Below are 57,671 nucleotides of genomic sequence, written 5' to 3' on the forward strand. Positions count from 1 at the left end.
CGCCGGGCACGGAAGATCGTGCGCAGCAAACTGGATTTGCCGCTCCCGTTCGGACCGACCAGCGCCGCGAACTCGCCGTCGCCGATCACTATGGACACGTCGTCGAGTACCTTCGCCGAAGCGAGCGTCAGGTGCACATTTTCGACCGTCAGGGTCATGCCGAGGTCTCCAACCTGTGCCCGCGGCTGCGCATGACGAGCAGGAACAGTGGCACACCAAGGAAAGCGGTGACCACACCGATCGGCAGTTCGGCCGGGCTGATCACCGTCCGCGCCAGCACATCCGACCACATCAGGAAAATCGCGCCGAGGCCCGCGGTGACCGGCAGCGCCCGCCGGTGATCCGCGCCGACCAGCATCCTCGCCACGTGACCGATGATGAGGCCGACGAACCCGATGCCACCCGAGACGGCCACGACCGTGCCGGTGAGCAGGGTGGCGAGAACCAGCAGTTGCCGCCGCAGGCCGCCGGCGGGGATGCCCAGTGCCGCGCACGCATCGTCGCCCAGCACGAGCACGTTCAGCTGACGCGCTCTGGCCAGCAACGCGGCGAACGCCACCACGACCACGATGGCCGGCACCGGCAAGGTGGTCCACTGGGTGCCGGACAGACCGCCGAGCAACCAGAAGATGATCTGCTGCTGCGCCGCGGTGTTGTTGGCCTGGGCCAGCAAGAACGACGTCACCCCGCTGAACAGATGCGCGCAGACCACCCCGACCAGGACCAGCCGCAACGGCTGGAGCCGGCCACCCTGGCGGGCCAGCATCAGCACGACGGCCATCGCGAACGCCGAGCCGAGGAACGCCGCCGCGGGCAGGGTGACCGCACCGAGAATCGCCGTCCCCGACGTGAGTACCAGCACCGCGCCGACCGACGCACCCGAGGACAGGCCCAGCAGATGCGGGTCGGCGACCGGGTTGCGCACCACGCTCTGCGCCACGGCACCGGCCAGCGCGAGCCCGGCCCCGACGACCGCGGCCATCAGCACGCGCGGGAACCGGAACCGCCACACCACGAGGTCCGATGTGGACTCCGTACCGGCGCCGCCGGACAGATGGTTCGCGAGGATGCGGGTCACCTCGCCGACCGGCACCTTGACCGGGCCGATCCCGGTCGCGACGAGCGCCGTGACGACCGCGACGGCCGCGATGACGCCGAGAACTGTGAAATAGCGGCCGGTCGCGCGCAGGACGGGGCGTTCTCCGGTTTCCCGCAGGAGCATTACGAACCCGCCTGGTGCAGACCAGTGGCGAGCTGTTCGAGCCCGTCGAGATTGAGCGGGCTCGGGAAGCCGACCAGGAACTGGGACGAGGACAGGATCCGCCGGTTCTTGACGGCGCTGGTCGAGGCGAGCAGCGGGTTGCGGGCGATGTCGTCGATCAGTTGCTGCCCGGTGGTCTTGGCGAAACTGTAGTCGGTGACCACCAGGACCACCTCGGGATCGGCCTCGACGACCTTCTCCGGTGACACCGCGGTCCGCCCGGTGGAGGCGGCGAAAACGTTGGTGCCGCCGGCAAGTTGGATCAGCGCGTTGACGATGGTGCCGCCGCCGGAGGCCGCCACCGGTTGCCCCGCGACCGGATTGTCGCCCAGCGCCAGCACCCGCGGGCGCGGGCTGTTCGCGTACTCGGCGACCACGGCCTGTTCGCGGGCACGTAGTTCGCCGACGATCGTGGCCGCCCGGTCCGGAACCCGGAAAACCTTGCCCAGCTTGGTGATGAAGTCATACGTCGGCGACAGGTCGGTCCGCGGCCCGCTGGGCAGGCACGCCGCGACACCCTTGGCACCCATCGTCGCCAAGTCGGCGTCGGTGGGGCTGCCCGCCGGCCCCCCGAAGCCGGAAAAGCCGGTCACCACGAGGTCGGGGCTCTGGGCGGCGACGGCCTCGACGACCGGCACGGAATCGGCCGACAGCACCGGAATCCGCGCCAGCTCACCGCGATAGGGCTCCCGGTCGGCGCGAATCGGTTTGGTGAAGCCGATGCCGGCAATCCGGTCGGTCAGCCCGAGGCGCGCCATCGCCTGCGCCGCATAGCCGTCGAGCGCCACCACCCGCCGCGGGGTGCTGGTGATCGTGACGTCCCTGCCCTGGCAGTCCTGCACGGTGACCGGCGCTTCCCCGCCGGCCGTGTTCGCTGGTGCTACGGCACAACCGGCCAGCAACAGCGCCGAAAGCACGGCCAGGGCCCGAAACGATCTCACCGTGCGCGCTCCGGGTCGCGCCAGACCGTGCCGCGTCGTTCGTACTCGAAGCCCTTTTCCAGGCGGAGCGCGGTTTCCGCGCCGGCATACCGCTCGACCAGCCAGAGCGCGAGGTCCAGACCAGAGGTCACCCCGCCTGCGGTGACCAGATCACCGTCGTCCACGACCCGGGCGGTCACGTGCCGCCCGCCCGCCGCTTCCAGCTCGGTCACCGCGGCGTGGTGTGTGGTGCACGGCCGCCCGCGCACCAAGCCGGCCGCGGCGAGCAGGATCGCGCCGGTGCACACCGACGCGAACACCAGCCCGGGCCGGTTCGCCTCACGGAGGGCCTCGGGCACGCGGCCGGACTCCAGTTCCGCCCGCACCCCGGTCGGCCCGCCCGCGGCGAAGCCACCGCCGGGAACCAGCACCACATCGGCCTTTTCGGGCGCCCAGGCGCTCGCGTCACCAAGGCGCAGGCCGTTCTGTGTGGCCACCGACGGGCGCCCGTCCAGCGTCACCAGGTTCACCGAGATACCCGCGCCGATCCGGCCGGCCCGCTGCAGCACCTCGTAGGGGGCCACCACGTCGAGATCGTCGACACCATCGAAAACCAGCACATCCACTCGTGTCACGCCATTGATCGTCACGGCCCGGCACCTCGTGACGGAAGTGGCCAGCGGGCCAATATCCGCCCGTTTCTTGCCAGGCGCTCGGGCACCCACGCCCACCTGACCAGTCGTCCGGTGGCCACGGAAAGTTCCGTGCCAGAACGACGCGTCCGTAATTTCGGGCACGGGCTCAGCTCGGGCGGACAGTCGTGGGGACCTCGGCTGCGGCGAGCGATCTCGTGCGGGAACTGTCCGCCCGCGGTGATGGGCTTCTACGATCCGGCCGTGCTGTTCGACGTCCAGCCCGCGTCGTGGCCCGGCAGCTCCGGCCTCGACCAGGCCTAGATGACTGATTCCGTGAAGGTCATGTGAAGTGGCCCGGGGTCTGGGCATGGGTGGAGGGTGTCCATGATCATTTTGTGACGAACGATCTGAACACCCTCCTGACGGCACTGTACGTGCTCGTCGACGACCATGTGGTGATGCCCCGGATCGGCCGGGGACGGCGACCACTGCTTACCGACAGTGAGCTGATCACGCTGGCCACTGCCCAGGTGTTGCTGCGGTTTGACTCCGAGCGTCGATGGATCGGCATCTTCATGCCGATCCTCGGTGGCGTGAGTGGTTTGCTCACCTCCCAGCCCAGTCTGGCTACCACAAGCGGTTGAAGGCGGCAGAACCGTTGCTGTGCAAGACCATTCTGGTCCTTGTCATGTGCTGTCCGTCCTGGTTCGACGACATGTGGATCACCGATGCCACGCCCGTTCCGTGCGGGATGTCCCGCGAGACCGTGAAGCGCTCCGACCTGGCCGGGCACGCTAGCTACGGATACTGTGCGTCACACTCGCGATGGTATTGGGGGCTCAAGCTCTACCTCGTGTGTTCCGGAGATGGGATGCCGATCATGTGGGTGCCTGGCCAATCCCAAGATCGGGGAACGCGAGGTGCTCGCCGCGCTACTCGACCACAACCACCACCTCATCCGCAAAGGTCAAGTCCTGTTGGCGGACAAGGGTTTCGCCGGCAAGGAATTCAAACGGCTCACCGACGCGATGGGGCTACGGCTGCTGCGCCCGGACCGCAAGGACGAGACCTACCGCAACGGCAACCTCGGCGGCGTGCGCCAGCGCATCGAATCGGTCAATCAGACCCTCAAGGGCCAGCTTGACCTGGAAGCCCACGGCAGCCACACCCCTCCCGGCGTGTTCACCCGCGTCGCCCAACGCCTCCTCTCCATGGCCGCAAGCATCTGGCACAACTGGAACACCGGCCTGACCAGCAAACGATCACTCACCGCCTACGACCACTAACACCAACTTCACGGAATCAACCGTCTAGAGCCACCAGAAGTGTCAGACGGCCCGCGGGCTGGTCGGTCTTGTCCAACGAGCTGACGGCGGTCTCCACCTAGCTTCGGCTGATGCTGGGCTGCTCGTCGTTCCAGTTGGCGACATGCTGGGGCGCGAGGTTGCGGACCGCCTACGCTCAAAGCGATGACGTGCCCTCCACATGCGCCGACGACGCGCTGCCGGGCGTCGAAAGACCGCTCGTCGACTGAGGCAGGGGAGTGGCTCGTGCAGGCCCTCGAGGGGCGCCTCCTGGATCACCGGGACGCGCTCGATGCAGGTCAGCTGGAGGCTGTCAGCGATTCCTCGTGTGCGCGCTGCCACGCGACCTTGAGGCGTTCGAGATGGTTCGCGAGATGGTGGGTCGCTGCCTCGTGCGCCGACTCCGGATCGCCCGCTTCGAGGGCCCGAAGGATCGCGGTGTGCTCGGAGAGCATGTCGGTCAGGTGCGGCCCCCACGGCGTCGAGTACGTGGCGATCATGATCTTGGATTGGATCCGGGTGAGGTTCTCGACGAGGCATGCGTTCCCACTATGGGCCTGAACCTGCTGATGGAATTCGAGATCGGCCGCGCGCACGGCCCTCGTGTCTGCGGCCTGCACCGCATGGTCCAGACGATCGTGAATAGCCCGCAGCTGGTCGAGGTCGGCCTCGTTCAGTGACGGCGCAGCAAGGCGGGCGGCAAGCCCTTCCAGAGCGCACCGTACAACCAGGGCGTCCAGCAACTCGTCGCGACTCGGCTCGGCGATCAACGCCCCACCCGCGGTCAGCCGGATCAGCCCTTCGTTGACGAGTCGCTCGAGCGCAGCGCGCACCGGGCTTCGGCTCATTCCCAGCTCGGCGGCCAGCGTCACCACGCTGACCTTCTCCCCTGGGCGGAAGTGCCCGTCGAGGACGGCGGTCCGCAACTGGTCATAGGCCAGCTCGGCCAAGCTGCCGGGCCGGGCCACCTGTTCGAGTGCCATCGACTGTCCCTACGTCATCGCTTGCATACAGCGTACAGGCGGCAGCTCAGGATCGCCCGCTTGACAATGCTGCATGCAGCATGCAGCATTGGTCCGGCACCTCTTTTTCGATGACTGTTCAAGGTGGCGTCAGTGTCGTTGCACGAGCTTGACAGCCGGCAGGTCAATGAGGCGGACTTCCGCGCGGTCATGGGTTCGGTCTGTGGTCCAGTGGCGGTCGTGACCGCGATGGAGGGCGACGCAGCGCGGGGGACGACGGTGAGCGCGTTCTGCTCGCTGTCGCTGCGCCCGCCGCTGGTGATGGTCGCCCTGGATCTATCGTCGCGTCTGCTCGCCCACATCCGGCGGTCACAGCGCTGCGGGGTGAACATTTTGGGCAGTCACCAGGTCGACCTCGCGCGGGCGTTCGCGACGAAGGCTGATGAGAAGTTCGCTGGGGTGGCCTGGCGCTCGGCTCAGGGGGTGCCGCGGCTGGATGGGGCTGCGGGCTGGCTTGCCTGCGATCTGGACGCGCTGGTGCCGTGTGGTGACCACGCCATCGTCGTCGGCGCGGTGACCGACGCTCATTCCGCTGATGCGGAGCCGCTGGCATATGTCCGGCAGAGCTTCGGCGTGCTCGCACCTCCGGCCTGAATCGCGGCGCGCGTCGCCTCTACCAGACGAGAAGAAGAGGATCTGTATTTGGATTCTGTCCCGCCCCCTATTTCTCAGCACTCGCCCATCGCGCAAGGCTCCCTCGCAAAAGACATCACGACCACCTCGAAGGAACGTCATGCAGCTCCCTGAATCGGCACGCGAACTAATTCTCAGCGGCGCGATCGCCCACATGGTCACGATCAACCCCGACGGCGGGCCGCAGGTCAGCAACATCTGGGTTGACGTAGACGGCGACGACCTGATCTCCGGCCATTTCGGCGAATACCGGAAGATCACGAACATTCGGCGCGACTCCCGGGTTGCGTACTCCTTCACGGCGCCGGAGCCGATGCCGAATGGGATGCACCCCAACCTCGTCCTCTACGGCACCGCCGAAATCCTCGAAGGTGGTGCTCCCGAGCTCGTCTCCCGACTCGCGCTGCGCTACGTGGCCCCGGACTTCGACTACCCGGTGCCAGAAGGCCGGCCAGCGGGGTTCACGATCCGCGCGACGATTCGCCGGATCGCCGGTGTAGGGCCCTGGGTCGGCTGACCGCCGTCTGGAGGAGCGCTATGCCTAATGATGGCCCTGGCCGGTCGAGTATCGGCGACATCGCCCCGACACTCGCTGCCCTCACCGACGACATCCTATACGACCAGATCTGGGAACGGCCTGGCCTCGACAAGCGCGACCGCAGCCTGGTCACGGTCGGTGCACTCGTCGCGCTCTACCGAGGTGATGAACTCGACCTACACCTGCGCACAGCACTGCAGAACGGCGTGACTCTCGACGAGCTCGTCGAACTGATCACCCATCTCGCCTTCTATGCGGGATGGCCTAACTCAGTCACAGCACTGAACCGGCTCCGGGCGATTCTGCTCGAGCAGACGCCGTAGTGGAGCACGCTCGTCGGGACCTCGCCCAGGCAGGTCATAGACGAGCAACTCATGTCCGACGGATCGGGAAACCGCCCTACGAGCCGATCCGAGATAACCTTCGATTGGACAGCCAGATGAACATTCGCGGGATCGACCACATCGGAATCACCGTCCCAGATATCAAGCAAGCAACCGAGTTCTTCGTGAAGGCGTTCGACGCCATCTACATGTACGACATCATCGATGCCCCGATTGGGGGAGCCTGGATCGAGGAGGGCCTCGGAGTACCTGAGGGGACAACGATCCAGTCGATTCGAGTATTGCGACTCGGAAATGGTCCGAATATCGAACTTTTCGACTACTCGGCAACAGGGCAACAGGCAGCCGCCCTGCCCTGCGACCTGGGCTATCAGCATGTCGCGATCTTTGTAGACGACATCGCCGCCGCATCAGAGAAGCTGGAAGGGGCCGGTGCGCGGATCCTGGGGGGTGGGGCGCGTGATCTGCCGGGCGCCGAAGCGGGCGAGGGGTGTCAGTTCCTGTACGCCAAGGCGCCGTGGGGGAGCACCATTGAGCTCGTCACGTACTCCTCTGTGCAGGCTTACCACTCTGTAACCAGTTTCCGTAAGTGGACGCCGGAGCCCAGGTCAAAGTAGCGCGCAAGCTTCACAACGACCCGATCGCGGATGGCTCGCGTCGGTCGCCGATGGTTCTGTGCCGGTCGTAGTGGGTGCGGGCGCCGGGCAAGGCGGTCAACGCGGCAAAGGCCCAGACGTGCCCAGACGTAGCCGACCGCGGCCAGGCGTTGGTTCTTGACTCGGCGGTGCAGGGATCCAGTGGCGGAGGCCGGCTGTCAAAAACAGCAAGGAGGCGTCTGCATGGACTGCTGCAAGGTCCACAAGGCTTGCCTGGCTGTCGCGGGCCTCTGTCATCGTGATCGAGCCCGCTGCGGGCGACGGGACTGGCTCGCGGCGGGCTCTTGGTGCTTCGTGCCCGGAAGCGCACGCGATCCGCGGTGAGCTCGTCGGTGGTCGTGGCCCCGAGCAGTTGCATGGTGCGTCGGACGTCGTTGCGGAGGATTTCCCGGAGCCGGTCGACTCCCCTCTCCCCGGCCGCCATGAGCCCGTAGAGGTAGGCCCGGCCGATCAACGCTGCGGTGGCGCCGAGGCAGACCGCGGCGACGATGTCGGCGCCGGACATGACACCACCGTCGACGTAGACCTCTGCCCGTCCGTCGAGGGCCTTCACCACGGCGGGCAGCTGCTCGAGGGGGTGGGTGCCCGGTCGAGCTGTCGACCGCCGTGGTTGCTCAGAACGACGGCAACCGCGCCGGCGTTGACAACCGAAAGCGCGTCCTCAACGCTGGCCAGGCCTTTCACGATGAGCTTGCCCGGCCAGGTCTCACGCAGCCAACGAACGTCGCGCACAGTGGCGGACGGGTCGAGAGGCTGCCGAGCTCGGCCACGGTGCCGGCGAACGAGGACAACCCCGCGAACTCCAGCGGGGGTGTGGTCAGCATGTTGAACCACCACCAGGGGCCGGACCGCACCGTCGAGGAACGTGCGCAGGGTCAAGGTGGGCGGGATGGTCATGCCGTTGCGGACATCTCTGAGCCGAGCGCCGGGGACCGGGGTGTCGACGGTGAGCACGAGGGTGCCGAAGCCGGCGGCGCGGGCGCGGTTGATCAGCTCGTGCGTCCGGTCGCGGTCGCGCCATAGATACAGCTGGAACCAGTGGTCGGCACCCGGGGCCGTCGCTGCCAGATCCTCCGGCGAGGTGGTGCCCATGGTCGACAGCGCGTAGGGCAGGCGGGCACGTCGAGCCGCCCGCCCGACGGCGATCTCGCCCTCGTGGTGAAGCATGCGGGTGAACCCGGTCGGGCCGAGGACCAGAGGTGGTCTGGTCGAGGCGCCCAGCACGGTCGTGCTGATGTCGATCGCGCTGACATCGCGCAGCACGCTCGGCCGGAACTCGACCCTGTCAAACGCCTCGCGGGAGCGCCGCAACGACACCTCACGCTCGGCGCCCCCGTCCACGTAGTCGAACACGGCCCGTGGAGTGCGCCGGCGGGCGATCCGCCGCAGGTCCTCCACGGACGCGGCCGCCGCCGCGCGGCGCCGGCGCCCGTCAAGGAGCACCGGGCGTGGCTTGAGCAGTGGCGCGAACTCCGACCAATGCGGTACACGGCGCCGGACCGTGGACGTATCCGGCTGAGCGATGGCCGTCGGATGCAGCGCGACCGGCGAGAAGCCGCGGAGGGCTCGGAAGATCAAGGAACAGCGCAAAGAGCAGCTGCTGGATGCGCTTGAGCACTTGCTGGAAAAGAAACCCTTGCGCGACCTGGGCGTGGAGGAGATCGCAGAGGCGGCGGGTATCGCTCGCAGCCGCTTCTACTACAAGTCCAGACATGAGGCATTGGCAGCTCTGCTGCGCAGGATCGCGGATGAGGTACTCGACAGCTACGCCTTGCCCGACAGTTGGTTCTCGGCGGTGCCCGAAGGAAGGCCGCGCGTCGCTCAGTCTCACTTTCGAGCGCATGTCGGGAGTGTGGCGGAGGCATGGCGCGGCGGTTCGTGAGGGCTGCGACATGTGGAACGGCGTGCCCGAGGTTGCCGAGAAGTGGCAGGAGATCATGTCGGGACTGGTCGACGCGACGGCGGCGGCGATCGACCGTGAGCGCGATCGCGGTGCCGCGCCGGACGGACCCGCTGCGCGCCAGCTCGCGCAGACCCTGAACGACGTGGGAACGTCGGTGTGGATGCGCTCGATTTACCTCGCGGACGACCCCGCCCCGCGGTAGGCGTCTGTCGGTGAGCCGGCGCGAACGGTGTGGTGCTGCATCATCGATTCTCGAAGCTTGCCCAGGAGCGCCGGGCGTCGGGCAACGTTCGCCCTGGGGAGAAGCCCGGCGGCACACCTCGGTCAGCGTGGTGTGATTGCAAATTTCTCATCGTTCACTGCGACTGTCGCGGGAAAAGACCTACGGGGATGGATACCCCTCTGGAGCCGCAGGTCCGGTCCTTCGGGCGCCCGAAGCAACCTTTCCGAGGTCGTCACGACTTGCTCCGATCACGAAGATCTTCGGCAGGTGTTGGGTTGCCGCGGGGAGTGACGGTTTCGACAGCCGAGCGGGACACGGCTGGTCCGGTGGCGTTCTACGGTTGTTGTCCGACCGAGGACAATCAGGTTCCGTAACCGTTGTGAGCGTTCCCTGCGACGGTTACGGGCGTGGTGGTTGACCCTTCCACACGTGGTGTGAACCCCGGCTCGCGACGATCGCGTCATTGCCGTTGGACGCGTTGCCGGCGCACGGCATGCTGGGTGACGGACACATCGACCTGCGTGCGTTCGTCGCGCTCACCTAGTCCGCCGGCTACCGAAGCGACATCGAGGTGGAAACCTTAATGCAGACAGGTTGACAGTTAGCCCAGCGCGGTGTTCGAGACCATCCGCGGCGGCTATGCCGAGCGCGTCGTGTGAAGCTGTGCTGTTCGGGTGGCGACGCGGATGCCGAGGCGGGCCAGTGCGTCGGCTTCGGCCGCGTACGGTGTAAGGAGGTCTACCGAGGAAATGTCGAGGTCTCGGACAATGCCTGCGGCTATCGCCGTGTCGCGGTTCGCGATCGTGGCTGCGGGTCTGTGCCCCAGTACGGATGTGTTGACGGGACTGCGAAGGTAGATCAAGACGCCGTGACCGGCGGCGGCGATCGTGGCCAGCGCTTGATGGGTGCTGTCCGCGCAGTCGCAGCGGTGGGAGCCGAACACGTCACCGATCAGGCATTCGCGCTGTATTCGCACGGGTACGGACTCACCGGAGTGGTTGCCTAGAACGAAGGCGATGTGCTCCCGCTCGTCGAGGATGCTGTGGTAGCTGACTGCGGTGAAGTCGGCGTGCGCTAATCGGACATTCGTCCGGGCGGTGGGGGCGACCACGACTCCGTTGCAGAGGCGGTGGTCCCGCAGGTCTGCGACCGAGATGAGCGGGAACCCGCGGTGCTGCGCGAAACGGCGCAACTCGCTGCCCTGCGCCAGCTCCCGGGGGTCGTTCTCCGAGACCAGCTTGCAGAGTGCGGCAGAAGGCCGCCTGCCGGCAAGGACGGCGAGGTCGACCGCGGCCTCGGCGGCGCCCGGGCGTTGCAGCACTCCGCCGGCGGACGCGCGGAGCGGCACGACATGACCCGGGCGTGTGAATGAGCTCGGCTCGGCGTTTGGGTCGGCCAGTGTGCGCAGGGTGATCGCGCGATCCGTGGCCGAGATGCCGGTCGAAATTGCCTCGCGGGCGTCAACCGTGACCGTGTAGGCCGATCCGTGCGGGTCGTGGCTGCGTCTGATGGCGGGCAGCTCGAGGCGATCGGCGTCGGACTCGGTGATGGCGACGCAGAGGAAGCCCGAGCCGTACCGGACAGCGACCGCGACGAGCTGCGGAGTCGCGCACTCTGCGGCGAAAACGAGGTCACCGCCGTTCTCGTCGTGCTCGCTGTCGACGATCACGACCGGCATGCCCTGTGCGAACGCCGCGATCGCTTCCCGCACCGCGGGAGGTCCGATTTCTGCCTGGGCGGATACCGGCGGCCTGCGGCCGGTGGGTGCCTGAGTCACGGTGCGGCTCCCTTCGTCCGGCGACCGATGTTGTGAGCTGATTTCGCAGGCCGTACCCCGAGCTGGGTCTTGAGCACGGCAAGGACGGACGGGTCCTCGATCGTGGGCGGCGTATCGACGGTTTGTCCCTGAGCCACGTCGCGGATGGTGCGGCGCAGCACCTTTCCCGAGCGGGTTTTGGGCAATGCGGCAACCACGTGGACCTCACGAAGTGCCGCGACGGCGCCGAATCGCGCCCGGACCAGCCGAACAAGTTCGTCGGCCACGGCCGGGTCCTGATGGTCGGCGCCGTTCTTGAGCACGATGAACGCGTGCGGGACCTGCCCCTTCAGCGGATCGTCGAGTCCGACCACCGCACACTCCGCGACACTGTGGTGAGTGGCGAGGAGTCCTTCGAGGACACCCGTCGACAGGCGATGGCCTGCCACATTGATGACGTCGTCGGTGCGCCCGAGCACCTGCACGGTGCCGTCGTCGTCGATGTAGCCGCTGTCGCCCGTGTGGTAGTAGCCCGGGTAAGCCGTGAGGTACTCGGACGCGAAACGGTCCGGGTCGTTCCAGATCGCCGTGGTGACCCCGGGTGGTAACGGCAGCCGTAGGCAGATCGAGCCCTCCCCGCCGCGCGGCACGTCGCGGCCGTTCGCGTCGAGAACGACGACATTGAAGCCGGGTGTCGGCCTACCCCCGCTTGCTCGTGTCTCGCGGGATCCGGCCGTGATGGGCCATCCCGTTTCCGTCTGCCACCAGTTGTCCACCACCGGTACCCCGAGCACGTTCCGCGCCCAGGTGGCCGTCTCATCATCAAGGCGCTCACCGGCCACGAACAGCGCTTCAAGCGCGTCCAGCACCTGCTCGCGCACGTGTGCGCCGTCCTCGTCGGCTCGCCGGATCGCACGCAAGGCCGTGGGCGCGGTGAACAGACCTGTGACCCGGTGCCGGGCACAGATCCGCCAGAACGTTCCCGCGTCCGGTGTGCCGACCGGCTTTCCCTCGTAGAGCACGGTCGTCGCCCCGATCAGCAGCGGGGCATACACGATGTAGGAGTGGCCGACGACCCAGCCGATGTCCGAGGCGGCCCACCATACGTCGCCGGCTTCGATACCGAAGATGTGCCGCATCGACCATGCCAGGGCGACGGCGTGCCCGCCGTTGTCTCGGACGACTCCCTTGGGCCGTCCGGTCGTGCCGGACGTATAGAGAATGTAGAGGGGGTCGCCGCTGGCGACGTCGACACAGGCTAGCTTCGCCCCCGCGTGCGCTTCCATCTCGGCGTTCCAGTCGAGATCACGGCCGGGTTGAAGCTTGGCGGGCAACTGGGGTCGCTGCTTCACGACCACGGCGCAGATGTCGTTGTCAGCCATGGCGAGCGCCTCGTCGACGAGCTCCTTGTAGTTGATCACCCGCCCCGGCTCGAATCCGCAGGACGCCGTCAGAATGACCTTGGGCCCTGCGTCATCGAGGCGAGCGGCAAGCTCCGGCGCGGCGAATCCACCGAACACGACCGAATGGACGGCGCCGATCCGGGCACAAGCGAGCATGCCGATGACGGCCTCGGGAATCATCGGCATGTAGATCACGACGCGATCCCCGTGCCCTACCCCGAGATTGACCAGCATCGCGGCGCACACCTCGACGGCGCGCTGCAGAGCAGCGTAGGTGAAGCGTTCCTGCGCTCCCGTCATCGCGCTCTCCCAGACCAGGGCGACGCGATCTCCGTGACCCGCGATGACGTGGCGGTCGAGGGCATTGAAACAGGTGTTGAGACGTCCGTCGGCGAACCACTGCCACCGGCCGGACGATTCGGGTACGACCTGACTTGGCGCGCGGCTCCAGGCAATGAGCTTGCTCGCCTTGCTCCAGAACGCCGCGCTGTCCTCGAGGCTGCGGCGGTGTGTGTCTGCGAGTCCCATCTCCCACTCTCCGTTCGTCGGCTGCGCTCGGACGCCGCGCTCGGGGGTCACGCGTTCCTCGCACGGAATCGCTGCCGGATTTCGCCGATACCCGATGCCCATGTGACGAGTTCGTCGCCCGGGCGCAGGTACCGCGGCGGGTCATAGCCCATGCCGACGCCGGCTGGGGTGCCAGTGAACACGAGATCACCCGGCGCCAGTTCAACGATCCCTGACAGCGTTTCAAGGAGGGCTGGGATTCCACGAATCATGTTGGCCGACCGGTCTCGCTGCACGGGTTCTCCGTTGAGGACGCAACCCAGTTCGATGTCGTCGGGGTCGGGAAACTCGTCGGGAGTCACCAGGAACGGGCCCACCGGCGAGAAGTTCCGGAACGATTTTGCCATGCTGAACTGCGGTGGTGTCGCCGCGAACTGATGTGCCCGGTCGGAGAGGTCCTGCCCGAGGGTCAGCCCGGCAATGTGATCCCAGGCTTCCTCCGGCGGGATATCGCGTCCGGATTTGCCGATCACCACGACGAGCTCAGCCTCCCAGTCGACGCTGTCGGAGGGCAGTGTGACGGTGGTGTGGGCACCGCTGAGGCTGCTCGCAAATTTCGTGAAAATCACGGGCTCGGTGGCTGTGGTGAAACCCGTCTCGTCCCGGTGCCTGCCGTAGTTGAGGCCAATCGCGAAGATCTGGCGTGGGGCGGCGACCACCGGGCCGAGGTCGGCGTACTCGAAGGTTTTCTCGGCGTGGTCCCACGATGATGTGGGCTGGGTCGTTGTCCAGCGCTGGAACTCGTCCCACCGCCCGAGCAGTTCCGCGGTGTCCGCGGGGAACGCGCCCTCGGTGACATCGTGCACGTCAACGCCGGTCTGGTGGTCGAGCACGACCGATGCGCGGCCACGCACGTTCGCTAGGCGCATCGCTGCCCCTTGGCCAACTCATCGTGGGTTCCGAAGGTCTGACGGGCGTAGATCAGAGGGAGGCGGTCGCTGAACTGGGCGTGTGTGACGGTGGCGAGGACGACGACGTGGTCGCCGCCATCGACCAGCTCCGCGACGTCGCAGGCGAGCCACGCCGTGACCGGTCCGAGGTGGGGCAGTCGCTCCTGCATCCGCCAGTGCAAGCCGGAGAACTTGTCTCCGCCACTGCGTCCGAACCCTGCGGCAATGTCGCGTTGACCGCTGGACAGCACGTTCACCGACAGTCGGCGTGACCGGCGAACGTGGGCCAGAATGTTGGACTTTTTGCCGAGGGATACGGTGACCATGGGCGGGTTGAGTGAGAGCGAGCTGAACGCGCTGACGGTCGTGCCGTAGGGCGTGCCGTCCGGTGCGAGCGTCGTCACGATCGTGACGGGCGCACACACGCGCGCCATCGATTCCCGGAAGGTGTGCGCGTCGACTTGCGGCGCGAGTTCGGGGGGTGGAAGGGCGGTCGACATCGGGGGCCTTTCGGCGACGCGAGGATGGTGGGTCAGGCGTGCGGGGAGTAGGGCTTGCGCAGGCCCCCGTTTTCGAGTTTCGGCAGGACGTCAGCGTTGAATCGCTCCAGCCCGTCAACGAAGTCGACAAAGGACAGTGACACCCCGGCCACGCCGATATCCGACAGCCGTGCCAGCTCTTCGGCGATGTCGTCGGCGGTGCCTACGAGCGGGTATCCGCCGTAGCCGGCGCGAAGGTGCAGGTTGAACTCTTCCCACTGGTGCGGTTCCATGGCCGAGGAGTTGAGTCCGAGGTATTTGGCGGCGGCGTCGCCGGCGCTCATGTCCGCCTCGTCGACGAACACCTTCTGCAGGTACGCCTGCGCTTCTTCCTTGGTGTCGCGCTGAATCACGTAGGCGGTCGTCCACGTGTCGACCTCACGCCCGACCTCGGCCGCGTCGTTCGCACGAGCTTCGACCTGTGCTCGTGCCGCGTCGAGGTCGTACCCGGCGAGCAGGACGTAGCCCGCGTCGGCATATTTGGCGATGAACTCGCGTCCGGTCTTGGACCCCCCGGCGTTCATGATCGATGGCAGCGGAGACTGGACCGGCTTCGGTTGCGAATAGCCGCCCTCCACACGGAAGAATTCGCCAATAAAGTCGAACTCGGAATCCTCGGTCCAGAACTTGCGCACCAGTTCGAACCACTCGGTGGTGTACTGGTAGCGGCGGTCGTGCGGGAGGAATTCACTGCCCAGCATTTTGAACTCGGGCTCGAACCAGCCGTTGACGATGTTCAGGCAGACTCGACCCCCACTGATGTGGTCGACGGTGGCGACCATCTTGGCCGCGGCGGCAGGGTGGCTAGCCTGGACATGCGCGGTGGCAACCAGCGTGATGTGATCGGTGACCGACGCCAGGCCTGCGGCCCAGGTGTAGGTTTCGAAGTTGCGGCCATTGAAGCCGTTGTCGCCGATGGCCTTCCATCGTGCGACCGGAACGAGGGCTTCGAATCCGGCACGATCGGCGATCTCCGCAACTTGTTTGGTGTATTCCCACGTCAAGGACGGAACATCGGATGAGAGGGTCATTGCACAGCCGTGATCGCAGTTCGGGCCGAACAAACCCAGCTTGAGCTTATTGCCGGAGAAGAGGGCGTTGGTACCGCGACGGTCGCGGCGCTCATCGGCAGCTGCAGACGTGGACATGGTTGCTCCTTCATAGGGTCGACGGTGACGCAAGGAAGGTCGGAGTCACCCGCAGCCAATGCCACAGGTGCATGGTGATGTGCCTGACGGGCTACGCAGTGGTGCGGTGTTCGTGGCTGTGCTCAAGCTTGCGAACGAACGCGTCGGCATAGGCAGGGACGTCGAGCGGATACCGGGCACTGATGAAGTTGCCGTCCTCAACAACGAACGGCTTGTCGACCGACTCACCTCGCAGCAGCGCACCGTCCGGTTGCACGGCGCGCCGGACTTCGGTCTCGGTGTATTTCCAGTACGTGCGGTATCGGCGCCCCACGCGATACCAGGTGATCCGGAATGCCCACTTCTCCAGTGGAAGTGTCAGCGTGGTGAATCGCCGTCCGGAGATAATGCTGCGTCCGGTGACGGGGTCGATGCTGCGGGCGGGAATCAACGTTCCGTGACAGACAGCGCCAATCAGCTTGCCTGCCCGCGCGAAGTCGATGACGCGTCGTTGCAGGACACCGCTGTCGAGGTATTGTCGCATTCCCTGCGCGTGGCCACCCGAGAGGTGGATCGCGTCGAATTCATTCGCGTCGATGTCGCGGAAGGCGATTGGTTCGCGGAATTCTGGCGCCGCGGTCATCTCCCGATACGCCGCGACGGCTTCCGGCCCCGCCGGCAGAGGATTGAACCACCCGCTCTTGAGCAGACGCTGATCGCACTCGGCAACCCGACCCGTCTCGGTGGCGAACGTGACCTTGAACCCGGCGCGGGTGAATCGTTGCCACGACACGGCGGACTCGGTTGTGTCGAAGTCGTGGTCGGGGAGAGGGACGACCACACGGTATTCGGCGGACATAACGGCAGCTCCTTCGGCACCGTGCATGCATGAGCAGTACGAAGAGCATGAACATGCATCCAGTACTTGTCAACCTGCTCGTGTATTGGATGCGTGAATCGCCTGGTCTGGTCCTTGTGGATGCGGACGTACTTGACTTTGGTGTCGGCTGGATGCAGCCTCGTGGCATGGACCGTGACGCTCGTGCCCGCTACCGGCAGCTGCCCCGGTGGTCGGAGCTGGCTCCGTTGCTGCAGCCCAAGCCGCTGGTACTCAGCGGTGATCGCCGGCGAGCCAGGCGCGCCGCTACCGTGCGCGACTTTTCTGCCGCCGCGCAGCGCCGGGTTCCGCGTGCGGTTTACGACTACGTCGCTGGCGCTGCGGAGGACGAGAGGTCCATGTGGCGTGCCCGCGCGGTGCTCGAATCGGTGGAGTTCGTCCCACGGGTGCTGCGCGATGTGTCAGACGTGGATCCCACCGTGTCTCTGCTGGGGCGGGAAGCCTCAATCCCGGTGGTGTTCGCGCCTACCGGCTTCACGCGGATGATGCACCATGAGGGGGAGCGTGCCGTGGCGCGTGCGGCCGGTGCGGCCGGCATTCCGTATGCGCTCTCGACGATGGGCACGACCTCGATCGAGGCCGTTGCCGCGGAAATCCCCGCCTGCCGTCGATGGTTCCAGCTGTACCTGTGGAGCGACCGCGCGCGCAGCCGCGATCTCGTCCGCCGAGCACGAGACCATGGTTATGAAGCCTTGATTCTCACCGTCGACACCCCGGTCGCCGGATCCCGGCTGCGGGACGTCCGCAACGGAATGACCATCCCGCCGTCGCTGGGCCTGTCCACGATCGTCGACGGGGCCCGCCACCCTCATTGGTGGTTCAACCTGCTCACCACGCCGCCGCTGTCGTTCGCGTCGCTGTCCGGTTGGCGGGGGACGGTCGCGGACCTGGCGAACCAGCTGTTCGATCCTTCGGTCACGTTGGACGATCTTGCCTGGTTGCGGTCGGAATGGGATGGCAAGCTGATCGTGAAAGGGATCCAGTCGGTGGACGACGCTGAAGCCGCGGTCGCGGCCGGCGCGGACGCCGTCGTTGTGAGCAACCATGGCGGCCGTCAGCTCGATCGCTGCGCGACTCCGCTCGAGGCGCTCCCGTCGGTCGCCGAGGCGATCGGCGACCGCGCCGAGTTGCTCGTCGATGGTGGGTTCCTGTCCGGATCGGATGTCGTCGCCGCGCTGTGTCTCGGCGCCGACGCGATCCTTGTCGGCCGTGCCTACCTCTATGGGCTGATGGCGGCAGGCGAACCAGGCGTGCGCCGGGTCGCGGACCTGCTGGCGAAGGAGATCCGGGTCACAATGCAGCTGCTTGGCGCCGCGACCGTGAAGGACCTGACACCGGCGATGGTGCGACTACCGAGAATGTCCGAACGCCCCGGCCCGGTTTTGCCGATGTGAGAACATATCCGGCCGGACCGTCACACCAGGAGGCATTGTTCATGGCAGCGCAGCCATACGACAGCGGCACTGAACTCGGCGAGGGCGACTACACGAACGCTCCCGAGAACACCGGCGACAATCTCACGCAAGCCGCCTACTATCGGATCCGCGCGATGATCCTTGACGGCGAACTCGCGATCGGCGGTCAGGTCAGCGTGGTGGGCCTGGCGACTTTGTTCGGAATGAGCCGCAGCCCGGTCCGGTCCGCTGTCGAACGCCTCATCTCCGAACGACTGGTCCGCAAGACAGCCGGCGGCGCGGCCGTCGCCGCGCCCAGCCGGCACGATCTGCTGGACGCACTGATCGTTCGGGCGCCGCTCGAGGGACTGGCGGCACGGCTGGCTGCACCCCACGTTGACGACATCGCCTTGCAACGACTCACTGACATTCATGGCCGCTTCTCCGCCGCAGTCGACGCCGGAGACCCTGCCATGGCACGCCGCGCCGACTTGGAATTCCACCAGACCATTCAGAATCTCTCGGCCAACGCCTGTCTGGTCGATTCCCTCGAACGCGTCCAGACCCAGGTGATCCTCGCGGCGTACTCGACGGCGTGGAACTCCAGCAAACGCCCCGCAGCCCTCGAGCATGCCCGGATCCTGGATGCGCTCACCCAGCAAGACGCCGAGACCGCCGAACACGTCGCGGTCCGGCACATACAGAACCTGACCAGCCGCGTGCTTGACGAATGGAAACGCAGCGACGCCCTCTGAACGCCCCCAACAGCGGGGGCGGAAATGGAGTAACCGTGGCACCGATCGAGGGAATGAACCTCGGACAGTTCGGCATCTGGACGTTCGATTTCGAAGCACAACCTGCCAGCGTGGTGCGCGACTCCGTCCAAGAACTCGAACAACTCGGCTGGCGTGCGCTCTGGATACCGGAACTGCTCGGCCGGGAAGCCCTGACGCATGCGGGTTTCCTGTTGTCATGTACGAAGCGGATCGCGGTACTCAACGGTATTGCACAGATCTGGTCGCGCGAGGCACGCTGGACTCACGGAGCGGCGGTGCTGCTGTCTGACGCATACCCTGACCGTTACGTGCTGGGGCTGGGTGTTGGTGCCGGAAAACCCGGGGTGCCATCCGTATCAGCGATGCGCCAATACCTGGACTACCTCGATGCGGTCACCAGCATCAACCCCACTCCGGCGGCACCGGTGCGACGCCTGCTTGCTGCCTACGGACCGAAGATGGTCGAGCTGGCCCGCGACCGTGCCGCGGGTGCACACACCTACCACGTCACAGTCGGACACACCGCACAATCGCGGGAAATCCTGGGACCCAAGCCGTTCCTCGGTGTAGAACAAGCAGTCCTCTTCGAACGCGATCCCGAGACGGCACGGGCAATCGCCCGAGAACACTTGCATAGCTATTTCACCACCCCATATAACGTCGCCAAATTCCTACGCCTCGGCTACACCGAAGCCGATATCGACAGCGGCCGGGGCAGCGACCGGATCGTCGACGACCTCGTTGTGTGGGGCGACGTCGACATCATCGCGCAACGGCTGCACGAACACCTCGACGCCGGAGCCGACCACGTCGGTATCCAAGTGATCGGTAACGCGCCAGGCGCATCCGCGATGCCGCAATGGCGCCTTCTGACCGACGCTCTCTCCTCACAGCTTGTGCTGAGCACGCGAGCCAAGCCGCAATAGTCACCCACCTTGGAGATGCAACCCCAGTCTCCTTATCGGTCTCGCGATCTGCCGAGCCGACTGCCGCTCGGCTCAACACACCGCACGCCAGCCACCAGGGTTCCGCATCGACGAAGATCGCCGGTCGTTGTGATGCTTTGGCCTGCAGGCGTGACCATGCCCCACGGTCTTGGACGATCCGGCCCCGACACTGACTCGCCGCTGCCGCAGTCGACGAGGTCGCCGGCGCCGCCGAGGTCGAGCCCAGTCCAACTGAAGGCGAGACGACTCCGCCGCGGACAAAGCTATTTGATGCACCCGGGAATGATGCTGTCGGAAGTGAAAGCCCCGGTGGATGACACGCCTACAGAGCTCGAGACCCGAATCGATCAGGCGCGTGCCGAGCAGATCCGAGCCCAGTTGTGCGCGGCTCGGCGCCAGTGTTTCGGTGACGAGCCGCGGGTTCTGCACGAATCCGCAGCTGGTCTGCTGGAATCCGCAGCTGTGTCGCGAGGAACGTCACACCGCTAGTGACCTGCTCGCGGAGATTTCCGCGGGGACACCGGTACTGGACGGCAATCCGGGGGACTGGCCGGGCCTGACCTTCTACCGGCCGCACCGCAGTGGGAAGAGGTGCAGTCGCTGTCGCTGTGCATCATCGCGCAAGGCCGAAAATGCGTGGTCACCGACGGGCAGAAGCACTGCTACGACCCCTTCGACTACCTCGTGCTCAGCGGGGCGCCAGCACTTCACCGCGGAGATCGTGGAAGCCTCGCCCGCCAGGCCGTTCCTGTCGCTGGTGCTCCAGATCGACCCGGATCTCGTCCGGCGGGTCTCGGCCGACGTCGTCGACCGGCGGGTGCTCGCCCCGATCTATCCCGCCGAAATGGTGTACCGGGTCCTGCAGGCCGAGCAGTTCTCCCGCCTGCTGGACCTCGCCGCCACCGAAGTGGCGCGCAACCCGGTGAGCGAGGTGATTTCGCACGTACGGGACAACATGTCCGAACTGCTCACCGTGAGCGATCTCGCGGAACGGGTCTCGATGAGTCCCTCGGCGTTCTCGCATCTCTTCCGCGAGGTCACCGGAAAATCGCCCTATCAGTTCGTCAAGGAAATGCGCCTGAATCGTGCTAGAGAGCTGCACGTCGAAGGCGATCTGACCGTCACGCAGGTTTCCCGAGCAGTCGGTTACGGCAGTACGTCACATTTCATCAACGAGTTCCGCTCGCGGTTCGGTGCGACCCCGAGAGCGTATTCCTATCGTCGTTCGATGCGGGAGGAACTGAGCAGCTGACCGCATGCGGGAACCAGGCGCGGCCGGTGAGGGCGGGGCCCTCACCGGCCGTCGTTCATCGGGCCTGCCCTGCCGGCTGCAGCGCGTTCACCAGCTCTTCGGCCAGCGGCGCCGACGAGGCCGGGTTCTGTCCGGTGTGGAGGGTGCCGTCCACCACGACGTGTGGTTCCCACGGGCCGCTGCTCTTCTCGAACCGGCCACCGGCGCAAGCTAGGCGGTCCTCCAACAGCCACGGCGCCCGGTCGGCGAAACCGACCTGGCTCTCTTCGACGTCGGAGAAACCGGTCACCCGCCGCCCGGCGAAGAGCCACTTGCCGTCCGGGCCCGTCGCTGGCAGCAGTGCGGCCGGGCCGTGGCACACGGCCGCCACCGGCTTGCCTGCGGCGTCGAAGGCCGCGACGAGGCCACCGAACTCCGCCGACGCCGCGAGATCCTCCATCGGTGTGGGCTTGCAGTGTGCGCGGCCTAATAGTCTTGAGGTTTCAAGATATTTCTTGTCACTCATCGGGTCATGCCGAGGATTCGTCAGCGCAAGTGCTCGGGGTGGGCACGGCGCTGCCGTTAGGCGTCGTAGTCGATGCCACAACCAAACGATGCGCGAGAGCTTGCACGGCGGCGGCGAGTTCGGGCGGGTGCTCGATAATGAACGGCCGATCCATGACAGCTAGTCGGCCGGCGACCCATTCGAGGCGTTCCACACGGAGAAAAACCCTGACCCAAACTTCTTCTGCCCGGAAGTCTGGCAACGGGGTCACCGAAGCGAACACTCGAGGAATGTGATTCCACACGCGTTCAGCGTCGGCTTGCACCAGAACCGACACCTCTACTCGACTTGGGTCCGGGGGGAGCGGTCCCAGAACCGGCCGAAACGGCTCTCTCTGTGATGAAGAGGAGAAAACGCCGTCAAGCTGCCGTATACCGGAAATCCTGTCCAACCGAAAGGTTCGCGTCACCTGCTTGGCAACATCCAAACCCGACAGATAAAGCAAGCCTCGGTGAGCTACAACGCCGTAAGGGTGCACTTCGCGCCGTTCTTGTGGGCCGAAGCGGGGGGTGTAGTCGAATGAAACTGGGCGCCGATCACGCGCGGCTTCGGACAGGTCGAACAACCCGCGTCCGCGACCGCTGTCCCCTTCGTTGGCGACTGGCCGAACACTCTCCCGCGCGCTCGTGAAGTCAACGACGGCGAGAACGGCTTCGATGCGACGTCCCAGCAACGCTGGCACAACGCGACGCACTTTGGCTGCAGCGTTCTGGATCGCCGTCTCCGACACCGGTCCTGAACCCGAGCGGTCCGCGACGAGCAACGCCCAAATGACGGCCAACGCCTCCTCGTCCGTCAGCATGAGAGGTGGCATACGGTAGCCGGGAGCCAACCGATAGCCACCGTACCGACCGCGGACCGAGTCGACAGGGATGTCAAGGTCGCGTAGGTGCTCCACGTAGCGACGCACGGTTCGGCTGTCGACCCCGAGCTGCTCGGCAAGCTCAGCGATTGTCTTCATGCCGCCCGACTGCAGGATCTCGAGCAGCGTCAGTACGCGAGCTGTCGACTGCACCGCATCTCCAAATGTTGACGAAATAGTGGACAGGATTCGACCCCTATCCAGGCTAGCGTTGTCGCCATGTCCAAATCCAACTCTGTCCAACTCGCGTCCGTCCGCCTCATCACCGACGACCTGCCGCGCCTTGTCCGCTTCTACGAGATGATCACCGGCGTCACAGCCCAGTACCTGACGGAAGATTTCGTCGAGGTCGTCACGCCGTCCGCCACGTTCGCGCTGAGTACTCCGGAACGGGTCGCCTTCATAAAGGAAAACACGCCGCGTGCGGGCGCTAACAACACCGCCATCTTCGAGTTCCTCGTGGAGGACGTGGAGGTGCTCTTCTCGAAGCTGTTGGACGAGTACGGCGACGACCTCCATGTCGTGCAGAGTCCCGTCACGATGCCTTGGGGGAACCGCTCAGTCCTCATCAGGGACCCGGAAGGTTCCCTCATCAACCTGTACACGCCGGTGACCCCGGGCGGCATCGAACTGCAGCAGAACCGCACCCCGAAGATGCTTCCGGAATCGAGTTGACGACCCAGGTCCACCCGGCGGAGGGCTGAGGCCAGCCACGGCGCGACTTAACCTCTAGCGACCGGCAGACTGCGCTTGGCCCGTTGTGTCGTGGACGAGGGGTGGCCGCTACGGCGTGCGGCTGAGCGGTTCCAGGTTTCAGTCTCGACCGCGAAACGGCGGGCCGATCGCTACCGCGAGCAGGGTGAAGCGGGCATGGTCGACCGATCCAGCCGTCCGCACCGCAGTCCCGGTCGCACGCCCACGCGCACCGGACGCCGGATCATCAAGGTCCGCGTGCTGCGGCGGTGGGGACCGGCTCGGATCGCCTTGTTCCGGCACCTGGTGCCCTCCACCGAAATCCTGCCCGATGAGAAGAAGGAAGCTGTGGTCGCGTTCTGGCAGTGCGCTCAGATCTTCTTTGCTGCCAACGGAATCATCGTCCAACGGGTGCTTACCGACAACGGATCATGCTACAGGTCCCGCCTCTGGGCCTACGCCAAGCCCTACCGATCCGAAACCGAACGACGCCAGGCACTACCGCAGTGGCTCCACACCTACAACCACCACCGTGGCCACACCGCACTCGACGACCACCACCCGCCCACCGCGTCCCCAACGCCGGTCTCCGTCGAGATGCGCCTGGAACGTGCTCGCGCACTTGTGCTCAGCCGAGGGCTCATCGTCGTCGCGCAAAACGGCGCGAGTGTTGGGCGATGGTTGCGGCGCTGCACGGCCGCGGAACGTAGTGGCTGCCCCGAGTCGGCGCCAGGCGCCGCGCGAGAGCCGGGCGCACCGTCCCCGTTCACGCACCGGTCGGTGGACTCGCCACCCGACCGCGGGTAAGGCGCACCGAATCCGCTCAACCGACCACCCAGGACCCTGCCCGTCCCACCCGCCGCCAATTCGGCTGTAGCAAAATGTTGACAATCTTGTTAGCGTTATCGAGTGAAGTGTTGCAGCCGTGGGTGCGGCGACCGCCGTAATGCTGCCCTCAAGGAAGAGGACCGTCGACTGTGAGCTACCCGCACACCTCTCGCGCCGTCGTGGTCCCAGACCACGACTCAGGGATCAGCGTCCACGAACTACCGGTGCCGGCGCTCGTCGAAAGTGCTGTGCTGGTTCGAATCGAAGCCGCGACTGGCTGCGGAACGGACGTGCACATCGCTGCAGGACACATGCGCCACGCGACAACCTGCCGCGTGCCCCTCGTTCTCGGACACGAGATGGTGGGGCGTGTTGTCGCACTCGGTTCGAACCGAACAACCGATGCCCTCAACCGACCGGTGAGCGAGGGAGACCTGATCGCTTGGGCTTCGCCTTGGTGCGGTAGCTGCTACTGGTGTGCCATCGCGAAGCAACCGACCCTGTGCATCAACGCCAACGTCTACGGTTTCGGGCCAACTGACCAGTTTCCAGGACTGACCGGTGGCTTCGCCGAGTACTGCTACGTCCATCCCCGCTCCCAGCTCGTGAAAGTGCCGGAATTGTTGGAACCCGCTCTGGCTTCGTCCGCGACCTGCGCGTTCCGTACCGTCGTGCACGCTTTCGAGACCGCCGGGCGCGTCGCCCCCACCGACACCCTCGTCATCCAAGGTTCCGGCGCGGTCGGTCTTTACGCCACGGCCTACGCCAAGATGGTCGGTATACCGCAGGTCATCGTCATCGGCGCGCCAACCGAACGCCTCAACCTGGCGACCCAATGGGGCGCGTCGCAGGTACTCGACATCCAAACGACCACCCCCGAGGAGCGGCTCGAAGCGGTCATTGCTGCAACCGACGGCCGCGGCGCCGACCTCGTCGCGGAATGCAGCGGGGTAGCGCCCGCCTTCACCGAAAGCCTGAACCTTGTGCGGCGCGGAGGGAGAGTCTTGGTCGTCGGCGCAGCCGACCCGCGACCTAGCGAAATCCACGCCACCAGCTTCAACATGCGTCAAATCTCGGTGTCCGGCAGCATCTCGGCCGAAATCTCCCACTTCTGGCGCGCGTTCAACCTGCTCGAACAGCACCAAACAAACTTCGACTTCTCGGCGCTGCTCGGAAACCATTACACCCTCGACACCGTCGATGATGCGTTGACCTCCATTGCCGAAGGCGCAATGAAACCCGTCATCGAACCAACACCCTCATGACCGCCGCCCACACTGTAAGGCCAACACGTGACCAAGTACTGAAAAACCTGGTTATCGCGAATCGTGTCCTCGCGGCGTACGAAGTGGTCGACGGGTGGGGGCATGTGAGCGCCCGCGACCCCGATGACGCCGACAGCTTCATCATGAGCGCCGTCCGCGCGCCCGCCCTCGTCCGCGAACGGGACTTGGTAGCGATTCGGGTCGGCGACGGTGAACCCCCCGCGCAGATAAAGGCATCCGTCGAACGTCACATTCACGCCGGCATCTACCGCAGTCGAAAAGACGTAACGGCTGTAGTGCATTGCCACGCCGAGGCGCTGATCCCGTTCGGAGTCGCCGGAGTTCCTCTGCGCCCATTGGCCCACACCGACGCGTTCCTCATAGACGGATGCCCAATTTGGGAGATTCGAGCTGCGACCTACCGCGACACCATGCTCGTCGATACAGCCGAACTGGGTGACTCACTTGCTGCAACACTCGCCCAGGCACCCATCGCGTTGATGCGCGGTCACGGCGCCACCATCGTCGGCGCCTCCATCCACGAAGCGGTGTACCGAGCTATCTATGCCCGTCACGCCGCCCTTGTCGACCTAGCCGGCCGGTCGCTCGGCACCGTCCGCTACTTGAGCACCGACGAGGCCCGTTCGGCGGCGGACTCGACCGTCAAAACCTTCGACCGCACCTGGGAACTGTGGAGCACCCAGCATGGTGCGACGTCCCTCTGAACGGAGATAGCCATGAATGACACTGTGCTTGCCGACAATCAGGCCCGCGCTCAGGAAATGTTGGCCACGCAATGGCAGCTGTTCCTCGACGGCGGCCTGCGTGACGCCCAGAACGGTGCAACTTTCGATGTGGTGTCGCCGCACGCCGAACAGGTCATCGCGCAGGTGCCCAACGCCTCGGTAGACGACGCTGATGCCGCAGTAGCCGCAGCCACCCGCGCATGGCCGAGCTGGGCGGCGATGCCACCGACCGAGCGCGCGAAATACGTTAGCCAGATCGCGTCCATCATCGAAGCGAACCGCGACGACCTGGCGCTACTCGACGCCGTGGACGGCGGGGCACCAATCGGCATCATGGCCATGGACGTCAATCACTCCGCAGCTGTCTGCCGCTACTTCGCGGGACTAGCGCTCGAGACCAAGGGATACAGCGTTCCGTTAACGACCGGTACACACTTCACCGTCCGCGAACCCTACGGCGTCGTCGCCGCGATCGTCCCCTTCAACCATCCCATCCTATTCGCAGTCACCAAGCTGGCCGCCCCGCTGGTCGCCGGCAACTGCGTAATTCTCAAGCCGGCCGAAGCGACCCCGCTTTCAGCTCTCTGGTTGGGAAAGTTGCTCAGCGACGTCTTCCCGCCCGGCGTAGTCCAAATCCTGACCGGCGACGGACCGACGGTGCCTTCTCGGCTCGTAAAACATCCCGACGTCACGCGCATCTCGTTCACTGGCAGCGAGCAGACCGGGCGGCGAATCCTGCGTGATGCAGCCGACACCGGCGTCAAGGAGGTGTCCCTCGAACTCGGCGGCAAGAACGCCATGGTTGTGTATCCGGACGCTGACCCGCAAGAGGTTGCAGACGCTGCCTTCCGCGGCATGAACTTCGCCTGGTCCGGCCAGTCCTGCGGATCCACATCACGCCTGGTGATCCACGAAACATTGGCCGATAAAGTTCTGAACCTCATGGTTGACCGGCTACAAGGACGGCGGATCGGGAACCCTGTCGACCCTTCCAACGAACAGGGACCGATGGTCGACAAGCGGCAGTTCGACCGAGTCACCGGCTTCGTATCCGAAGCCGTTGAACAGGGAGCCCGAGTCGTGTGCGGCGGCGGAACCCCTGCAACGGCGCAGCACGGCTACTACTTCGAACCCACCATCCTTGACGGAGTCGACACCACAGACCGCGTCGCAGTGGAGGAAATCTTCGGCCCGGTCCTGTCAGTGATTCGCTGGAACGACGGAGATGACCCCGTCGACATCGCCAACTCAGTGCGCTACGGCCTCACCGGGAGCGTGTTCTCTAACGATGTACGCCTCGCGCTGAGAGCAGCCAAACGGATTCGAGCCGGCTACATCTGGATCAACGGTTCCGCCCGCCACTTCATCGGGATGCCCTTCGGCGGCTACAAGGCCTCCGGCCTCGGCCGGGAAGAATCAATCGAAGAGCTCCTGAGCTACACCCAGGTGAAGTCGATTCACATCGTCGACGAGGTAACGTCATAGAGGTGTGGAGGGGCCACCATGCAAGAACTGTTAGGGCGCCTTCGCGACATTGACTCCTCGGCGGCGAACGCAGTCGGTATCATCCAGTACTTCGACTCTTTAGTCGAAGGGCGCGCAGGCGTGCATGCGTTCCTGCGCGCAGCCGCAGCTCTGTCAGGGGCGGTCTCCGGAATCGACGTACCCGCGTTTCGCATCAGCGCCCGAGTGAACCCAGACGGACGCCCCCTCGAAGCGAACCCCGATCAAGCCAGCTGCGAAGGAAGTACCCGAGCGTTATCCGAAACCATCGGCGGCCGTGTATGGATCGAACGCTGCGGCGAGCAAGGCGCTAGCGACCAGATAATCCTGGAACGCTTGTCGGCCGGCGTGCAGGTCGCCTTGGGGCGGACCCGACACCACCAAAGTCACGACCCGGCACGGGTGGACGTGCTGCTGGATGCCGAGTCGTCGTTCCCCGACCGAGCCGAAGCCGCGCAACGGCTCGGTCTCGATCTTCGAGCAACGGCGCGCGTAACGGCGATATTGTCCTCTCGCTCGGAGGACGATCCCGCTGCCCTTCCGCCTTGGCCACGCTCAACCCGGATAGGCCGGGTGGTGGCAGTAGTGCTCCAACCGCACCACAACTCACCCGATCTCGGCCCCGAGTTCCGGTCAGGCACCGGTCCCAGCCTCCCGGTAGGCGAACTGCACCAGTCTTGGCGGGGTGCACTCACCGCTCTTCGTTTCACATCCGCTGCCGCTGCCGGTCTCTACGCGCCTGCACAGCATCTTTCCTTTGACGAACTGGGCGTGATGCAGCGGCTGGCGTGCTCCTGGGACCAGGACCAGACGCCGGATCCGGACGTGGTTGCGTTGCGTGTACTCGAACAGGAAGCACCGAACTCCATCTTGATCCTTGAGGCGTTGGCTGCGACAGAGAGCTACCGTCAGGCAGCCACGCTGCTTCATCGCCATCACTCATCTCTGCAAGCCCGGGTGCCTCGTCTCGAGGAATCGTTGGGTTACCGATTCGACCCGCCCGGCAAGCTGCGGCTCGCTGCCGCCCTGGCGATGCAACGTTTGGCAGCGTCGGGTGCACTGCCCTGACTGGCTGACGGGGGGCGCAGCCGACGAACATCTGCGGCCCGCCAGGTGGTCGCCCTCCGCTACTGATCGGCATCATTTGGCGGTTACAGGTACGGGTGCGAGGTTGACAAAATCGAGGGAAGGGTCGGCCAGTCGCCACTCGACTTCAGTTGCCCGTCAGAAAGCGTGCTCATGCCATACAGTCGAACGCCGTGTTCGTTCTCGCTGCCCCGAAGCGGCCAGTCCGTTCACCGTGCCCGACGGGTCCGTGGCTCAGCTTCGCTGCTCCGAACACGCTGCCCTCATGGCGCCTCGTCGACGGCTGCGTCGCCGGCATAACAGTAATTCGAGCAGCACCCCCGAAGACCGTTAGAGAGGCGTTCGTCAATGAGTCTCGAACCGTCATCGCCCGCCAAGCCGGGGCACGCGCTGATCACCGGCACCGGGTTACTAGGTGCGCACGTCGGTCGATGGCTGCTCGACGACGGCTGGGAAGTGACCCTGCTGGACCGTGCACCTGACCACAGCTACCTCCAACAAATCCTCGGACGGTCCTATCTCGATCGTGGAGCGACCGTCTTAACCGGCGACCTTCTCGACCCGCATCTGACGAGCAAAACCCTGAAAGGGGTGCAGCCTGACGTCGTCATCCACACAGCCGCTCTCATCGCGTTGGAAGCACAACGGAACCTGGGTTTGACACTCGACGTCAACGTGGTTGCGCCGGCTCGGTTAGCGACCTGGGCAGCGGAGAACGGCGCGCACCGGTTCGTAGCAACCAGCACTTGGGGCGTTTACGACCAGGCGTACCAGCAGCCGTTGACGGAAGACTCGCCGGTGGGCCCCGTACCGCAGAGCCACTACGCGGCATCGAAGGTCGCGATGGAATACACCCTCCACAGTTTGGCAACGACTGGCGCCCTGTCAGTGGTCGTTGCTCGCCCTTCAACTCTGTACGGGTACGCGCCAGCTGACGCCGGAGGTCCCGGCACTGCGGTGATCGAACGGCTCGTTCGGGCCGCCCTGCGTGGCGAACCAGTCACAGTTTCGAACGCTGCGGTGACCGGCGGCGAGTTGGTGTATGCCGTGGATGCAGCGAAGGTTCTCGCCTCGGCCGCGTCCTCGACGCTCCCAGACCCGTTCACCATCGTTCTCGCAAGTTCCGGTGAGCTGACCGATGCCTACGAACTAGCCGATGCGATCCGCACCCACGTGCCTTCGGCGCAGGTTGATGTTGACCGGAGTCCTGCGACCGGTCCCCGGCCGCCGCGTTACGCGTTCGCTACCGACGCATCGAAAACACGCATCCTGCTCGGCTTGGACCCGCCGTCGCTGCTGAAGGACGGAATTGGTCGATACATCGAGGCCATGCGGGGATACGAAGCGCAGGAGGAACACACACGATGACCGGCGAGACTATCGAGACGGTAATCATCGGTGCAGGCTTCAGCGGCCTGTCCGCCGCGCACGAGCTGTTGACGTCGGGGCGCAACGACTTCGTACTGCTCGAGCAAGCCAGCGAGGTCGGCGGGGTCTGGCGAGACAACCAGTACCCGAACGCCGCATGCGATGTGCCAGCCCAGCTGTACAGCCTCTCATTCGCCCCCAACGCCGAATGGTCCTGCAACTACGCGCCTTGGCACGAGATACTCGCCTACATGAACAAGGTTGTCGACGACCTTGGCATTCGCGACCGAATCCGGTTCGAAACCGAACTCGTAGCCGCGACCTGGGAACACAATTCAGGCGAATGGCTACTGACCCTCGCCGACGCGTCCACCATCCGGTGCCGCTTCCTTATCTCAGCAGTCGGGGCGTTGAGCCGACCGTTGATTCCTGACCTCCCAGGGATGGATGAGTTCCGTGGGGAAATCCTGCATACCGCCCACTGGCACCCTGACGTTCGACTCGAGGGCAAGCGAGTCGCGGTCATCGGCGCCGGGGCCAGCGCGGTACAGGTTGTCCCGTACGCCGTCGACACGGCGGCCGAGGTGTTGTCGGTCGTTCGCACCCCCCCATACGTGATGCCGAAACCCGAGGAACATTACGACGAGGCCGCGAAGGCCAGGTTCCGTGCCAAACCTGAAGAGATGGACCGGAAACGCAAGGAACACTACGACTTCTTCACTGTGTCGACGGACGCTCAGGCCGCGATGGACACCACCTTCTTAGACAAGGTGGAAGCCGATTGGCGCGACCATCTTGAGTCGGCCGTTGCCGACCCCGACCTTCGACGTTTACTGACACCGAACTACAGATGGGGCTGTCGTCGCCCCGTCGTTTCCAACGTGTACTACCCGGCTCTGGCTGACCCCAAGACGACTGTCTGGGACGTTGGGATTGTTGCTTTCACACCAACCGGTGTTGTGGGGTCCGACGGACGCGAATGGGACGCCGACGTAGTCATCCTCGCAACCGGGTTCCGCGGCACCGAACTGTTCGAAGGCGTCGACTACACCGGCATCGGCGGCAGACAGCTCAGAAAAGAATGGGCGAGCGAACCGCAGGCTTGGAAAGGCACCCTGGTGTACGGGTTCCCCAACCTCTTCCTCATCACCGGCCCGAACACCCAAGCGTCCGGTTCGATCATTGGCATCATCGAGGCGCAGACCCGGATGGTCGTCGCCCTCATCGACCTCGCCGATCGAGCCGGCGCGAGCAGCGTCGCCGTCACCGAAGACGCGCAGCGTCGCTACAACGAATGGCTGGACGCCGTCATGGCTGGAACGGTGTGGCAGATCGGCGGTTGCGCAAGCTGGTACCGCGTTGGCGGCACCGGCAAGGTCGTCACCAAGTACCCAGGATCGTTGGCAAGCTTCGAGGCCGTCACATCTGACCTGGACCCCGACGACCTGGAGCTCACCGTCCTCGACCGGGCGGCAGCTGACACGGAGGACCGGTCGCGTGCAACGACATGATGACTCCCTCCACGACAGCGCCGAGTCCGGGCTGAGACGACGCCGACCGCCACTCGACCCCGAACTCGGGGCAGTGTTGGCGTCGTTCCCTGCGGAGGCGTTGGCGTCGGTCAGCGCAAACAACATCAGTTCGTTGCGCCGCGTCCTTTCGACCCAGACCGCGGACCTGCGTCAGATCGAACAACTCGACCTCATTGTCGACGAGTACCACGCTCAGGCACCTGACGGCGCGCAGGTGCCGCTGACCGTTTTGCGTCCCCGGTACAGTGCGGGCCCGGTGCCCTGCATTTACTACATCCATGGCGGGGGCATGATCGCCGGCAACCGGTTACTCCGCGTCGACAAGCTGGCCGAACTCGTCCTGGAGTTAGGTGTCGCCGTTGTGAGCGTCGAGTACCGGTTGGCGCCCGAGCATCCGTACCCAGCCGGTTTGCACGATTGTTACGCAGGTCTGGAATGGATCTCCTCGCACGCGTGTGAGAACGGATTCGATCCCGACTACCTACTGGTACACGGCGTGAGCGCAGGCGGGGGACTGGCCGCAGGGATTGCGCTGATGGCTCGGGACTTCGGCGGCCCCCAGATCACGCACCTCATCCTGCAGGCTCCGATGCTCGATGACCGTAACCAGACCCCCTCGAGCAGCGAGCTGGAAGGTGATGCACCGTGGGACCGGGTCTCCAATGTCACCGGCTGGTCAGCGCTCCTCGGGGACGGAGCCGGCGGGCCTGACACGTCGCCCTATGCGGCGCCGTCCAGAGCCGAGAATCTCGACCACATGCCCTCCACATACATAGACGTTGGGCAAGTCGAGACTTTTCGTGACGAAGCCATCGAGTTCGCGACCCGGCTGGCCCGCGAAGGGGGACTTGTCGAGTTTCACCTGTGGCCCGGCGCTTGGCACGGTTTCGACTACACCGCTCCGCACGCTGCAGTATCGCAAGTGTCCAACCAGACGCGAAGCGCTTTCATAGACCGAGCCGTAGCGTCGTCGCTTAACGTCCGACAACGGCCGCGGACGGCAGGTCCAGCATCGGATAAACGGTTCTAGCGTTCCGTTCGTAGATTGCGTTTCGCTGCGCTGCGGTGAGGTTCGCCGCCTCCACGTAACGTTTGGTGTCGTCAAAATAGTAACCCGTCTCCGGATCAAGACCCCGGACAGCGCCCACCATTTCAGACCCGAAAAGCAGGTTTTCGGTCCCAACCGCCGAAACCAGTAGATCTACCCCCGGCTGGTGATACACGCACGTGTCGAAGAAAACGTTGTGCATCAAATGCTCCTGCAACGTCGGCTTTCCCAACATATCCGCAAGACCGCGAAATCGGCCCCAATGGTATGGAACCGCTCCACCTCCGTGCGGGATGATCAAACGCAACTGTGGGAATCGAGCGAATACGTCTCCCTGCAGCAGCTGCATGAAGGCGGTCGTGTCGGCATTCAAGTAGTGGGCGCCGGTCGCGTGGAACGCACGGTTGTCGCTCGCAGACACGTGCACCATCGCAGGAACTTGAAGCTCGCTCATCGCCTCATACAAGGGAAACCAGTACGGGTCGTGAAGCGGCGGGCTCGTCCAATGACCGCCACTTGGATCCGGATTGAGGTTCGCTCCCACGAAACTCAACTGCTCCACACACCGCCGGAGCTCCTCGACTGCCGCGTCCACCGGCTCGCCGGCAGCCTGCGGCAGCTGACACACAGGCGCGAACTCGCGGGGAAACAGCCCCACGACCCTCGCAATGAGATCGTTGTTCGCATGCGCCCATGCGACGCTCGTCTGGAGATCGCCGAGGTGATGCCCCATGGCCGACGCGCGCGGAGAGAACAGCGTCAGGTCCGTGCCGCGTTCCCTCATCAACCTGAGTTGGTTGTGTTCCAAGGCCTCGCGAAGTTCGTCGTCGCTGATCCGCGGGTACGCGGGCGGACAGGACCCGTTGGAGTGAGCGTCCAACTGTTCGGTGCGCCAAACGGAATGCGCCGTCGGAACGGTCGTGAAGTGGCCGTGACAGTCGATGATCATCACTTGCTCCTGGTCGCGTTAGCTGAATCGTGGCGCTTCGAAGGTGGCGCGGCGAGGAAACGTACGGTCAGGCAACGGCGGGTTCGCGCCCCAGCCCCGATGCCGTGAAGGATGGGTCGGCCGCGGTTGACGCCGGCCGGATTGGTGAGCCGCACCCGTTAACCTGCCAAACGACGACAACATTGTCAACAATTCTATCCAGTTGCTGTCCGTTGAGCTACCAGGGCGTGCACGGCATCCAGCGCGATCGTTGACAATATGGGTTGGTACTACGCAAGCAATCTGACGCAGGAGAAATCGATGACGCAGAGGCTGCTCCCGGGGGCTGCAGGCAAGCAACGTGCCGCGGACGGGTTACGGACAAGCATCCTGAACGGCGACATGGTCCCCGGCCAGCGGCTGGTAGAGGCAGACCTCGTCGAACTCTACGCAGTGACGCGATCAAGCGTGCGCGACGCGATCGACGACCTCATCTCGGAAGGCCTCGTGGAGCGCGTTGTCAACAAGGGCGCGCGGGTACGAGTCGTCTCACTCGACGAAGCGATCTCGATACTCGAATGCCGTGGCGTACTTGAGGGTCTTATCGCCGCACGAGCCGCCCAGCGCATCACCAAGAAGGGTGCTGCCGAGCTCCGGGCCATCGGGCGGCGGATGGAGCGGGCAGTAGCAGACGGCGAACTGCTGACCTACTCGCGACTGAACTCTCAACTGCACGCGCGCATCGCCGAGCTGTCCGGACAACAGACCGCGTCGAACCTCATCCACCGACTCAGGTCCCAGATCGTTCGTCACCAGTTCCAGCTGTCACTGCGTCCCGGACGGCCTCCGGTGTCCCTCAAACAGCATCTTGAAATCATCGATGCCGTCGCATCCTCGGATCCCGTCCGCGCGGAACGCGCCGCTCGGGCGCACCTGGAGAGCGTCATCGACGCGCTCGGCACCGCCCCCTCCGTCTGACCCACGACTTCGCCGGGGCGGAGGGCGGAGCACAGCGGTACCCCCTTTCGGCTACGAGATTGTTGACGATTTGGTTAGCACGCGCCTACAGTCACACGAAACACCACTCGACGACGGGCCGCGAATCTCAAGCCCCGGAAGAAGGGTCCTCACGATGAGCTCCGAGAAGCTGCAGACCGCCGTCGAGCGCGCTGGGGGCGCAGTTCCGTTGCTGCGCAACTCACCCATCCGGCCGCACACGTTCCCGGTGGCAGCCGAGTTCAGCAACTGGCGGACCGAACAATCGGCATGGCGCGACAGCTGCGCCCTGCTGGACCAGTCCCACCACATGACGGACTTGTTCATCTCGGGACCCGGCGCGTTGCGTCTGCTACGCGAACACGGCGTGAACTCGTTCGCGAACTTCGCCCCCGGCAAGGCCAAGCAGTACGTGGCAGTCAACCCCGACGGCTACTTCATCGGAGACGCGGTCCTTTTCTACCTCGATGACGAACTGTTCGACATCGTTGGACACCCCATGGTCCTCAACTGGCTCCAGTACAACGCCGAAGTCGGCCAGTACGACGTCACGCTCGAACGGGACGAGAACTCCTACGACCGGGTCTCAGGGCCGCCCAAGCAGTACCGCTACGAGCTGCAAGGCCCCAACGCTCTCAAGGTCCTGGAATCGGCCACGAACGCCGCAGTTCCGGACGTCAAGTTCTTCAACATGGCCGACTTCGAGATCGCCGGTCACCGAGTCCGCGGTCTTCGGCACGGCATGGCAGGCCAACCCGGTTTCGAACTGTTCGGGCCGTGGGCCGAGGGCGATGACGTTCTAGCAGCCCTCCTGGCCGCAGGCCGGGACTTCGACCTCGTGCGCGCTGGCGCGAAGGCCTACTCCACGGCAAACCTGGAATCCGCATGGATCCCGTCGCCGATGCCGGCCATCTTCGCAGACAACCTGCGCGACTACCGCGAATGGCTGGATGTGAAAGAGATGGGTTCGCTCGGAGGCAGTATGGACTCGACCGACATCGCCGACTACTACGTCACGCCATATGACATCGGTTACGGCCGGATCGTCGTTTTCGACCACGAGTTCGTCGGCCGGGAAGCGCTGGAAGCGCACGCCAGCGATGCTCACCGAACCAAAGTGACACTGGTGTGGAACAGTGACGACGTTGCCGCAGCGATAGGCACACTGTTCGAGCCCGGCACCCCCGCGAAGTACATCGAGATGCCGAAGGCCAGATACGCGCTCTTCCACATCGACCAGGTACTCAACGATGGTGAGCTTATCGGGCTTTCGATGGACGCAGGCTACCTGGCCAACGAGCACCTGATGGCCTCACTCGCAACCCTTGACTCCACGTACGCCGAACCCGGAACCGAACTGACGCTCCTGTGGGGGGAGAAGGAACGCAGCGCCAAACCGCAGGTCGAAGCACACCGCCAGATTCCGATTCGCGTCACGGTCGCGCCGGCCCCCTACGTGCAGTTCGCCCGCAGCAGCTACCGCTCAGCCCGATTGACCCGATAGGCATGAAGACCGAGCGAGCACCACGAAACCCTGCCCTGGCGGCACGCCTCGGCTCGTTACTCGGCAACATCAGCTACGAGGTCATGCCGTTCAAGCGCACCGAAGACGAAGTCGTCGCGCACGTGCCGTTGGACATTCCAGTGACCATCACCGTCACTGAAGCAAAGGGCATTTCGGCCACAATCGACCTGGCCGAACGCCTCGCCGCGCATGGCTACCACGTCAACCCGCACCTGCCGGCCCGCCAGATCGGCAGCGAGGCGGAGCTGGTCGACATTGTCAACCGTATGCTCGCAAACGGAATCGACCGCGCGTTTATCGTGGCCGGTGACGCCAAAGAGCCGGCTGGCGACTATGACAGCGCCTTAAAGCTGATCCAAGCACTCGACCACATGGGCCGACCTCTGTCAGACATAGGTGTAAGCGGCTACCCCGAAGGCCACGCGCACATATCCGATGCCGACCTCGACACGGCGCTCCGAACAAAAACCCCTTACGCGGCACGCATAGTCACACAGATGTGTTTCGACGCGACCACCATCGCGCGCTGGGCAGACGCAACCGCTCAACGCGGCATCACGGTGCCGGTGATAGTCGGCCTTCCCGGACCCGTGAGCCGGCAGAAACTCGTTCGCATCGCAGGCGGTATAGGCCTCGGCCAATCTGCGCGGTTCCTGCAGAAACAACAAGGACTTCTCCGCAAATTCCTGACACCCGGCGGTTTCACCCCAGATGGCCTGCTACGCAAGCTCGCAGCGCTGCCGACGGCGTCGGCAGGAAACATTCAAGGGCTGCGCATATTCACGTTCAACGAAATCGCTGGAACAGAAGAATGGCGGCGAAACCTAGCCGCGTCGTTACCCGGCGCGCTTGGCGAACCCTGTCCACCCGCCCAGCGGGTCAGCGCCCAGTAGCCGCCGTCACCTACACGAATCGGAATCCAATGGCTCTCAATTCAGCCAGCACCGCCGACAACGGCCGGCTACTAATCCGCGGCGCCGACCGGCCGGGCATCGTCGCGTGCGTGTCGAGCCTTCTGGCCGACTTCGGGGCGAACGTCGTCTCACTCGACCAGTATTCGTCCGACCCTGAGGGTGGCCGTTTCTTTCAGCGCACCGAAATCCACATGCCGAACTTTCCAGCGCGTATCGACGAACTCCGCAAAGCGCTGACGACCGCGTTGACCGACGGACTCGATCTCGAGTGGGACCTCGTGGAAAGCAAGAAAGTCAAGCGCGTCGCCCTGTTCGTGTCCAAATCAGACCACTGCCTGTTGGACCTTCTATGGCGGCACCGACGTGGTGAACTCAACATGAACGTCAGCATGGTCATATCCAACCACCCGGACCTCAGCGATGACGTACGCGCGTTCGGCATTCCCTACCTGCATGTCCCGGTCAACAGGGATGACAAGGCCGCAGCCGAGGAACGGCACCTGGAACTGCTTCAAGGTAACGTCGACCTTGTTGTTCTCGCGCGGTACATGCAAATTATTTCGGGCGACTTCCTACGCCGAGTAGGCGCCCCGGTGATTAACATTCATCATTCGTTCCTGCCAGCTTTCGTCGGCGCTGGGCCGTACCAGAAAGCGCGCGATCGTGGCGTCAAGCTGATCGGTGCGACCGCGCACTACGTGACCGAAGACCTCGACGAAGGCCCCATCATCGAACAGGACGTGGTGCGCGTGACACACGAAATGAGCACGGCCGATCTGGCGCGCCGCGGCGCGGACGTTGAACGGCAGGTCTTAGCCCGCGCCGTCGCGTGGCATTGCGACGACCGAGTTCTACGCGACGGCAACACCACCATCGTGTTCTGACGCGCCTGCCGAGAGGAGCCATCCACGTGAGGAATGTCGTATACACACGCCCTCCCCGGGCATCCAGCGAGGCTGCTGCCGAGTTAGGCGCGTTCGGTACCGCAACCGTTCACGAAGCGCAACACCGTGCCGGTTACCTCGGGGCGTCAATCAGGCCGGCTTGGCCTGGAGCTCGTGTAGGCGGCACCGCCGTTACCGCACTCTGCTGGCCAGGTGACAACACGATGATCCATGTTGCCGTCGAGCAATGCCAGGCCGGCGACATCCTCGTCGTCGCGACGACATCACCATGCCAAGACGGTCTGTTCGGCGAGCTGTTCGCCACCGCGCTCCAACATCGCGGCGTCATTGGAGCGGTACTCAGCTGCGGTGTCCGCGACGTGGCAGAGCTACACGCCATGCGCTTTCCGGTGTGGTCACAATACGTCAGCGCGCAAGGGACCGTGAAACAGACCCTCGGGTCCGTCAATGCACCAGTCACCGTCGGAGGCGTCTTGATCAACCCGGGCGACGTGCTCGTTGCCGATGACGACGGAGCGGTTTGTGTCCCTCGTGATCAGGTCGAGGACACCCGTACTTCATCGCGGGCGCGAGAAAAGAAGGAAGCGCAGACCCGCGCACGGTTGCGAACAGGAGAGGTCGGCCTGGACATCTACGGAATGCGCACGCGGCTGACTGAACTCGGCCTCGAGTACTGCTCCCACCCCGAATCCGTCGACCCGTGACCGCCGACAAGAGCGTGAGCGGCATCCGCTGCATGTGGATGCGGGGTGGCACCTCCAAGGCTGCCGTTTTCCTGGCCGACGACCTGCCGACGAGCACCGTCGAACGCGACGAAATGCTCCTGAGCATCATGGGCTCACCGGACCCGCGCCAGATCGACGGAATCGGCGGCGCAACGTCACTGACAAGCAAAGTCGCCGTGGTCTCGAAGTCGACAGCACCCGGTATCGACGTCGACTACCTGTTCCTGCAGGTGGCAGTAAACGAGAACGTTGTCTCCGACCGACAGAACTGCGGCAACATCCTGGCCGCGATAGGCCCGTTTGCTGTGGAGCGCGGGCTTGTGCAGGCCACCGGACCGGAGGCCGCAGTGCGTATTCGGATGGTCAACTCGAACACCATCGCTACAGCCAGATTCCCTCTCCGGGACGGGATGCTGCGTAACGACGGTGAGGTGCACATTGCCGGCGTACCAGGTAAGGCAGCAGGAGTGCGCCTCTACTTCGAGGACACCGAAGGTTCAGCCACCGGTGCCCTGTTTCCCACGGGCCGAGTTATCGACACGATCGACGGTATCGACGTCACCTGCGTCGACAACGGTATGCCGGTAGTACTTGTAGCAGCAACCGACCTGGGCCTGTCAGGTCAGGAAACACCGCAAGAGCTGTCCGATAACGAGCGTGTTACCGCCCGGGTCGACGCGCTCCGCCAGAAAGCCGGGCATCTGATGGGACTCGGCGCGACCAGCAACAGTTCCGTCCCCAAGACCGTCGCCGTCAGCCCACCCGTTCACGGCGGTGCCGTGGCCACCAGGTCGTTCATCCCGACCCGACCACATGAGGCGATCGGAGTCTTCGCCGCCGTCAGCGTCATCACCGCGCTGCTCACGCCCGGCGCTGTGGCGCACGAGCTGCTGTCCCGGCATCCGGCCGGCACGACCAGCTTCGACGTCGAACACCCGACAGGGTTCCTTCGTGTCGACGCGGTTATGGAACCCGCCCAAGGGGCGGTCGGCGGATTACGAGTGACCCGGTCCGGGGTCGTCAGGACTGCTCGCAAGCTCATGGACGGCACCGTTTATCCGCGTCACCGCCTGCACTGACCACGATCTGTCCGCGCGAGAGAAAGAACCTGGCATGCCACTCGGCCACGAGGTCGCCCACCTCTCCCACATCGAGCTATTGACACCTGTTCTCGATAAAAGCGTCGCCTTCTTTGTCGACTATCTCGGAATGACCGTTGTCGGCGGCGACGACAACAAGGTGTATGTGCGGGCGTTTGACGATTACGAACATCACACACTCACACTCGTGGCGCATTCGTCGTCCGGCATCGGTCGGACGAACCTGCGAGCGAGTAGCCCGGATGCGCTGGCCCGTCGCGTGAAGGCGCTCGAAGGCGCAGGACGAAGCAGCGGCTGGCAGGACGGGGACCCTGGATACGGACCCACGTTCGTCTTCCAGGACCCGGACGGACACGAGCTCGGCCTCTACTGGGAGTCGGAACGTTACAACCCGACCAAGGATCTGCGGCCCGCCCTGAAGAACCAAGCGCAACGATACCCAGGTCGCGGGGTCAGCGTCCGACGCCTGGACCACGTCAACTACCTCGGCGCGGACGTCGAAGCGAATCGCGACTTCTTGCGCGACCAGCTCGGCGCGCTTGTCACTGAACAGATCGTCCTCGACGACGGCTCGATAGCCGGCACCTGGACCACCTTCACGAACAAGGGCTACGACGCCGTTTACACACGTGACCGCACCGGCACCACCGGCCGACTGCATCACATCGCGTTCGCTACCGACACTCGCGAGGACATTCTGCGGGCAGCCGACATTGCGCTCGAACAAGGCGTTTTCATTGAGTCCGGGCCACACAAGCACGCTATCCAACAAACGTTCTTCCTGTACGTGTACGAGCCCGGCGGCAACCGTATCGAACTGTGCAACGCCGGCGCGCGGCTGGTATTGGCCCCCGATTGGGAGACCATTAATTGGACAGAGGCCGAACGGGCGAAAGGTCAGGCGTGGGGAATGAAAACCATTGAGTCTTTCCACACCCACGGCACCCCCCCGGTCGGGAACACGTAACAATGTCCGCCAAGATAATCGACGGCCGGGCAATCTCAGCCGAGATTCGACAGGGTCTGGTGCGGCGAGTCCAATCATTGCATGCCGAATCATTGCTGACGCCCGGGCTCGCCGTAGTGCTCGTCGGTAATAACCCTGCGTCGAAGGTTTACGTCGCGAATAAAAAGAGGGCCTGCGCTCAGGTCGGAGTTACATCGTTCAGCGAGAACTTCCCGGCAGAAATCACGACGGACGAACTCATCCGCCATATACGCAGCCTGAACGCGCGAGCAGACGTTCACGGAGTGCTGGTGCAGCTACCGCTGCCAGGCCACATCGACATGCGGCAGGTGCTTGAAGCCATCGACGTGGCGAAAGACGTCGACGGGTTTCACCTTTACAACGTCGGTGGGCTTGTCGTTGGACAGACGGTCTTCGCCCCGTGCACTCCATACGGGGTCGTCGAGCTTCTCGCCTATGAAGGCATCACAGTTGAAGGCCGCAACGTCGTCGTTGTCGGCGCGAGCAACATCGTCGGCAAGCCGCTCGGACTCATGCTCATGCAGGGTGACGCCACTGTGTCCATCTGTCACGCCAAAACGCGGGACCTAGCCCAGTTCACGATCCTGGCCGACATACTAGTTGTCGCCGCCGGCGTTCCAGGCCTGATACGCGGCGAAATGGTCCGCCACGGCGCCGTTGTCATTGACGTCGGCATCAACAGAATGCCGGATAACAGCATCACCGGTGACGTCGACTTCGAAGCCGTCCGCAGGAAAGCTTCGTACATCACGCCGGTACCCGGCGGCGTCGGACCAATGACCGTCACGATGCTGCTCGAAAACACAATTTCAGCGGCCGAGAGGTTCGCGCTCAAAACCCGCCTCACTGGAACCGCCGACGAAACGCGACTAGTGCCGTGACCAGAGTGTGCACAACACAGAAGCAACGGTCGCCGACCCGCCAGGTGGCGTCCTTCCACCCCAGGACCGAGCCTGTTGGCGGTTATCTGGATCACGCCTGATGACCTAAATTCGTTTCTCAAGACAGGCCTGGACCCCCCGTCTGAACACCTACGACGCATTGGAGCCTCGCATGAAGTTTGTGATCGGAATCGACGTCGGTGGCACCTTCACCGACGCCGTGGTTGCAGACACAGACGGCAACATCATCGGCGCGAAAACGCCTTCCACCCCCGACGACTACTCCCGGGGGGTCCTCACAGCCGTATCCGACCTCGCAGCCGTCCTCGAAATGGACGAACGCGAAATGCTCAGCAACACCGCCTACATCGCGCACGGCACCACAGCAAGTATCAACGCCCTCGTCACCGGAAACGTTGAACCCGTCGCCTTCATCACGACTCGCGGACACGGCGACTCAATCTCGATCATGAACGTCGAAGGCCGGTACCTCGGCTTGTCCGCGATGGCCCTGCAAGACACGCTCACCACCCGCAAACCCGCACCGCTCGTACCCAAGTCCCGCATTTTCGAAATCACCGAACGTATCGATCAGGCCGGCGACGTGGTTGTGCCACTGAACGAGGACGAGGTCCGTGATGCAGTACGCGGCCTGCAAGAAATGGGTGTCCAAGCCGTCGCGGTGTCACTGCTCTGGTCATTCCAGAACCCCCAGCACGAACACCGCGTCCGAGACATCATCGCCGAGATGGCTCCGGAAACGTTCGTCGCGTTGTCCAGCGACATTTCACCGCGCATCCGCGAGTTCGCACGCAGCTCGACAACGATCATGAGCACGGCGCTCGGGCCGCCGTTGCGTCGCTACCTCCAGCCACTGGACCGGGAGCTGCACGAACGCGGACTCGCAGGGCCTTTACTGATCATGCAGAGCTCCGGCGGCACGATCGCAGCAGACGAGGCACCCGCCTCAGCGATCACCACAGTAGGTTCCGTACTGAGCGGCGGTGTAGTCGGCGCCACCCGCCTCGCGCAACAGCTCGGCCACAGGAACGTCGTAACCGCCGACGTGGGCGGAACGACGTTCCTGGTCGGAATGGTCGTGGATGGCGAACCGGTACGCGCCGCCTCAACAATCATCAACCAGCACTCCATCAACGTTCCCACCATCAAGGTCGACGCCATCGGGTCCGGCGGCGGAGCAATCGCCTGGATTGATGCGGGCGGGAACCTGCGCGTCGGCCCGCAAAGCGCAGCAGCCGTTCCAGGGCCTGCTGCCTACGACGCCGGCGGCACCGACCCGACCGTCACCGACGCCAACATCGTGCTCGGCATCATCGACCCGAACTTCTTCCTCGGCGGCAAACGCCAACTGCAAGTCGAACTTGCAGAACGCGCGCTCCTGGAAAAGGTCGGCAAGCCGCTCGGGCTCGACGCCGAGCAGGCCGCAGCAGCGGTCTACGAAGTGCAGAACGCGCAGACTGCCGACCTTGCACGCAAGGTCGTAGTCGAAGCCGGTCACGACCCGCGTGACTTCGTCATGTACGCCTTCGGCGGATCCGGACCCATCCATGCAGCCGCGATCGCCACAGAACTCGGCATCAGCGAACTCGTGGTGCCCTTAGGAGCCGCAGCGTCCGGGTTCTCCGCTTTCGGTCTTGCCGCATCCGACGTGACGGTGACAGCAGAACTCTCCGATCCCGGCACGTTCCCACTGAACCCGGCCAACGTACAAGCGAACTATGACACGGCCGCCGCCCGAGTGACTGGCGCCCTGGAAAGGCAGGGCGTCCAGTACCAAACTGTTGACATCGAGCGCGAGTTTGATGCCCGCTACGTCTCGCAGATGTTCGAGGTCACCGTCAACGCGCCAGCTGGGGACGTGGACGAAGACACCATCAAGGTCATGGCGGAAAACTTCGCCTCGCGGTACGCGGAGTTGTACGGCGAAGGAGCGGCCGCCGCCGGCGCCGGATACCAAGCGATCACCTACCGGGTCCGAGGTGTCGGCCGGCTCCCATTTCGCCCAGTCCTGCCCCCGCACGCCAAGGCCGACACCACAGACGCGTCGGGCGCGATCAAAACGCGAAGGCGTGTCTTCTTGGACGTAACTCGCGGTTTCGAGCCAACACCGATCTACGACTATGACCGGCTGAAAGCAGGACACCAGTTCGACGGTCCGGCCGTGATTGAGGCTGTAACCACGACGGTCACCATCCCGGCCGAGCGGACGGCGCGGGTCGACGACTACGGCAACATCCGTGTGAGCTTGACCGAGGAGAATGCACAGTGACCGCCATCATTCCCGTGCCCGGTTCGGAGCGCTACGCCAGTCGTCCGATCGAGCCGTCGGAACTGCGCAAACGCATTTCGCCGACGCTTCCCCTGCACGAAGTCGACGAGACAGCAGCGTCGGTTGACCCGCTGACCTATGAAGTGATTCGCCACCGCATCTACTCGATCACAGACGAGGTCGGCGACACCCTCAAGCGAATGTCTGGGTCGCCGGGGGTCACAGAGTCCAACGACTTCGACTTCGCGATCTGCGACGAGCTTGGTCAAGAAGTCCAGGTAGGTCTGTACAACACGGGCCTCGCAGCCACCATCGACCTGGCCATCTACTGGATCCTTGAGCACCGGTCGGACAATCCTGGCATCGAACCCGGCGACATGTTCCTCACGAACGACCCGTGGGTCGGACCGGGGCTGCATCAGAATGACACGGCGATCATCGCCCCCTTGTTCTGGGAAGGGGAGCTCTTCGGATGGACGACGTCGATCTGTCACTTGATCGACGTCGGCGGCGCGAAGCCCGGATCGGCAGACCTCGCAGCACAGGACATCTTCACGGAGGCGTCCCCTACCCCGCCGATCAAGATCGTGCGAGGAGGCAAACTGCAGGCAGACGTGGTCGACATGTTCACCCGTCGCTCACGCATGCCGCATCACGTGGAACTCGACCTGCGGGCACAGGTCGCAGCGAACGAAGGCAGTCAACATCGTCTGAACCAACTCGTCGGCAAGTACGGACCCGCGACGGTCAAGCTGGTCATGAAGAAGATGATGGCCGACGCAGAGAATCGGCTGCGAGCCCGCTTGTCGAGCATTCCCGACGGATCGTGGGACTCGTTCGGGTACCTCGAACAGTCTGCTGTCGGTGACCGTGGTCTGCACAAGCTGGCGTTGAAGCTGACGAAAACCGGCGACCACCTCACGTTCGACTTCCGCGGCACCGACCCCTCCTCAGGCATGATCAACTCCGCGTACACAGGCATGCGCGGAGGTATCGCGTTGGCGCTGCTACCCATGCTCTGCGGCGATATTCCATGGTCGGTCGGCGGCCTCATGCGGTGTTTCGACGTCATCACAGACGAAGGCACGGTCAACAACGCTGCGTTCCCGGCCGCCGTCGGCTGGGCGTCGATCACCTCCGGGCTTGCCACCGCAAACGTCGTCGGCCAGTGCCTCGGCCGGATGCTGGACACGTCGCCTGACCTACAAGCGCGGGTTCAGGCCTGCGGTACCGGTTCGCACGACGCCGTCACTCTGGCTGGTGTCGACCAACATGGGCATCCCAGCGTCACACTCCTGTTCGACTCCATGGCGGGCGGGTTCGGGGCGCGCACGACCTCCGACGGAGGCGACACCGCAGGCTTTCTGCACATGCCGATGGGCCGCGCGCCCGACGTGGAGATGCAGGAAATCATCGCCCCATACCTGTTCCTGTGGCGGCGTGAAGAGGTCGACTCCGGAGGCGCCGGCCAGAACCGCGGCGGCGTGTCGATCTCCATCTGCATCGTCCCTCACGGCACGAGCACCGCGATGGCCGGCGCGTTCTCCGTGAACGGGAAGGCCCGCCCGGAAAGCCACGGCCTGGCCGGCGCATTCCCCGGCGGACCGACCGCAGACGTCATCGTGCGAAACGCTGACGTGCAAGCAGCCTTCGCGGCCGGTGAGATCCCTCAGCAGATCTCCGAACTCGGCGGACACGCGGAAGTCGTGCAGAACAGGGTCGAAACTCTTATCGGCCTGAACGACGCCATCTACGTGCACCCGGGCGGCGGCGGCGGCTATGGAGACCCCCTGCTGCGCGAACCGTCGCTGGTCGCGTCGGACGTACTCGCAGGCAAAGTCAGCGCAACGGCCGCCTTCGACCTGTATGGAGTCGTACTGACAGCGGACAGGCAAAGCGAACCGGCAGAAACCGAATCGCGACGCAGCCAAATCCGATTCGAACGCGTCGGCCACGCACCACTACCCAGATCATCAACACAACCATCTGATCTTGAACATATCGACGCGAACCTCGGCCTAGCTGGGTCCACAGTGTCCTGCCTCCACTGCGGGCAGCAGCTGGGAGAGTACGGCTCTGACCTGACCGCATCCGTCACTCACGCCGATCAAAGACTGACAGCCAACGTGTTCGGCATGATCGTCGATACGTCCGAATACGTCGACAGAGAGATCGTCATCCGCTCTTACTACTGCCCCGGTTGCGCTACGCAGCTGCGTGTCGAGTCGGTGCCCGCGGACGAATCGCCTGCATTCCGCTGAACCATTCGTCGGCCCACCTGCGCCGGCCACGCACACGAAAGTCGTTACCTCGCCCGTCATCGGACGGTGAGGCCATGCCATAAAAAGTGGAGACGGTATGTCATTCCTCGGACAGCGCAGTTCGCGGAAGCTTTTCATCGCCGCTGTGTCAGCGTTAACGATCCTGATCGCAGGTTGCGGGAGCAGCAGCACCGGCGACAGCAGCAGTAACGCGTCAAGCAGCGGTAGCGGCGCCGGGGGTGCACAGGTGAGCGCGGCGAAGGCCGACATGGCTGCCTACGCCGGCAAGGCCTCTGCCTTCCCGGTCGGCACGCCACTCACCAAGCGGGTGCCTGCCGGCTCAACCTTGGCCTACCTGCAGTGCGCCGCGCCGACGTGTGCTCTCGCCGGAAAAGCTGTCGCCGGAGCGGCGCAGGCCCTCGGGTTGAACTACCACCCGGTCCAGTCCGGCTCCTCGTCGACCGACGTGACCGCCGCCATGAACTCGATCATCGCGCTCAATCCGAAGATCGTGATCATCCCTGGTCTCAACCCGGGACCCTTCTGCACCCAGCTCAAGCAGCTGACGTCGATGGGCGTGGGCGTCGGAACCTTCGGGGTTGTGGGCGCGCAGGCGTGCGGCGTGGAGGCGTCGATGAACGGCGAGACGTCGCAGAAACTCGGCGGTCGTCTGATGGCAGATTGGGTTGTCGCCAATAAAGGCGCGGAGGCCAAGGTCGCTCTGTACGTTTCCCCGGAACTTTCCTTCTCCGCGAACGTCCAGACCGGGTTCACGACACAGATGAAGGAGCTGTGCGCTTCCTGCTCGGTGCGCATCGTGAAAATCCCGCTGGCCTCCTATGCGAGCACAGCACCCAGCATGATGGTGTCGGACCTGCAGCGGAACGCCGACACAAACACTATGGTCTTCGACAACCAAGAAGGAGCTATCGGCCTGCCGTCCGCGCTGCGAACCGCTGGCCTCAGCGATCGGGTGAAAGAGATCGGGTGGGGCCCCGAGCCGGCAAACCTCTCTGACATCAAGTCCGGACAGATCACTGCAGGCGTTGGCGTTGACGTGCCGACCATGATCTGGATGGCGGTCGACGCTGCGATCCGTATTGCGACTGGGCAGCCGCTGGCCGGGGAAGAGACGCAAGGCGTACCGCCGACGCAGGTGTTGCAGCAATCAGACATCACCTTCGACCCAACTAACGGCTTCGCGCCTTACCCGGACTTTGCGCAGCGCTTCATCAAGCTGTGGGGCGCACCTTGACCGCCGGGGCCCCCGGTGTCGCATCACCTGGGGAGAGCAGCCGCGATTCGCTATTGGTTGTCAACGGGCTGTCCAAGACCTTCGCGGCGCTGCGAGCTCTAGACGATGTCTCGTTCACGGTGGGTAGAGGCGAGATCGTCGCTGTCGTCGGACAGAACGGTTCCGGCAAATCCACACTCGTCAAAGTGCTCGCAGGCGTCCATGAACCCGACCCAGGGTCGAGCGTCCGTCTCCGCGGACGGGAACTGGCAGCCGGCGGCGGGTCACTAGCGCCCGACGGACTGCACTTCATTCACCAGGACCTCGGGCTGGTACCGACGCTGAACACGATCGAGAACTTGGACCTGACACCAGGCCCGAACCGGAGACCTAAGCTCCTTCCCTTCAACCGGGCAGCCGAACGGCGTGACGCACGGCGATTGATCGAACGGTTCGGAACATCTTTCGACGTGGACCTGCCGATTTCGGGTTTGTCCCCGGAACAGCGAACCATCGTGGCCATCGCCCGCGCAATGAATGATTGGGCTGGTCCGGACGAAGTGTTAGTCCTCGACGAGCCGACCGCAGCACTTGAAGGCCAAGAGGTTGAGCAGCTGTTCACCGCCGTCAGGCGCGCAGCGAACAACGGTGCGGGAGTTATCTTCATCTCCCATCGGCTCGACGAAGTCATCAATCTGGCTCATCGCGTAGTTGCGCTGCGCGACGGGCGCGTCGTGGCCGACGTTTCTACATCGGACCTAGACCATCGTCGACTAATTCGGGTAATAGCAGGCCGGGACGTGAAAGGCGCCGTATGCGTCGGCGACGTACGCGGGGGAGTCGCGATAGCGGTTGACCATCTTGCAGGAGGAACCGTCCGTGATGTCAGCCTCGCCGTGCACGAGGGTGAAGTCGTGGGTATCTACGGTCTGCTCGGCTCAGGTAGAGAGCAACTCGGCCAGCTAATCTACGGGACGCTCCGTAGGACGACAGGCCGAATATCCGTCGCAGGTCGCGACCTGCGACGCGGAGACCCACGCGACGCAATGGCGTCGGGCGTGGCCTTTGTACCGAGCGACCGGCACCGCGACGGGGCCGTGATGACGTTGTCGATGCGGGAAAACCTCACTCTGCCAGAACTCGCGCCTCTCACTTCGAAGCTTGGTGCAGTGCGGTCAAGGGCGGAGGGTAGGGAAGCACACCACTGGGCCAGCCGTATCCAACTTAGCCCGGCCGAACCAGAACGAGCGTTACAGCTGTTCAGCGGCGGTAATCAACAAAAGGTGGTACTCGCTGCTCGTTTGCGAACCCGACCGCGCGTATTGATTCTCGACGAGCCGACGCAAGGCGTTGATGTCGCAGCGAAGTCTGCACTCTACGACCTCGTGGGAAACGCAGCCCAAGACGGGGCGAGCGTTCTGGTTTCCAGCTCGGACACCGAAGAGCTCGTGCAGATCTGCAACCGGGTGCTGGTAATGCGCGACGGGCGCGTCACCGCAGAAGTCGATCGTGAACATTTGTCTGAAGAACTCCTGGTTGCCGAAAGTCTCGGCCTAACGCAGGCCCCTCCTTCCGACGCCAAGGTCCTGAAACTGCGAGGAGAACATGATGCACGAGACTGCAGTTGACCCGGAGGTCATGGCGACACCAGCGGACGCGGTGATCCGGCGCGGCTACGTCGAGAAAACGTTGCTGCAACGCGCCTTGCACGTGGCGTCGTTCCGTAACGTCAGCGCTATCTACATTTTTGTAGCATTGTTCATCATCTTCTCCATCTGGGTTCCGTCGACGTTTCTTACGGCGGGGGTATGGAAATCCATGCTGGCCGGCCAAGCGTTGGTGGCGATTACGGCAATTGCTGTCGCTATTCCGCTGGCGGCTGGGCTCTTCGATCTTGCAGTTGGGGCCGAAGTTGGCATTGCCGGCATCCTCGTCGCGTGGCTGCTTCACGACCAGGGCGTGCCGATCCTGCCGGCCATTCTTCTCGCCGTACTCGCCGGCGCCGTCGTTGGCTCCGTAAGCGGGCTTTTAGTGGTTCGGGGACGTATCGACAGCTTCATCGCTACGTTGGGCATGAGTTCCGTATTGCTCGCGCTCACCGACTGGATTTCGTCGAACGAACAGATACTCGGGCTGTCGCCACATTTTCAGAACATTGCGACGACGACCTTCTTCGGTCTCGCGCTGCCGTTCTGGTTCATGCTCGCGCTCGGTGTTGTCGTCTGGTATGTGCTGGAACGCACGCCGGTCGGACGTCGCGTTTACGCGACCGGGGGGAACATCAACTCTGCGCGACTCAGCGGCGTTAAGACCAGCTACGTTGTAGTTGGAGCCCTGGCTGCTTGCGGAGCGCTAGCAGCTCTGGCAGGCATTCTACAAACGTCACTGACTGCGACGGGTGACCCGACGGTCGGGCCAGGCTTCCTGTTGCCGGCGTACGCGGCAGCGTTCCTAGGATCAACCCAGTTTCGTGGCGGCCGATACAACGTGTGGGGAACTGTCGTCGCGGTCTATGTACTCGCAACCGGCGTAACCGGGCTCCAGCTCGCCGGAGCGCCGGTTTGGATTCCGAACCTGTTCAACGGACTTGCGCTGCTGATCGCGGTAGCAATGGCGTCGGCCGGACGAGCCAGGACCAGGACCCTGGCGATACGACGAGTGATACGGCGTGGGCGTGTTTCTCGTGGAGACTGACCGCGGCCGGCGACCGCAACGAAACGAGGGACGGCGTGGGCAAACCGGCTGACATTTGTCAGCCGAACCATCGAGGGCGGCCACCGGACCATGAGTGACACCAAACTGCCGACCCGGCTGCGGCTCTGGGGCTTCCACAAGGCGGCTCAGGTGCGCCTGTTCCTCATCGCGCAGGCTTGTGAGCACACCGCCGATCCGCCGTCCGCCAGCCGTAACAGCCGGAGGTCCGGACCGCCCAAGTAGTGGTTCGGTCGCGTTGACGCCGTACCCGATGGTGGGCCTGCGGGCCGTCGGACATGAGCAGGGTCGAGTCGCTGCGCACGCCCGGTGTCTATGGGCGCGCAAGATCCACGTCGCGTTGAACTGCCGTAGAAGGTGGTGGCGCGGCGCATGGTGGAGCGGCTGATGCAGAGCCTGGGCCTGCAGAGGATTCGCCGCGAGAAGGCGGCGCCGCACCACGATCGGCGACAGGGCCGACACCGAACGCACCTCCGCGCCGCTTGGGCTCGACATGTTCAACCGGTTGGCCGTCGGCCGGCGGGTCTCCAGGGGCTGTCAGTGTCGGAGGAGCCGAAGCCGATGGCTGGGGAGTCGTCGGCTGCGGATGGGTTGAATGTGAAGATCGCTCAAGAGTTGTTGGCCAAAGCCCGCTCGGAGGGCGTGTCGGTGATATCCGGGCCCGAGCTTTCGGCGTATCTGACGGCGCTGGTCGGCTGAGTCAGGCATTCGGCTCGAGCTGATGTGTTGCTCCAGAGTCGAGGTCGACAGGTGCAACACCCAGCCCACGGCTGATCGCGTTGAGGTCCGCGTCCAAGTAATGCAGCGAGTTATCAGAACCCACCCCCAAGCTCGAACAACACGTTGAAGGGCTGGAGCAGCGTGCCCGCCAGGGGTCCACGCGGCCTGAGTCAGTTACCTGTCGTCATAGCGCGCCCTCGCGCGCATCGGGCCGAGCCTCGTGGTCCGGTCGTTCAATTTGCTGGCGGACAAGTCTGGCGTAGTGGCCATCGCGGGCAATCAGTTCCGGGTGCGTTCCTCGCTCGACGACGGATCCCTGGTCCAGCACGAGAATCGTGTCGGCGTCACGAATGGTGCTCAGTCGATGAGCGATGATGATCTGTGTACAGTCCAGCGTTCGCAGGTTCCGCGCGACCCGCTGCTCCGTTTCCACATCGAGATGGCTCGTGGCCTCGTCCAGCAGAAGGAATGCGGGCTTGCGGGAAACCGCGCGCGCGATGGACAGGCGTTGTCGCTGCCCACCGGAAAGCGCGCTGCCGCCCTCGGCGACGAAAGTGTCGTATCCCATCGGCATCGCCATGATGTCCTCATGTATCGCGGCGATCTTGGCTGCCTCGACCACACTGTCTCGCACCAGCCCCGGGCTGCTCAGGGCGATATTGGAGAATATCGACCCGCTGAACAGAGCGCTTTCCTGGAGCACGACCCCGAACTGGTGACGCACCTCCTGCAGGTCTAGGTGCTGCAGGGAAAGACCGTCATAGAACACGTCCCCTTCCGTGGGGACGTGCAGCCCCAGCAGCAGTTTGGCGAGCGTGCTCTTTCCCGACCCCGACGGCCCGACGATCGCTACCCGTTTGCCAGGGCCGATGGCCAAGTCGACTTGACGCAACACGTCCGGTGCACCTTCGGCATAGCGGAAGCCGACGTGGCGCAACCGTAGGTTTCCGGACAAGCGGGGAGCAGGTGCGACCTCGCGGCGGTACTGTTCCGGCTCGGCCGCTGTCACATCACTTATCCGGTCCAGATTGGCGCCAACGAGCTGGAACTGCTGGCCGCTGTTGACGAGGGAAGAGAGGGGCATGAAGAAGGCGGCGGCCAACGCCACCAATGCCACCATGGTGCCGAGACTGATCGATCCGTTGAGAACTTGTGTCGCCCCCACCCACAACAGCGCCAGTTGCCCCAGCGAACGCAGCGCCGTCAGGATCGCGGTCACCGTGCCGGAGGCGTAGTAGTAGCGCAGCGAGATGTTCAGATGATCGAAGAACGCGTTCGACCAGCGATCGAAGGCACCCTGTTCGGCTCCGGATGCTTTCAGCGTTGCAATACCGGAAAGCGCCTCGGCGAGATGGCCCTGCGCCTTCCCGAATGCCGCCAGTTCCTGATGCGCCAGCTTGCCGATGCGGCGGTTCGTGACCACAAGGAACATCACCTGCACCAACCCGAACACCAGCGTCAACAGGCCGAATGGCGGCGACTGCCAGAAGAGGATGACCAGGTAGAACGCGGCGAGCCCGCTGTCCATGACGGCGGAAAGCAACTGGTTGCTCAGTATCTCGCGCAACGTCGCGTTACTGGACGCCCGCGCCAGCAGGTCACCACTGGAGCGCTGCTGGAAGAACCCGTACGGCAGCAGGAAAAGATGCTCGACGAAGCTGAGCATCATGTGCATGTCGATGCGTGCCCGCAGATGTACGAGCAACCATTCCCGCAGCAGGCCGGCGACTGTGGTGGCGAGAAAGATCGCGAGGATGCCGATCCCCAGGACGGGCATCACTTCCCGCATCCGGTAAGGAAGGACCTGGTCCACGACCACCTTGGTCAGCAGTGGCAGGGCCAGCCCGAGCAGGAGGACGATGAGGGAGACGCCGACGATCTGCAGGAATGTCCAGGGGGCCCGCCGGAAATACTGGAGTATGTAGGTGCGGAACACCTGCCTGGAGGTCGCCGGCCGGCGGGCGAACGTCGCGCCGGGCTCGGGGCAGATCACGACTCCCGTGAAGCCGGCGCTGAACTCGTCGTGCGTCAGACGGTAACGTCCTCTGGCGGGATCGACGACGTCAACGTGTTTGCGTCCCCATGCTTCCACTACCAGGAAGTGATTGAACTCCCAGTGCACGATCGCCGGAAGCCGGAGGAAACGGAGATCGTTCTGCTGCACCGATACCGCCCGAACGCGCATGCCGTAGCGGCGTGCCGCCTGGACAATGTCCAACGCGGAAAGGCCGTCCCGGCCCACTCCCGAGCGCGTCCGCAACTCGGAGAGGGAGATCCGGCAACCGTAGTAATTGAGGACCATCGCAAGGCAAGCGAGCCCACACTCCACCTCGCTCATCTGCCGCACTTCGGGAACGCGTTGTCGCCGTACGATCTGGATCATCGATCACCCCGCGGCTCGGGCGAAACCGGGAAGGAGCGCAAGCAGGCGTTGTGAGCCGGAATCGACCTCAGCGGTTATGCGGCTCCCTGCGTAGGTGACGGCGGGCAGCGCCTGCCCGAGCCGTACCGTCGCGACGACGGACGGTTCCGTGATCAAATCCGAGCCGACCTCGACCCGGTAGCGTTCTCGCGCCGCCTCCGGGCTGATCGCCCCCGATTCAACCTGGGCGATGGCACCCTGCGCGTAGGTATCCGACGACCCGATCCGCATCTTGACGGTTCTGCCCACGAGCACCTGGCTCGACTGATCCGGTGGCAGGAAGAGGACGGCCGCGGCGCCGGCGTCAGCAGCCCGGAGCTCTTGCGGCCCGACAACGAGTCCGGGCGCGCTCAGGTAAGTGGGAATCCGGATCGACCACGCGAGGGCAGCGGCCCCGACGAGCAACACCAGCAGGATCCATGCGCACACAATGATCGGCCGGCCGACGAGGCGCGGAACGATGTCCTTCTCGGTGCGCCGCCGGTATTCCTCGATCGCGCGCGGCCGGAATATGGGGCGAGCAGGCATGATCAGGTCCCTCTTCTCAGCCGGTCCCCGACATGGTTGGAGGAGCCAGCAGCAGAACGGAAGGCACGTTGTCCGGCTCCGCCAGCCGGAGGAGTTCGTAGCCGATTCCGGCCAATCCCGTCATCAACCCCGGCGTTTCCACGCCCAGCGGGACACCGGTCACGGGGCCGTTGGCGCCCAGGCTCGCCACGATCTGCTCGGTCGCGCCCTCCAGGGCAGCGTTGTCTCCGGGCCTGTTGAGCATTCGCGCGGCGGTGAGGACGAAGTCCGCGTTTCCCAGTGCACCATGGCAGAGCGAGTGGTTCATCATGAACCCGTAGCGCGTCGTGATGCTCAGCGCACGGTCGATTTCAGCTCGTGTCGTCGGGTCGTCGAGCTGGTGCAACGCCGCCAAGCGGGCGAGCCCTATCCCGGGGGCACCGTGACACCAGGCCACCATGCTCTTGTGATCGGGGTTGTCCCGCCCGGGGAAGACCCGCAGGTCGGCCCAATTGCCAAGTTCTGGCACAAAAAGGCTCCGATCGTACTTCAACCCCTCGATGCCGGCTGCTCGAAATCGTTCCGCACCGCTGGCGTCGGCCAGTTTCAGCAGGCTCAAGGCGATACCGGCGGTGCCGTGCGAGAACCCACCCAGCGGCGGTTGGCCCGAAAGCGTCGTCCAGTTGGCCCCCTGGGCAGCGGGCTGGACGGTGGCGAGCAGCCGGTCCCCACAGCGGATCGCCACCTCCAACGTCCGTGGAGCGGGGCGGACGGCATGCAGGGCGAGCAGCGAGAGTGCACAGCCCGCCGAACCATAAATGATGTCAAGGCGTTCATCACCGGCAATGAGCGGCGACAGCCTCTCGACCAGTCCTTCAGCCTCGGCGAGGAGGCTCGCATCCGCCCAGAGGACACCCAGATTAGTGAGAAGATAGATAACCGAACCCACCCCGTCGAAGGCACCGACCGACAGCGAAGCGGCTTCCTCCCGCCGGGCTTCGAGCCAGGCCCCCACGTGGACCCGCACCGACTCGAGCGCTCGATGGGCCAGGACGGTGTGGGATTTCCGGCCGGTCACCGCGCCCAGGTAGGCCAGGAAGAGCGTGATTCCGGGAGTGCCGGCGTAGAGGTCGGACCCAGCCGGGAACAGGCCCCACGCCGACTCGTCCAGCGGCCCCACCCCAAGCCAGTACGCGCCGTTCTCGTTCTGGAACGCGAGTTCGCCGAGCCGTCCCCCTGCGGCATCGGCAAGTTCGAGTAACTGTGCACGGGTGACCGGACGCCCCACAGGTCGGCAAGCCGGCGGCCGCCCGATCGCGTCCTCGCGATCCATCCGAAGCGTCGCCAGTGAGGCCTCAATGATCCAGATTTGCCTGCCGAGGTCGTCCTCGCCCAGCCGGTAGAGCCGCTGCCTGACCAGATCCAGGCTCGGTGTATCGAGAAAGCCGGGAACTCCTTCGCCGTCCGAAGTAAAAATCGTCCGACTGTCGGGATACGTGGTGAATACCGGAATATCGCCGCGCCGCAGGTCGTGCTGCTCCGCCCGAATGACGCGAGCGAGATGGGGGCGTTGCGGGACCTCGGCCCAGAGACGGTCGAAGAAGCGATCGCGGTCGAGCGCGTCGCGCAGCACGTCCGGGTGGAAGCTCTCGTACCAGAGCAGACCGTAGACGTTGGTCGAGCGGATGACGACACGTATCTCGTCGCGGGCGAAGCGTGGCAGCCACTCAGCGAGCAGTTCTTCCCGGTGCCGGCGGAGCAGGCGGTACATCCGCGTGAAACCGGCGACGATTTCGTCCTGGTAATCCAGGACATTCACGTCCTTGTCGGCCAACCACGGCCGGTTTTCGGCTGCCGGTAGGTCGGCAAGCCGCCGGTCGAGCCGCATCTCGTCGCTTCCTTGTTCTTCCCAGCTGATAAGCGGATGCGGATTCGTCTGCCCCGCCTGCCCGCCCAGCCCACTCATGTCCACGCCCAGCGAGTCCTCGCCCGCCCAGATGCGCCGGGGCAGTATCCCGACCTGCCAAACCGATTCATCCAGCGCACCCGCAGCCGGATTTTCGGTCAATACCGGATCTCCGGCGTGCACGTGCGGATGAAAGAGGGCTTCGAGGTCGACCAGCACCGGATGCTCGCCCGCGGCAATCAGGTTCTCATTGTGAAAATCGGCGGCGCACAGCGCGTAAAGAACCGCCAAAAAACTCCCTTGACGTTCGTAAAACCGAGCTACTTCCGTCTCCGACGCGCAAGGCGATACGGCGACGAACGCGGACCAGCCGTATTTGCCGCGATCGATGAGTGTGAGGGGCTGGAAACGAGGCTCGGCCCCGCGGTCGTTCAACCAGGACAGCAACTCCTGGAAGTGCGCGTCGACGGCGAGCGGCTTTGGCTTGTAAAGCAGCCTCATGCCGGAGCCGAAGGTGACGAGCAGAACGCTACGTCCCCCTCGATGCCGGTCGCCTTTTCCCGCGTCGAGGTCGACCAGCGGCCCCGGATCGCCATCGGCGGCAGTGAAGACGTCGCGGATCGCGTGCCAGTCGGCGTGGAGGTGAGCCATGAATTCGGACAAATAGGCGGTCCACTGCTCGACGGTGACCACCAGTTGCCGCGCGAGAACGGGGTATCTGACCAAGAACGAGTCGACGAACCCCCGTTGGTCATGCTGGTGGAGGAAATGCTCGAACCGGGCTTGCGGTGTGTCACCTTCGAGATTTCCGCGAAGGCGCGCGATGTGCATTTCCAGGATGAGCGGCTTGCTGATCTGATACAGGACGGCGGGTGCGATATTCCGCTGGAATATCTTGCGCAGCGTCTCCGCATCCAAAAGCTCGGATCCGAATTTCTGCCGAATTTCTTTCAAATCCCCCATCAGGGATCGGAGGAAATGCTCGAAGAGTGGCGCGAGTGCCGGTAACCATTCCGCGAGAGGGTGTTCGATTTCGATTTCGTGGAGTGTATTCAGTAGCTTCTGATCCGGGTCGGCGCCGGTATAAGATTTGCGCAGCGCGGCCAGCCACTGCGGATACCGGGGAATCCGATCCTTCAGGAAATCCGCGGGCTCCGCGAGGATGGCAAGCAAATCCTTTGCTGACAGCGAATCGAGTGCGAGCCGTTTTTCGAGCAGCGGCTCGTGCTCGAACGGCTTCTGGGCTTTCCAAGTACGCAACCGGCGGGTCGCTCGCTCGGTGTCGAAGTGTCGAGCGGCTGCCTCCGCTGGTGCACCGCGCTCGGTCAGCGACAGCCCTCGATACCACGCTGCCGCTCGCCACACCTCGTGGCCCGCTGCCACATCTGCCATGGTTCTCACGACCGCCGCTTCCGCCCCGCCCCGCCTCGCTCGCCGGTTCAGCACATGTGGGGACCGCTGAACCATGGTCCAGCGGCCCCGAATTCTTTCGACCAGGCAACGCCACGGACACTGGAGTGGCCGGGCGCACTCGCCGATCGCCACTCAGCAGCTGGAGCAGGGGTTCAGGGAGTTGCCGCGGGTGGTCACGCAGGTCTTGGTATTGCAGCCGACGCTGGCCCCACTCTGTGCCGCGCCCAGGACTTCGCCCAGTTCGGCATCGGTCAGCTCGATGGCGCCCGCCGGGTTCGGCGGCAGAGCGGCCAGCTCTGCGCTGCTGAGGCTACCGCGGTACTCGGCGTCCTCCCACGCTCGAATGGTCTTGTCAATACTCATGACAGGTTCCTCAATGCCTTTTCTCGCAGGTGTTCACTACAGGTATTCTGATTACCCTATTGCTGCTCGGCGCATGCTTTCCGCGCCAAGCGTGGCCCTTTCAGAAGACCACCGCCTATTTCGGCCCGGAGAGAGCTGCCGGCGGGCGAAATATCCGCCGCCGCACCACGATTCGCGATCGCGCTATCCCGGCTGGGTCGATTACCAAGCCTGAACCGCGTACTGCATGACGTCAAGGGGAGCGAGAACATCAGTTTTGCCGGCGGGTGAGCATGTTGTTCTTCGCGTCTGCAGCGCACGTAATGATGAAGAATCACAGGGTCAGCACAGCGTTCGCGAATTAATCAAGAGTGACATTTGACATCCACTGCCTACGCCCCGATGTAGCCCGAGCGTTTCGCGGATCAGGTAGGTCTGG

Annotated in this window: 52 protein-coding genes and 4 pseudogenes (1 of these 56 cut by a window edge); 37 read left to right on the forward strand and 19 right to left on the reverse strand. The window is 64.4% G+C overall.

Annotated features, from left to right (window positions below):
• The 4 genes in view from GKO32_RS06855 to GKO32_RS40075 are tightly spaced (each overlapping or abutting the next) and all read right to left on the reverse strand, a layout consistent with a single transcriptional unit that may run on beyond the window.
• A protein-coding gene (locus GKO32_RS06855; RefSeq protein ID WP_154755945.1) for an ABC transporter ATP-binding protein crosses the window boundary here: on the reverse strand, positions 1-158 show its 5' end (the start). The gene continues 679 nt to the left of window position 1, outside the view; the window shows 158 of its 837 coding nt (coding positions 1-158); the start codon lies at positions 156-158; its stop codon lies beyond the left edge, outside the window.
• Positions 155-1,222: a FecCD family ABC transporter permease gene (locus GKO32_RS06860; protein ID WP_154755946.1), complete on the reverse strand. Its 1,068-nt coding sequence runs from the start codon at positions 1,220-1,222 to the stop codon at positions 155-157. The genes GKO32_RS06855 and GKO32_RS06860 overlap by 4 nt, the downstream gene beginning before the upstream one ends.
• Complete coding sequence (locus tag GKO32_RS06865; RefSeq protein ID WP_154755947.1) at positions 1,222-2,202, reverse strand: ABC transporter substrate-binding protein; 981 nt, start codon at positions 2,200-2,202, stop codon at positions 1,222-1,224. Before GKO32_RS06865 ends, GKO32_RS06860 begins: the two co-directional genes overlap by 1 nt.
• Positions 2,199-2,831: a DJ-1/PfpI family protein gene (locus tag GKO32_RS40075; RefSeq protein ID WP_208024292.1), complete on the reverse strand. Its 633-nt coding sequence runs from the start codon at positions 2,829-2,831 to the stop codon at positions 2,199-2,201. Before GKO32_RS40075 ends, GKO32_RS06865 begins: the two co-directional genes overlap by 4 nt.
• Positions 2,832-2,945: 114 nt before the next feature.
• On the opposite strand from GKO32_RS40075, the gene GKO32_RS40080 reads away from it, so the two are divergent.
• Positions 2,946-3,137, forward strand: a complete 192-nt coding sequence (locus GKO32_RS40080) for a hypothetical protein (RefSeq protein ID WP_208024293.1) — start codon at positions 2,946-2,948, stop codon at positions 3,135-3,137.
• 74 nt (positions 3,138-3,211) lie between these two features.
• Positions 3,212-4,102 (forward strand): annotated as a pseudogene (locus tag GKO32_RS06875) (IS982 family transposase).
• Positions 4,103-4,419: 317 nt separating this feature from the next.
• On the opposite strand, the gene GKO32_RS06880 reads toward GKO32_RS06875, so the two are convergent.
• Positions 4,420-5,103, reverse strand: a complete 684-nt coding sequence (locus GKO32_RS06880; protein ID WP_154755949.1) for a GntR family transcriptional regulator — start codon at positions 5,101-5,103, stop codon at positions 4,420-4,422.
• A gap of 132 nt (positions 5,104-5,235) precedes the next feature.
• On the opposite strand from GKO32_RS06880, the gene GKO32_RS06885 reads away from it, so the two are divergent.
• The 4 genes from GKO32_RS06885 to GKO32_RS06900 all read left to right on the forward strand — a co-directional run bounded on the left by GKO32_RS06885 (position 5,236) and on the right by GKO32_RS06900 (position 7,274).
• Positions 5,236-5,736, forward strand: a complete 501-nt coding sequence (locus GKO32_RS06885) for a flavin reductase family protein (protein WP_208024294.1) — start codon at positions 5,236-5,238, stop codon at positions 5,734-5,736.
• A 139-nt stretch (positions 5,737-5,875) separates the two neighbouring features.
• A complete protein-coding gene (locus GKO32_RS06890) occupies positions 5,876-6,292 on the forward strand; it encodes a PPOX class F420-dependent oxidoreductase (RefSeq protein ID WP_154755950.1) in 417 nt (138 codons plus the stop codon).
• 20 nt (positions 6,293-6,312) lie between these two features.
• On the forward strand, positions 6,313-6,636 hold the full coding sequence (locus GKO32_RS06895) for a carboxymuconolactone decarboxylase family protein (protein WP_154755951.1): 324 nt from the start codon (positions 6,313-6,315) through the stop codon (positions 6,634-6,636).
• A gap of 104 nt (positions 6,637-6,740) precedes the next feature.
• Complete coding sequence (locus tag GKO32_RS06900) at positions 6,741-7,274, forward strand: VOC family protein (RefSeq protein ID WP_208024295.1); 534 nt, start codon at positions 6,741-6,743, stop codon at positions 7,272-7,274.
• Positions 7,275-7,284: 10 nt separating this feature from the next.
• Here the strand turns inward: GKO32_RS06900 and GKO32_RS40440 are convergent.
• Positions 7,285-8,756: pseudogene (locus GKO32_RS40440) on the reverse strand (alpha-hydroxy acid oxidase).
• 79 nt (positions 8,757-8,835) lie between these two features.
• Here GKO32_RS40440 and GKO32_RS06910 point away from each other — a divergent pair.
• Together GKO32_RS06910 and GKO32_RS06915 are read left to right on the forward strand one after the other, a co-directional pair.
• A complete protein-coding gene (locus GKO32_RS06910) occupies positions 8,836-9,195 on the forward strand; it encodes a TetR/AcrR family transcriptional regulator (RefSeq protein WP_154755952.1) in 360 nt (119 codons plus the stop codon).
• Between the two features lie 22 nt (positions 9,196-9,217).
• Positions 9,218-9,418 (forward strand): hypothetical protein, encoded by a 201-nt coding sequence (locus tag GKO32_RS06915; RefSeq protein ID WP_154755953.1) that lies wholly within the window; start codon positions 9,218-9,220, stop codon positions 9,416-9,418.
• Positions 9,419-10,076: 658 nt separating this feature from the next.
• Here the strand turns inward: GKO32_RS06915 and GKO32_RS40085 are convergent.
• Genes GKO32_RS40085 through GKO32_RS06945 form a run of 6 tightly spaced genes read right to left on the reverse strand, consistent with a single transcriptional unit; the run spans position 10,077 to position 16,580 of the window.
• On the reverse strand, positions 10,077-11,216 hold the full coding sequence (locus GKO32_RS40085; protein ID WP_154755954.1) for a 3,4-dihydroxy-2-butanone-4-phosphate synthase: 1,140 nt from the start codon (positions 11,214-11,216) through the stop codon (positions 10,077-10,079).
• On the reverse strand, positions 11,213-13,126 hold the full coding sequence (locus GKO32_RS06925; RefSeq protein ID WP_154755955.1) for an AMP-binding protein: 1,914 nt from the start codon (positions 13,124-13,126) through the stop codon (positions 11,213-11,215). Before GKO32_RS06925 ends, GKO32_RS40085 begins: the two co-directional genes overlap by 4 nt.
• Positions 13,127-13,173: 47 nt before the next feature.
• Positions 13,174-14,034 carry a fumarylacetoacetate hydrolase family protein gene (locus GKO32_RS06930; RefSeq protein ID WP_154755956.1) on the reverse strand — a complete coding sequence of 287 codons (861 nt, stop codon included), beginning with the start codon at positions 14,032-14,034 and terminating at the stop codon, positions 13,174-13,176.
• On the reverse strand, positions 14,025-14,555 hold the full coding sequence (locus tag GKO32_RS06935; protein ID WP_154755957.1) for a flavin reductase family protein: 531 nt from the start codon (positions 14,553-14,555) through the stop codon (positions 14,025-14,027). The genes GKO32_RS06930 and GKO32_RS06935 overlap by 10 nt, the downstream gene beginning before the upstream one ends.
• 32 nt (positions 14,556-14,587) lie before the next feature.
• A complete protein-coding gene (locus tag GKO32_RS06940; RefSeq protein ID WP_246243263.1) occupies positions 14,588-15,775 on the reverse strand; it encodes an LLM class flavin-dependent oxidoreductase in 1,188 nt (395 codons plus the stop codon).
• 58 nt (positions 15,776-15,833) lie between these two features.
• Entirely contained in the window at positions 15,834-16,580 is a 747-nt protein-coding gene (locus GKO32_RS06945) for a type 1 glutamine amidotransferase domain-containing protein (RefSeq protein WP_166459414.1), read from the reverse strand.
• A gap of 167 nt (positions 16,581-16,747) precedes the next feature.
• Between GKO32_RS06945 and GKO32_RS06950 the strand changes: the two genes are divergently transcribed.
• The 5 genes and pseudogenes from GKO32_RS06950 (at position 16,748) to GKO32_RS40445 (ending at position 20,988) form a co-directional block, all read left to right on the forward strand.
• Entirely contained in the window at positions 16,748-18,013 is a 1,266-nt protein-coding gene (locus GKO32_RS06950) for an alpha-hydroxy acid oxidase (RefSeq protein WP_154756048.1), read from the forward strand.
• Between the two features lie 41 nt (positions 18,014-18,054).
• Entirely contained in the window at positions 18,055-18,768 is a 714-nt protein-coding gene (locus tag GKO32_RS06955) for a GntR family transcriptional regulator (protein ID WP_154755959.1), read from the forward strand.
• A 53-nt stretch (positions 18,769-18,821) separates the two neighbouring features.
• Complete coding sequence (locus tag GKO32_RS06960; protein WP_154756049.1) at positions 18,822-19,715, forward strand: TIGR03620 family F420-dependent LLM class oxidoreductase; 894 nt, start codon at positions 18,822-18,824, stop codon at positions 19,713-19,715.
• 612 nt (positions 19,716-20,327) lie between these two features.
• Positions 20,328-20,375, forward strand: a pseudogene (locus tag GKO32_RS40090) (hypothetical protein); the annotation flags it as partial.
• A gap of 82 nt (positions 20,376-20,457) precedes the next feature.
• A complete protein-coding gene (locus GKO32_RS40445; RefSeq protein WP_376765932.1) occupies positions 20,458-20,988 on the forward strand; it encodes a helix-turn-helix domain-containing protein in 531 nt (176 codons plus the stop codon).
• A gap of 55 nt (positions 20,989-21,043) precedes the next feature.
• On the opposite strand, the gene GKO32_RS06970 is transcribed toward GKO32_RS40445, so the two are convergent.
• Both GKO32_RS06970 and GKO32_RS06975 read right to left on the reverse strand, forming a co-directional pair.
• Entirely contained in the window at positions 21,044-21,427 is a 384-nt protein-coding gene (locus tag GKO32_RS06970) for a type 1 glutamine amidotransferase domain-containing protein (protein WP_246243264.1), read from the reverse strand.
• A gap of 70 nt (positions 21,428-21,497) precedes the next feature.
• Positions 21,498-22,547: a helix-turn-helix transcriptional regulator gene (locus tag GKO32_RS06975; protein ID WP_312867610.1), complete on the reverse strand. Its 1,050-nt coding sequence runs from the start codon at positions 22,545-22,547 to the stop codon at positions 21,498-21,500.
• Positions 22,548-22,613: 66 nt separating this feature from the next.
• Between GKO32_RS06975 and GKO32_RS38785 the strand changes: the two genes are divergently transcribed.
• From GKO32_RS38785 to GKO32_RS07020, 9 genes and pseudogenes are all read left to right on the forward strand, one after another.
• The gene (locus GKO32_RS38785; protein ID WP_154755961.1) at positions 22,614-23,069 is read left to right on the forward strand and encodes a VOC family protein; all 456 of its coding nucleotides are present in this window, start codon (positions 22,614-22,616) and stop codon (positions 23,067-23,069) included.
• 69 nt (positions 23,070-23,138) lie between these two features.
• A pseudogene (locus GKO32_RS06985) lies at positions 23,139-23,668 on the forward strand (helix-turn-helix domain-containing protein); the annotation flags it as partial.
• A gap of 471 nt (positions 23,669-24,139) precedes the next feature.
• A complete protein-coding gene (locus GKO32_RS06990) occupies positions 24,140-25,180 on the forward strand; it encodes a zinc-binding dehydrogenase (protein WP_154755962.1) in 1,041 nt (346 codons plus the stop codon).
• Positions 25,177-25,905 (forward strand): class II aldolase/adducin family protein, encoded by a 729-nt coding sequence (locus GKO32_RS06995; protein ID WP_154755963.1) that lies wholly within the window; start codon positions 25,177-25,179, stop codon positions 25,903-25,905. Before GKO32_RS06990 ends, GKO32_RS06995 begins: the two co-directional genes overlap by 4 nt.
• A 12-nt stretch (positions 25,906-25,917) precedes the next feature.
• Positions 25,918-27,411 carry an aldehyde dehydrogenase family protein gene (locus GKO32_RS07000; RefSeq protein WP_154755964.1) on the forward strand — a complete coding sequence of 498 codons (1,494 nt, stop codon included), beginning with the start codon at positions 25,918-25,920 and terminating at the stop codon, positions 27,409-27,411.
• A gap of 18 nt (positions 27,412-27,429) precedes the next feature.
• Entirely contained in the window at positions 27,430-28,497 is a 1,068-nt protein-coding gene (locus tag GKO32_RS07005; RefSeq protein ID WP_154755965.1) for a hypothetical protein, read from the forward strand.
• 366 nt (positions 28,498-28,863) lie between these two features.
• Complete coding sequence (locus GKO32_RS07010) at positions 28,864-29,883, forward strand: NAD-dependent epimerase/dehydratase family protein (protein WP_154755966.1); 1,020 nt, start codon at positions 28,864-28,866, stop codon at positions 29,881-29,883.
• Positions 29,880-31,394 carry a flavin-containing monooxygenase gene (locus tag GKO32_RS07015; RefSeq protein ID WP_154755967.1) on the forward strand — a complete coding sequence of 505 codons (1,515 nt, stop codon included), beginning with the start codon at positions 29,880-29,882 and terminating at the stop codon, positions 31,392-31,394. The genes GKO32_RS07010 and GKO32_RS07015 overlap by 4 nt, the downstream gene beginning before the upstream one ends.
• Positions 31,381-32,445 carry an alpha/beta hydrolase gene (locus GKO32_RS07020; protein WP_208024297.1) on the forward strand — a complete coding sequence of 355 codons (1,065 nt, stop codon included), beginning with the start codon at positions 31,381-31,383 and terminating at the stop codon, positions 32,443-32,445. Before GKO32_RS07015 ends, GKO32_RS07020 begins: the two co-directional genes overlap by 14 nt.
• Here the strand turns inward: GKO32_RS07020 and GKO32_RS07025 are convergent.
• A complete protein-coding gene (locus tag GKO32_RS07025; RefSeq protein ID WP_154756052.1) occupies positions 32,390-33,412 on the reverse strand; it encodes an amidohydrolase family protein in 1,023 nt (340 codons plus the stop codon). The two genes, GKO32_RS07020 and GKO32_RS07025, sit on opposite strands and share 56 nt — an antisense overlap.
• Before the next feature lie 300 nt (positions 33,413-33,712).
• On the opposite strand from GKO32_RS07025, the gene GKO32_RS07030 reads away from it, so the two are divergent.
• The 15 genes from GKO32_RS07030 (at position 33,713) to GKO32_RS07100 (ending at position 50,621) form a co-directional block, all read left to right on the forward strand.
• The gene (locus GKO32_RS07030; protein WP_154755968.1) at positions 33,713-34,369 is read left to right on the forward strand and encodes a GntR family transcriptional regulator; all 657 of its coding nucleotides are present in this window, start codon (positions 33,713-33,715) and stop codon (positions 34,367-34,369) included.
• A gap of 154 nt (positions 34,370-34,523) precedes the next feature.
• Positions 34,524-35,891, forward strand: coding sequence for an aminomethyl transferase family protein (locus GKO32_RS07035; RefSeq protein WP_154755969.1), 1,368 nt, complete (start codon positions 34,524-34,526; stop codon positions 35,889-35,891).
• Between the two features lie 2 nt (positions 35,892-35,893).
• The gene (locus GKO32_RS07040) at positions 35,894-36,805 is read left to right on the forward strand and encodes a methylenetetrahydrofolate reductase (RefSeq protein ID WP_246243265.1); all 912 of its coding nucleotides are present in this window, start codon (positions 35,894-35,896) and stop codon (positions 36,803-36,805) included.
• A 29-nt stretch (positions 36,806-36,834) separates the two neighbouring features.
• On the forward strand, positions 36,835-37,710 hold the full coding sequence (gene purU / locus GKO32_RS07045; protein ID WP_154755970.1) for a formyltetrahydrofolate deformylase: 876 nt from the start codon (positions 36,835-36,837) through the stop codon (positions 37,708-37,710).
• 26 nt (positions 37,711-37,736) lie between these two features.
• The gene (locus GKO32_RS07050; RefSeq protein ID WP_312867611.1) at positions 37,737-38,435 is read left to right on the forward strand and encodes a 4-carboxy-4-hydroxy-2-oxoadipate aldolase/oxaloacetate decarboxylase; all 699 of its coding nucleotides are present in this window, start codon (positions 37,737-37,739) and stop codon (positions 38,433-38,435) included.
• Positions 38,432-39,535 carry a 4-oxalomesaconate tautomerase gene (locus tag GKO32_RS07055; RefSeq protein ID WP_312867612.1) on the forward strand — a complete coding sequence of 368 codons (1,104 nt, stop codon included), beginning with the start codon at positions 38,432-38,434 and terminating at the stop codon, positions 39,533-39,535. Before GKO32_RS07050 ends, GKO32_RS07055 begins: the two co-directional genes overlap by 4 nt.
• A 34-nt stretch (positions 39,536-39,569) precedes the next feature.
• A complete protein-coding gene (locus GKO32_RS07060) occupies positions 39,570-40,523 on the forward strand; it encodes a VOC family protein (protein ID WP_154755971.1) in 954 nt (317 codons plus the stop codon).
• Positions 40,524-40,525: 2 nt separating this feature from the next.
• Positions 40,526-41,425 carry a bifunctional methylenetetrahydrofolate dehydrogenase/methenyltetrahydrofolate cyclohydrolase FolD gene (gene folD, locus GKO32_RS07065; RefSeq protein WP_154755972.1) on the forward strand — a complete coding sequence of 300 codons (900 nt, stop codon included), beginning with the start codon at positions 40,526-40,528 and terminating at the stop codon, positions 41,423-41,425.
• Positions 41,426-41,597: 172 nt separating this feature from the next.
• Positions 41,598-43,715 carry a hydantoinase/oxoprolinase family protein gene (locus tag GKO32_RS07070; protein ID WP_154755973.1) on the forward strand — a complete coding sequence of 706 codons (2,118 nt, stop codon included), beginning with the start codon at positions 41,598-41,600 and terminating at the stop codon, positions 43,713-43,715.
• Entirely contained in the window at positions 43,712-45,976 is a 2,265-nt protein-coding gene (locus GKO32_RS07075; protein WP_312867613.1) for a hydantoinase B/oxoprolinase family protein, read from the forward strand. Before GKO32_RS07070 ends, GKO32_RS07075 begins: the two co-directional genes overlap by 4 nt.
• A 247-nt stretch (positions 45,977-46,223) precedes the next feature.
• Positions 46,224-47,231, forward strand: a complete 1,008-nt coding sequence (locus tag GKO32_RS07080) for a sugar ABC transporter substrate-binding protein (protein ID WP_166459415.1) — start codon at positions 46,224-46,226, stop codon at positions 47,229-47,231.
• A 53-nt stretch (positions 47,232-47,284) separates the two neighbouring features.
• Positions 47,285-48,838 (forward strand): sugar ABC transporter ATP-binding protein, encoded by a 1,554-nt coding sequence (locus GKO32_RS07085; protein WP_166459416.1) that lies wholly within the window; start codon positions 47,285-47,287, stop codon positions 48,836-48,838.
• Positions 48,819-49,904: an ABC transporter permease gene (locus tag GKO32_RS07090; RefSeq protein WP_166459417.1), complete on the forward strand. Its 1,086-nt coding sequence runs from the start codon at positions 48,819-48,821 to the stop codon at positions 49,902-49,904. Before GKO32_RS07085 ends, GKO32_RS07090 begins: the two co-directional genes overlap by 20 nt.
• Positions 49,905-49,994: 90 nt before the next feature.
• Positions 49,995-50,147: a hypothetical protein gene (locus GKO32_RS07095; protein ID WP_154755977.1), complete on the forward strand. Its 153-nt coding sequence runs from the start codon at positions 49,995-49,997 to the stop codon at positions 50,145-50,147.
• A 336-nt stretch (positions 50,148-50,483) separates the two neighbouring features.
• Positions 50,484-50,621 (forward strand): hypothetical protein, encoded by a 138-nt coding sequence (locus GKO32_RS07100; protein ID WP_154755978.1) that lies wholly within the window; start codon positions 50,484-50,486, stop codon positions 50,619-50,621.
• 205 nt (positions 50,622-50,826) lie between these two features.
• Here the strand turns inward: GKO32_RS07100 and GKO32_RS07105 are convergent, their stop codons facing one another.
• From GKO32_RS07105 to GKO32_RS07120, 4 genes are all read right to left on the reverse strand, one after another.
• Entirely contained in the window at positions 50,827-53,025 is a 2,199-nt protein-coding gene (locus tag GKO32_RS07105; protein ID WP_154755979.1) for a peptidase domain-containing ABC transporter, read from the reverse strand.
• A 3-nt stretch (positions 53,026-53,028) separates the two neighbouring features.
• Positions 53,029-53,592, reverse strand: a complete 564-nt coding sequence (locus GKO32_RS07110; protein ID WP_154755980.1) for a hypothetical protein — start codon at positions 53,590-53,592, stop codon at positions 53,029-53,031.
• Between the two features lie 16 nt (positions 53,593-53,608).
• Entirely contained in the window at positions 53,609-56,869 is a 3,261-nt protein-coding gene (locus GKO32_RS07115) for a type 2 lanthipeptide synthetase LanM family protein (RefSeq protein WP_166459419.1), read from the reverse strand.
• A 153-nt stretch (positions 56,870-57,022) separates the two neighbouring features.
• A complete protein-coding gene (locus GKO32_RS07120; RefSeq protein WP_154755982.1) occupies positions 57,023-57,253 on the reverse strand; it encodes a mersacidin/lichenicidin family type 2 lantibiotic in 231 nt (76 codons plus the stop codon).
• Positions 57,254-57,671 lie beyond the last annotated feature (418 nt).

It is taken from the genome of Amycolatopsis pithecellobii (genome assembly GCF_009707865.1).
GTDB classification, from domain to species: Bacteria; Actinomycetota; Actinomycetes; order Mycobacteriales; family Pseudonocardiaceae; genus Amycolatopsis_E; species Amycolatopsis_E pithecellobii.

What these genes read in the sequence shown, in the direction of transcription:
- GKO32_RS07030 (WP_154755968.1), top strand. Translation starts at nt 33,713, where the DNA reads ATGACGCAGAGGCTGCTCCCGGGGGCTGCAGGCAAGCAACGTGCCGCG.
- GKO32_RS07115 (WP_166459419.1), bottom strand. Translation starts at nt 56,869, where the DNA reads ATGGCAGATGTGGCAGCGGGCCACGAGGTGTGGCGAGCGGCAGCGTGG.
- GKO32_RS07060 (WP_154755971.1), top strand. Translation starts at nt 39,570, where the DNA reads ATGCCACTCGGCCACGAGGTCGCCCACCTCTCCCACATCGAGCTATTG.
- GKO32_RS07025 (WP_154756052.1), bottom strand. Translation starts at nt 33,412, where the DNA reads ATGATCATCGACTGTCACGGCCACTTCACGACCGTTCCGACGGCGCAT.
- GKO32_RS06950 (WP_154756048.1), top strand. Translation starts at nt 16,748, where the DNA reads ATGGACCGTGACGCTCGTGCCCGCTACCGGCAGCTGCCCCGGTGGTCG.
- GKO32_RS07040 (WP_246243265.1), top strand. Translation starts at nt 35,894, where the DNA reads ATGAAGACCGAGCGAGCACCACGAAACCCTGCCCTGGCGGCACGCCTC.
- GKO32_RS06995 (WP_154755963.1), top strand. Translation starts at nt 25,177, where the DNA reads ATGACCGCCGCCCACACTGTAAGGCCAACACGTGACCAAGTACTGAAA.
- GKO32_RS06955 (WP_154755959.1), top strand. Translation starts at nt 18,055, where the DNA reads ATGGCAGCGCAGCCATACGACAGCGGCACTGAACTCGGCGAGGGCGAC.
- GKO32_RS07100 (WP_154755978.1), top strand. Translation starts at nt 50,484, where the DNA reads ATGGCTGGGGAGTCGTCGGCTGCGGATGGGTTGAATGTGAAGATCGCT.
- GKO32_RS06890 (WP_154755950.1), top strand. Translation starts at nt 5,876, where the DNA reads ATGCAGCTCCCTGAATCGGCACGCGAACTAATTCTCAGCGGCGCGATC.
- GKO32_RS06935 (WP_154755957.1), bottom strand. Translation starts at nt 14,555, where the DNA reads ATGTCGACCGCCCTTCCACCCCCCGAACTCGCGCCGCAAGTCGACGCG.
- GKO32_RS06925 (WP_154755955.1), bottom strand. Translation starts at nt 13,126, where the DNA reads ATGGGACTCGCAGACACACACCGCCGCAGCCTCGAGGACAGCGCGGCG.
- GKO32_RS07015 (WP_154755967.1), top strand. Translation starts at nt 29,880, where the DNA reads ATGACCGGCGAGACTATCGAGACGGTAATCATCGGTGCAGGCTTCAGC.
- GKO32_RS07010 (WP_154755966.1), top strand. Translation starts at nt 28,864, where the DNA reads ATGAGTCTCGAACCGTCATCGCCCGCCAAGCCGGGGCACGCGCTGATC.
- GKO32_RS38785 (WP_154755961.1), top strand. Translation starts at nt 22,614, where the DNA reads ATGTCCAAATCCAACTCTGTCCAACTCGCGTCCGTCCGCCTCATCACC.
- GKO32_RS06960 (WP_154756049.1), top strand. Translation starts at nt 18,822, where the DNA reads ATGAACCTCGGACAGTTCGGCATCTGGACGTTCGATTTCGAAGCACAA.
- GKO32_RS07035 (WP_154755969.1), top strand. Translation starts at nt 34,524, where the DNA reads ATGAGCTCCGAGAAGCTGCAGACCGCCGTCGAGCGCGCTGGGGGCGCA.
- GKO32_RS06945 (WP_166459414.1), bottom strand. Translation starts at nt 16,580, where the DNA reads ATGTCCGCCGAATACCGTGTGGTCGTCCCTCTCCCCGACCACGACTTC.
- GKO32_RS07095 (WP_154755977.1), top strand. Translation starts at nt 49,995, where the DNA reads ATGAGTGACACCAAACTGCCGACCCGGCTGCGGCTCTGGGGCTTCCAC.
- GKO32_RS07005 (WP_154755965.1), top strand. Translation starts at nt 27,430, where the DNA reads ATGCAAGAACTGTTAGGGCGCCTTCGCGACATTGACTCCTCGGCGGCG.
- GKO32_RS07000 (WP_154755964.1), top strand. Translation starts at nt 25,918, where the DNA reads ATGAATGACACTGTGCTTGCCGACAATCAGGCCCGCGCTCAGGAAATG.
- GKO32_RS07090 (WP_166459417.1), top strand. Translation starts at nt 48,819, where the DNA reads ATGCACGAGACTGCAGTTGACCCGGAGGTCATGGCGACACCAGCGGAC.
- GKO32_RS06880 (WP_154755949.1), bottom strand. Translation starts at nt 5,103, where the DNA reads ATGGCACTCGAACAGGTGGCCCGGCCCGGCAGCTTGGCCGAGCTGGCC.
- folD (WP_154755972.1), top strand. Translation starts at nt 40,526, where the DNA reads ATGTCCGCCAAGATAATCGACGGCCGGGCAATCTCAGCCGAGATTCGA.
- purU (WP_154755970.1), top strand. Translation starts at nt 36,835, where the DNA reads ATGGCTCTCAATTCAGCCAGCACCGCCGACAACGGCCGGCTACTAATC.
- GKO32_RS06860 (WP_154755946.1), bottom strand. Translation starts at nt 1,222, where the DNA reads ATGCTCCTGCGGGAAACCGGAGAACGCCCCGTCCTGCGCGCGACCGGC.
- GKO32_RS07070 (WP_154755973.1), top strand. Translation starts at nt 41,598, where the DNA reads ATGAAGTTTGTGATCGGAATCGACGTCGGTGGCACCTTCACCGACGCC.
- GKO32_RS06930 (WP_154755956.1), bottom strand. Translation starts at nt 14,034, where the DNA reads ATGCGCCTAGCGAACGTGCGTGGCCGCGCATCGGTCGTGCTCGACCAC.
- GKO32_RS06910 (WP_154755952.1), top strand. Translation starts at nt 8,836, where the DNA reads ATGGCCGTCGGATGCAGCGCGACCGGCGAGAAGCCGCGGAGGGCTCGG.
- GKO32_RS06970 (WP_246243264.1), bottom strand. Translation starts at nt 21,427, where the DNA reads ATGGAGGATCTCGCGGCGTCGGCGGAGTTCGGTGGCCTCGTCGCGGCC.
- GKO32_RS07105 (WP_154755979.1), bottom strand. Translation starts at nt 53,025, where the DNA reads ATGATCCAGATCGTACGGCGACAACGCGTTCCCGAAGTGCGGCAGATG.
- GKO32_RS07120 (WP_154755982.1), bottom strand. Translation starts at nt 57,253, where the DNA reads ATGAGTATTGACAAGACCATTCGAGCGTGGGAGGACGCCGAGTACCGC.
- GKO32_RS07110 (WP_154755980.1), bottom strand. Translation starts at nt 53,592, where the DNA reads ATGCCTGCTCGCCCCATATTCCGGCCGCGCGCGATCGAGGAATACCGG.
- GKO32_RS06895 (WP_154755951.1), top strand. Translation starts at nt 6,313, where the DNA reads ATGCCTAATGATGGCCCTGGCCGGTCGAGTATCGGCGACATCGCCCCG.